This is a genomic window from Clavibacter sp. VKM Ac-2872, assembly GCF_015351105.1.
Classification (GTDB): domain Bacteria; phylum Actinomycetota; class Actinomycetes; order Actinomycetales; family Microbacteriaceae; genus Clavibacter.
In genome coordinates this window covers 1-56,289 of sequence record NZ_JADKRR010000003.1, presented here as the reverse complement: position 1 = coordinate 56,289, position 56,289 = coordinate 1, and the positions used below count along the sequence as shown (strand labels likewise).

General features: G+C 72.6%; 58 protein-coding genes. 49 read left to right on the top strand and 9 right to left on the bottom strand.

All coding sequences use genetic code 11. The features are described 5' to 3' along the window. Positions 1–22: 22 nt before the first annotated feature. Together ITJ40_RS13145 and ITJ40_RS13140 are read right to left on the bottom strand one after the other, a co-directional pair. A complete protein-coding gene (locus tag ITJ40_RS13145; RefSeq protein WP_194667498.1) occupies positions 23–391 on the bottom strand; it encodes a hypothetical protein in 369 nt (122 codons plus the stop codon). A 22-nt stretch (positions 392–413) separates the two neighbouring features. After that, positions 414–944, bottom strand: coding sequence for a YbhB/YbcL family Raf kinase inhibitor-like protein (locus ITJ40_RS13140; RefSeq protein ID WP_194667497.1), 531 nt, complete (start codon positions 942–944; stop codon positions 414–416). A 407-nt stretch (positions 945–1,351) separates the two neighbouring features. Between ITJ40_RS13140 and ITJ40_RS13135 the strand changes: the two genes are divergently transcribed. From ITJ40_RS13135 to ITJ40_RS13105, 7 genes are all read left to right on the top strand, one after another. Beyond that, complete coding sequence (locus tag ITJ40_RS13135; protein WP_194667496.1) at positions 1,352–2,494, top strand: aldo/keto reductase; 1,143 nt, start codon at positions 1,352–1,354, stop codon at positions 2,492–2,494. A 297-nt stretch (positions 2,495–2,791) separates the two neighbouring features. After that, a complete protein-coding gene (locus tag ITJ40_RS13130; RefSeq protein WP_228512455.1) occupies positions 2,792–3,211 on the top strand; it encodes a hypothetical protein in 420 nt (139 codons plus the stop codon). Positions 3,212–3,480: 269 nt separating this feature from the next. Next, positions 3,481–4,113, top strand: coding sequence for a hypothetical protein (locus ITJ40_RS13125; protein ID WP_228512454.1), 633 nt, complete (start codon positions 3,481–3,483; stop codon positions 4,111–4,113). A 63-nt stretch (positions 4,114–4,176) separates the two neighbouring features. Next, positions 4,177–5,532 (top strand): pitrilysin family protein, encoded by a 1,356-nt coding sequence (locus ITJ40_RS13120; RefSeq protein ID WP_194667493.1) that lies wholly within the window; start codon positions 4,177–4,179, stop codon positions 5,530–5,532. Positions 5,533–5,540: 8 nt separating this feature from the next. Next, positions 5,541–6,143: a histidine phosphatase family protein gene (locus tag ITJ40_RS13115; RefSeq protein ID WP_194667492.1), complete on the top strand. Its 603-nt coding sequence runs from the start codon at positions 5,541–5,543 to the stop codon at positions 6,141–6,143. Between the two features lie 58 nt (positions 6,144–6,201). Beyond that, positions 6,202–7,035: a 4-hydroxy-tetrahydrodipicolinate reductase gene (gene dapB / locus ITJ40_RS13110; RefSeq protein ID WP_194667491.1), complete on the top strand. Its 834-nt coding sequence runs from the start codon at positions 6,202–6,204 to the stop codon at positions 7,033–7,035. Further along, positions 7,035–7,484, top strand: a complete 450-nt coding sequence (locus ITJ40_RS13105; RefSeq protein ID WP_194667490.1) for a hypothetical protein — start codon at positions 7,035–7,037, stop codon at positions 7,482–7,484. Before dapB ends, ITJ40_RS13105 begins: the two co-directional genes overlap by 1 nt. Positions 7,485–7,514: 30 nt before the next feature. Here ITJ40_RS13105 and ITJ40_RS13100 read toward each other — a convergent pair whose 3' ends face one another. Continuing rightward, complete coding sequence (locus ITJ40_RS13100; RefSeq protein WP_194667489.1) at positions 7,515–8,435, bottom strand: TIGR01777 family oxidoreductase; 921 nt, start codon at positions 8,433–8,435, stop codon at positions 7,515–7,517. 96 nt (positions 8,436–8,531) lie between these two features. On the opposite strand from ITJ40_RS13100, the gene thyX reads away from it, so the two are divergent. Beyond that, positions 8,532–9,323 (top strand): FAD-dependent thymidylate synthase, encoded by a 792-nt coding sequence (gene thyX / locus ITJ40_RS13095; RefSeq protein ID WP_194667488.1) that lies wholly within the window; start codon positions 8,532–8,534, stop codon positions 9,321–9,323. A gap of 27 nt (positions 9,324–9,350) precedes the next feature. Here thyX and ITJ40_RS13090 read toward each other — a convergent pair whose 3' ends face one another. Then, a complete protein-coding gene (locus ITJ40_RS13090; RefSeq protein ID WP_194667487.1) occupies positions 9,351–10,604 on the bottom strand; it encodes a hypothetical protein in 1,254 nt (417 codons plus the stop codon). A 129-nt stretch (positions 10,605–10,733) separates the two neighbouring features. On the opposite strand from ITJ40_RS13090, the gene dapA reads away from it, so the two are divergent. The 15 genes from dapA to dapF all read left to right on the top strand — a co-directional run bounded on the left by dapA (position 10,734) and on the right by dapF (position 27,430). After that, positions 10,734–11,717, top strand: a complete 984-nt coding sequence (dapA, locus tag ITJ40_RS13085) for a 4-hydroxy-tetrahydrodipicolinate synthase (protein WP_194667486.1) — start codon at positions 10,734–10,736, stop codon at positions 11,715–11,717. A 59-nt stretch (positions 11,718–11,776) separates the two neighbouring features. Then, a complete protein-coding gene (locus tag ITJ40_RS13080; protein ID WP_194667485.1) occupies positions 11,777–13,453 on the top strand; it encodes a ribonuclease J in 1,677 nt (558 codons plus the stop codon). A gap of 210 nt (positions 13,454–13,663) precedes the next feature. Beyond that, positions 13,664–14,689, top strand: a complete 1,026-nt coding sequence (locus tag ITJ40_RS13075) for a hypothetical protein (RefSeq protein ID WP_194667484.1) — start codon at positions 13,664–13,666, stop codon at positions 14,687–14,689. Next, positions 14,686–15,393, top strand: coding sequence for an ABC transporter ATP-binding protein (locus ITJ40_RS13070; protein WP_194667483.1), 708 nt, complete (start codon positions 14,686–14,688; stop codon positions 15,391–15,393). The genes ITJ40_RS13075 and ITJ40_RS13070 overlap by 4 nt, the downstream gene beginning before the upstream one ends. After that, positions 15,390–16,622, top strand: coding sequence for an ABC transporter permease (locus ITJ40_RS13065; protein ID WP_194667482.1), 1,233 nt, complete (start codon positions 15,390–15,392; stop codon positions 16,620–16,622). The genes ITJ40_RS13070 and ITJ40_RS13065 overlap by 4 nt, the downstream gene beginning before the upstream one ends. Positions 16,623–16,699: 77 nt before the next feature. Continuing rightward, positions 16,700–19,549, top strand: coding sequence for a DNA translocase FtsK (locus ITJ40_RS13060; protein WP_194667481.1), 2,850 nt, complete (start codon positions 16,700–16,702; stop codon positions 19,547–19,549). A gap of 3 nt (positions 19,550–19,552) precedes the next feature. Then, the gene (pgsA, locus tag ITJ40_RS13055; RefSeq protein WP_194667480.1) at positions 19,553–20,182 is read left to right on the top strand and encodes a CDP-diacylglycerol--glycerol-3-phosphate 3-phosphatidyltransferase; all 630 of its coding nucleotides are present in this window, start codon (positions 19,553–19,555) and stop codon (positions 20,180–20,182) included. Further along, complete coding sequence (locus ITJ40_RS13050; protein ID WP_194667479.1) at positions 20,179–20,700, top strand: CinA family protein; 522 nt, start codon at positions 20,179–20,181, stop codon at positions 20,698–20,700. Before pgsA ends, ITJ40_RS13050 begins: the two co-directional genes overlap by 4 nt. 139 nt (positions 20,701–20,839) lie before the next feature. Further along, positions 20,840–21,148 carry a helix-turn-helix domain-containing protein gene (locus ITJ40_RS13045; protein WP_012298599.1) on the top strand — a complete coding sequence of 103 codons (309 nt, stop codon included), beginning with the start codon at positions 20,840–20,842 and terminating at the stop codon, positions 21,146–21,148. A 76-nt stretch (positions 21,149–21,224) separates the two neighbouring features. Then, complete coding sequence (locus ITJ40_RS13040) at positions 21,225–21,458, top strand: DUF3046 domain-containing protein (protein ID WP_370532055.1); 234 nt, start codon at positions 21,225–21,227, stop codon at positions 21,456–21,458. 282 nt (positions 21,459–21,740) lie between these two features. Continuing rightward, positions 21,741–22,829 carry a recombinase RecA gene (gene recA / locus ITJ40_RS13035; protein ID WP_194667478.1) on the top strand — a complete coding sequence of 363 codons (1,089 nt, stop codon included), beginning with the start codon at positions 21,741–21,743 and terminating at the stop codon, positions 22,827–22,829. A 119-nt stretch (positions 22,830–22,948) separates the two neighbouring features. Next, positions 22,949–23,998: a regulatory protein RecX gene (locus tag ITJ40_RS17105; RefSeq protein WP_228512453.1), complete on the top strand. Its 1,050-nt coding sequence runs from the start codon at positions 22,949–22,951 to the stop codon at positions 23,996–23,998. A gap of 49 nt (positions 23,999–24,047) precedes the next feature. Continuing rightward, a complete protein-coding gene (gene miaB / locus ITJ40_RS13025) occupies positions 24,048–25,622 on the top strand; it encodes a tRNA (N6-isopentenyl adenosine(37)-C2)-methylthiotransferase MiaB (protein ID WP_194667477.1) in 1,575 nt (524 codons plus the stop codon). Continuing rightward, positions 25,619–26,542 (top strand): tRNA (adenosine(37)-N6)-dimethylallyltransferase MiaA, encoded by a 924-nt coding sequence (gene miaA, locus ITJ40_RS13020; protein ID WP_194667476.1) that lies wholly within the window; start codon positions 25,619–25,621, stop codon positions 26,540–26,542. Before miaB ends, miaA begins: the two co-directional genes overlap by 4 nt. Positions 26,543–26,551: 9 nt before the next feature. After that, positions 26,552–27,430, top strand: coding sequence for a diaminopimelate epimerase (gene dapF / locus ITJ40_RS13015; protein WP_194667475.1), 879 nt, complete (start codon positions 26,552–26,554; stop codon positions 27,428–27,430). Positions 27,431–27,470: 40 nt separating this feature from the next. Here the strand turns inward: dapF and ITJ40_RS13010 are convergent, their stop codons facing one another. Beyond that, positions 27,471–28,088 (bottom strand): class I SAM-dependent methyltransferase, encoded by a 618-nt coding sequence (locus ITJ40_RS13010; protein ID WP_194667474.1) that lies wholly within the window; start codon positions 28,086–28,088, stop codon positions 27,471–27,473. 40 nt (positions 28,089–28,128) lie between these two features. Between ITJ40_RS13010 and hflX the strand changes: the two genes are divergently transcribed. Beyond that, entirely contained in the window at positions 28,129–29,694 is a 1,566-nt protein-coding gene (gene hflX / locus ITJ40_RS13005) for a GTPase HflX (RefSeq protein WP_194667473.1), read from the top strand. A gap of 88 nt (positions 29,695–29,782) precedes the next feature. On the opposite strand, the gene lexA is transcribed toward hflX, so the two are convergent. Next, positions 29,783–30,463, bottom strand: coding sequence for a transcriptional repressor LexA (lexA, locus tag ITJ40_RS13000; RefSeq protein ID WP_012038705.1), 681 nt, complete (start codon positions 30,461–30,463; stop codon positions 29,783–29,785). Positions 30,464–30,824: 361 nt separating this feature from the next. Here lexA and ITJ40_RS12995 point away from each other — a divergent pair, with 361 nt between their 5' ends. The 5 genes from ITJ40_RS12995 to ITJ40_RS12975 all read left to right on the top strand — a co-directional run bounded on the left by ITJ40_RS12995 (position 30,825) and on the right by ITJ40_RS12975 (position 34,164). Then, positions 30,825–31,223 carry a hypothetical protein gene (locus ITJ40_RS12995; protein WP_194667472.1) on the top strand — a complete coding sequence of 133 codons (399 nt, stop codon included), beginning with the start codon at positions 30,825–30,827 and terminating at the stop codon, positions 31,221–31,223. A gap of 114 nt (positions 31,224–31,337) precedes the next feature. After that, positions 31,338–31,946 (top strand): imidazoleglycerol-phosphate dehydratase HisB, encoded by a 609-nt coding sequence (gene hisB, locus ITJ40_RS12990; RefSeq protein ID WP_194667471.1) that lies wholly within the window; start codon positions 31,338–31,340, stop codon positions 31,944–31,946. Continuing rightward, on the top strand, positions 31,943–32,584 hold the full coding sequence (gene hisH, locus ITJ40_RS12985; protein WP_194667470.1) for an imidazole glycerol phosphate synthase subunit HisH: 642 nt from the start codon (positions 31,943–31,945) through the stop codon (positions 32,582–32,584). Before hisB ends, hisH begins: the two co-directional genes overlap by 4 nt. Positions 32,585–32,650: 66 nt before the next feature. Continuing rightward, positions 32,651–33,400 carry a bifunctional 1-(5-phosphoribosyl)-5-((5-phosphoribosylamino)methylideneamino)imidazole-4-carboxamide isomerase/phosphoribosylanthranilate isomerase PriA gene (gene priA / locus ITJ40_RS12980; protein ID WP_194667469.1) on the top strand — a complete coding sequence of 250 codons (750 nt, stop codon included), beginning with the start codon at positions 32,651–32,653 and terminating at the stop codon, positions 33,398–33,400. Beyond that, positions 33,397–34,164, top strand: a complete 768-nt coding sequence (locus ITJ40_RS12975; RefSeq protein WP_194667468.1) for an SseB family protein — start codon at positions 33,397–33,399, stop codon at positions 34,162–34,164. Before priA ends, ITJ40_RS12975 begins: the two co-directional genes overlap by 4 nt. Before the next feature lie 59 nt (positions 34,165–34,223). On the opposite strand, the gene ITJ40_RS12970 is transcribed toward ITJ40_RS12975, so the two are convergent. Next, positions 34,224–34,688 carry a DUF1844 domain-containing protein gene (locus ITJ40_RS12970; protein WP_194667467.1) on the bottom strand — a complete coding sequence of 155 codons (465 nt, stop codon included), beginning with the start codon at positions 34,686–34,688 and terminating at the stop codon, positions 34,224–34,226. Positions 34,689–35,059: 371 nt separating this feature from the next. On the opposite strand from ITJ40_RS12970, the gene infC reads away from it, so the two are divergent. The 19 genes from infC to ITJ40_RS12875 all read left to right on the top strand — a co-directional run bounded on the left by infC (position 35,060) and on the right by ITJ40_RS12875 (position 53,393). Then, positions 35,060–35,653 carry a translation initiation factor IF-3 gene (gene infC / locus ITJ40_RS12965; protein ID WP_015490649.1) on the top strand — a complete coding sequence of 198 codons (594 nt, stop codon included), beginning with the start codon at positions 35,060–35,062 and terminating at the stop codon, positions 35,651–35,653. After that, complete coding sequence (rpmI, locus tag ITJ40_RS12960; RefSeq protein ID WP_194667466.1) at positions 35,646–35,840, top strand: 50S ribosomal protein L35; 195 nt, start codon at positions 35,646–35,648, stop codon at positions 35,838–35,840. Before infC ends, rpmI begins: the two co-directional genes overlap by 8 nt. 46 nt (positions 35,841–35,886) lie before the next feature. Next, positions 35,887–36,279, top strand: coding sequence for a 50S ribosomal protein L20 (rplT, locus tag ITJ40_RS12955; RefSeq protein ID WP_012038696.1), 393 nt, complete (start codon positions 35,887–35,889; stop codon positions 36,277–36,279). A gap of 62 nt (positions 36,280–36,341) precedes the next feature. Further along, the gene (locus tag ITJ40_RS12950) at positions 36,342–37,142 is read left to right on the top strand and encodes an RNA methyltransferase (protein ID WP_194667465.1); all 801 of its coding nucleotides are present in this window, start codon (positions 36,342–36,344) and stop codon (positions 37,140–37,142) included. Between the two features lie 151 nt (positions 37,143–37,293). Further along, complete coding sequence (locus tag ITJ40_RS12945; protein ID WP_370532054.1) at positions 37,294–38,082, top strand: amino acid ABC transporter ATP-binding protein; 789 nt, start codon at positions 37,294–37,296, stop codon at positions 38,080–38,082. 154 nt (positions 38,083–38,236) lie between these two features. Continuing rightward, the gene (locus ITJ40_RS12940) at positions 38,237–39,160 is read left to right on the top strand and encodes a glutamate ABC transporter substrate-binding protein (protein WP_194667464.1); all 924 of its coding nucleotides are present in this window, start codon (positions 38,237–38,239) and stop codon (positions 39,158–39,160) included. 115 nt (positions 39,161–39,275) lie between these two features. Next, complete coding sequence (locus ITJ40_RS12935; protein ID WP_194667463.1) at positions 39,276–39,923, top strand: amino acid ABC transporter permease; 648 nt, start codon at positions 39,276–39,278, stop codon at positions 39,921–39,923. Further along, a complete protein-coding gene (locus ITJ40_RS12930) occupies positions 39,920–40,744 on the top strand; it encodes an amino acid ABC transporter permease (protein WP_194667462.1) in 825 nt (274 codons plus the stop codon). Before ITJ40_RS12935 ends, ITJ40_RS12930 begins: the two co-directional genes overlap by 4 nt. Before the next feature lie 62 nt (positions 40,745–40,806). Then, a complete protein-coding gene (gene pheS, locus ITJ40_RS12925) occupies positions 40,807–41,844 on the top strand; it encodes a phenylalanine--tRNA ligase subunit alpha (RefSeq protein ID WP_194667461.1) in 1,038 nt (345 codons plus the stop codon). Positions 41,845–41,846: 2 nt separating this feature from the next. Then, complete coding sequence (gene pheT, locus ITJ40_RS12920; RefSeq protein ID WP_194667460.1) at positions 41,847–44,390, top strand: phenylalanine--tRNA ligase subunit beta; 2,544 nt, start codon at positions 41,847–41,849, stop codon at positions 44,388–44,390. 54 nt (positions 44,391–44,444) lie between these two features. Then, entirely contained in the window at positions 44,445–45,494 is a 1,050-nt protein-coding gene (argC, locus tag ITJ40_RS12915; protein ID WP_194667459.1) for an N-acetyl-gamma-glutamyl-phosphate reductase, read from the top strand. Continuing rightward, a complete protein-coding gene (argJ, locus tag ITJ40_RS12910) occupies positions 45,491–46,645 on the top strand; it encodes a bifunctional glutamate N-acetyltransferase/amino-acid acetyltransferase ArgJ (RefSeq protein ID WP_194667458.1) in 1,155 nt (384 codons plus the stop codon). The genes argC and argJ overlap by 4 nt, the downstream gene beginning before the upstream one ends. Positions 46,646–46,668: 23 nt before the next feature. Further along, complete coding sequence (gene argB / locus ITJ40_RS12905) at positions 46,669–47,580, top strand: acetylglutamate kinase (RefSeq protein WP_194667457.1); 912 nt, start codon at positions 46,669–46,671, stop codon at positions 47,578–47,580. Continuing rightward, the gene (locus tag ITJ40_RS12900; protein ID WP_194667456.1) at positions 47,577–48,794 is read left to right on the top strand and encodes an acetylornithine transaminase; all 1,218 of its coding nucleotides are present in this window, start codon (positions 47,577–47,579) and stop codon (positions 48,792–48,794) included. The genes argB and ITJ40_RS12900 overlap by 4 nt, the downstream gene beginning before the upstream one ends. Positions 48,795–48,944: 150 nt before the next feature. Then, complete coding sequence (argF, locus tag ITJ40_RS12895; protein ID WP_194667455.1) at positions 48,945–49,868, top strand: ornithine carbamoyltransferase; 924 nt, start codon at positions 48,945–48,947, stop codon at positions 49,866–49,868. Positions 49,869–49,915: 47 nt separating this feature from the next. Next, complete coding sequence (locus ITJ40_RS12890) at positions 49,916–51,154, top strand: argininosuccinate synthase (protein WP_012038683.1); 1,239 nt, start codon at positions 49,916–49,918, stop codon at positions 51,152–51,154. Between the two features lie 4 nt (positions 51,155–51,158). After that, positions 51,159–52,637, top strand: coding sequence for an argininosuccinate lyase (gene argH / locus ITJ40_RS12885; protein ID WP_194667454.1), 1,479 nt, complete (start codon positions 51,159–51,161; stop codon positions 52,635–52,637). Beyond that, complete coding sequence (locus ITJ40_RS12880) at positions 52,634–52,771, top strand: hypothetical protein (protein ID WP_015490633.1); 138 nt, start codon at positions 52,634–52,636, stop codon at positions 52,769–52,771. The genes argH and ITJ40_RS12880 overlap by 4 nt, the downstream gene beginning before the upstream one ends. A 7-nt stretch (positions 52,772–52,778) precedes the next feature. Beyond that, on the top strand, positions 52,779–53,393 hold the full coding sequence (locus ITJ40_RS12875) for a DNA-3-methyladenine glycosylase (protein WP_194667453.1): 615 nt from the start codon (positions 52,779–52,781) through the stop codon (positions 53,391–53,393). Positions 53,394–53,411: 18 nt separating this feature from the next. On the opposite strand, the gene ITJ40_RS12870 is transcribed toward ITJ40_RS12875, so the two are convergent. Together ITJ40_RS12870 and ITJ40_RS12865 are read right to left on the bottom strand one after the other, a co-directional pair. Beyond that, positions 53,412–54,011, bottom strand: a complete 600-nt coding sequence (locus ITJ40_RS12870; RefSeq protein WP_194667452.1) for a hypothetical protein — start codon at positions 54,009–54,011, stop codon at positions 53,412–53,414. Then, positions 54,008–54,685: a DNA-binding protein gene (locus ITJ40_RS12865; protein ID WP_194667451.1), complete on the bottom strand. Its 678-nt coding sequence runs from the start codon at positions 54,683–54,685 to the stop codon at positions 54,008–54,010. Before ITJ40_RS12865 ends, ITJ40_RS12870 begins: the two co-directional genes overlap by 4 nt. 192 nt (positions 54,686–54,877) lie before the next feature. Here ITJ40_RS12865 and tyrS point away from each other — a divergent pair, with 192 nt between their 5' ends. Then, positions 54,878–56,194: a tyrosine--tRNA ligase gene (gene tyrS / locus ITJ40_RS12860; protein WP_194667450.1), complete on the top strand. Its 1,317-nt coding sequence runs from the start codon at positions 54,878–54,880 to the stop codon at positions 56,192–56,194. Positions 56,195–56,289 lie beyond the last annotated feature (95 nt).

Below are 56,289 nucleotides of genomic sequence, written 5' to 3'. Positions count from 1 at the left end.
GCGGGCATCCGTCGTGTGCGGGTTACTTGCCGTGGTTCGGATCCGTCGGGTACGGCACGTCCTGGACGGGCGGGACCTGGAGGGACGGCGACGGCGAGGGATCCCCGGTCGGGCTCGGAGCGGGAGTCGGCGCCGGTCCGTCGGTCGTGCCCGGTGACGACGTCGGCGACGACGTCGGCGACGGTGTGACCTCGGGCGGCGTGCCGGGCTCGCCGGTGGTCGGGACGGGCGCCACCCGTTCGGCGTCGCCCTGCGACAGCGCGATCGCCGCGATGACCCCCGCGATCACGAGGACGGCGGCGACCACCGCGATCACCAGCGCGAGGCGCCGACGCCGGGCGGGGGCGTCGTCGCCCCGGCCCGGCGTCGGTCGGTCTCCCTGATGGGTCACGTCGTCGCCTCGATCCGGGCGCTCAGTCGGCGACGGTGATCGCGGTGCCCACGAGCTGGGCCCGCCCGATCACATGCGGGAGCATCAGGAACCCCAGGATCGCCGGGGTCGCGCCCTCCGGGATGTCCAGCGACTCCACGTCGAGCGCGGTGACGGTGAAGAAGTAGCGGTGCGTGCCGTGTCCCGCGGGCGGCGTCGCTCCGTAGAACCGCGTCTCGCGCGCGTCGTTGTGCAGCGTCACGGCGCCGGCCGGGAGGAGACCGGCCTCCGGATCGCCCGCACCGGTCGGCAGCGAGGTGGTGGACGCCGGGATCCCGCGCACCGCCCAGTGCCAGAAGCCGCTCCCGGTCGGCGCGTCGGGGTCGTACGCGGTGAGCACGTAGCTGCGGGTCGCGGCCGGCGCGCCCGTCCAGGTGAGGGTGGGGGAGCGGTCCTCGCCGCCCTGGCTCGCGCCGCGTGCGAACCGGGGCAGCGGTGCCCCGTCGGCGAAGTCGGGGCTGGTGAGGTGGAAGGGGGCGGCGTCCGGCAAGCGGTGCAGCGGGTCGTTGGGCACGTGGGTTCCTCTCGGTGGTGCTGACCGCACCAGCCTCGCACGATGGGCCGTGATGCGGCCGGAAGCGTCCGCCACCTGCCGCGGGGGAGGTCGCCGGGCGGTCCGTGGGGTCGGGGATGCCGCGCAAGGCCCCCGAAGAGGGGCTGGGTCCCGACGCGGACGTCTCGTTAGCGTGGTGTTCGCGGGCAGGTCCACGTGACCGCCCGCCTCCGGGGGACGCATCGGGGGATGCAGACCGCCAAGGGGTGCCGGGGTCGGGGGATCCACGGCACCCCTCCGGCGGCGCCGCCGTGTCGACGCCGGCCTCGCGAGGGTCGGTGAGAGGCCCCTGTCCCGGGGGCGAACGACGGCGCGCGCATTCCCTTGGTACGCAAACGTTTCGCCTGCTGGACGGTACTCTCAGGGGTGTGACGACGTCCCCTCCCACCGCCCCCGACGTCGCGCCCGGCTCGCCGTCGCGGCCCCGTCGCGGGGGCGCGCACCTCTCGCGTCGCGGACGATCGGCGGACACGACGACCCCGTCCGGCACCCTCGTCGAGACCGCCGTCCAGGCGGCCGGCGCCCTCGTCCTCGAGGCCGCGTCCACGGCCGCTCCCGGCCTGCGCGCCGGCGGCAGCATCCCGCAGCCCGCGCGCCGCCGGTCCGTCGGCGACACCGACCTCCGGGTCTTCCCGCTCGCGCTCGGCGGCAACGTCTTCGGCTGGACGGCCGGCCCGGAGGACACCTCCGCGATCCTCGACCGGTACCAGGAGGCGGGCGGCAACTTCATCGACACCGCCGACTCGTACGCGAGCGGCCGCAGCGAGCACATGATCGGCTCGTGGATGCGGGAGCGCCGCAACCGCGACTCCATGGTCGTCGCCACCAAGATCGGCAAGAGCGAAGACTTCCCCGGCCTCGGCGGGTCCCGCATCGAGCGCGCCGTCGACGCGAGCCTGGCTCGGCTCGGCACCGACTTCATCGATCTCCTCTACTTCCACTGGGACGACCTCGACGTGCCGCTCGAGGAGAGCCTCGCCGCCGCGGGACGCCTCATCGCCTCGGGCAAGGTCCGGCACCTGGCCGCGTCGAACTACGCCGCCGAGCGGCTGCTGCACGCGCGGATCATGGGCGGGCTCTATGGCGCACCGCGTTTCGTCGCGCTGCAGACGCACTACAACCTCGTCAACCGGGCGCCCTACGAGTCCGAGTACCTCGACGTCGTCCGCGGCCAGCAGCTCGCGGTGATGCCCTACTTCGCTCTCGCGAACGGCTTCCTCACGGGGAAGTACCGCACCCGCGACTCCGTCCGCGACGGCGCCCGCGGGGCGCGCGCCGCGAGGTACCTGACCCGTCGGGGCCTGCGCGTGCTCACCGCCCTCGACGAGATCGCCGACGACCACTCGACGAGCGTGGCGACGATCGCGCTGGCGTGGCTCCTCGTGAAGCCGGGGATCGTCGCTCCGGTCGCGAGCGCGAGCCGACCGGAGCAGGTCCACGATCTGGTGCAGGCGGCCCACGTCCAGCTGTCCCGGCACGACGTGGCTCGGCTCGACCGCGCCTCCGAGTAGTCCTCCCCAGGGTTCCTCTGGGCCCGGTCCGCCCCGTCATGTGGAAGGCGGGGGTCGCGCTCGTGATGCGGCGGCTACCTTTCCTGGACCCGCGATGCCCGGCGCTCTGGCGCCCGCTTGTCCGCGCGGGTTCCGTACGGCCCGGGGGAGACGATCTTGCACGAGCGACCGCGCGTTCCGCTGCGACGGCGAGGGGGAGTGGTGGCTCTATCGCTGGCCGTCGTCGTGTCGACCCAGTTCCTCGCCGGATGCGCAGCGTCTTCGTCACCGTCTCCCGCGCCGGCTCCAGCCTCGTCGATGACGCAGGAGCAGCAGGACGACGAGGCCTTCCACGACGTCTTGAAGCGTTACGACGAATTGAACGCAACCACTGTCACTGACGCCGATCTGACGCCCCTGCTCACGGGGAGCGTCCTCGAGAGCGAGAGGCAGTCCGTGAAGGAGTCTCGTGATTCCGGAGAATCGGTAGATGGTCTTGATACGATTTCGGGATTCAGCGTGACCGATCGAGGCGTGGACAAAAGCGGCGCGCAGTACATGACAGGACAGTTCTGCCTCGACGTCAGCGGGACCCGAATCCGCGACGCCCACGGAGTGGATGTGACGCCGCAACGTGACCCTCGTCTGTCGTTGCAGGCCAAGGCGGTCAGAGCGGCCGACGGTGTGTGGCGTCTCAGTGACATTGTGCGAAACGAAGACGTGCACGCATGCGGTTAAGCCGAATTGTGATCGCTGTTGTCATCGCCTCTTCCATCGCCTCGGGGTTGTCATCCCAAAGGGCCGTGGCTGCTGGTGACGATTGTCAGCTGGAAGTCGGTAGACGAGGCGGCGACTGCACGTCTGGGGCAATATCCGACGGCTCTGTAGAACTTCAAGCGAGAACGACTGATGCTCCCCAAATCTCGACTAAGCAGTCTTCCAAGGAAGCGTCCTCGCCGCAGGAGCCGTCGCACCCGCAGGCGCCGCCTCCGGTGCCGCGGGGTCGGATGGCTGCGGACGTGGATGTGCCGTGCACCCCGAGTGCGCGCCTGTCTGGTGGTTCTCTGTGTTCGGATGGGCAGCACGCGTTCTTGCCGCCGGCGAAGGCGCCGACCAAGCCGGCGGATCCGGTCCCGGTCGTGGCGGCGGTGCCGGGGGTGTCGTTGGCGGATGTGGCGCAGTTCGTGCCGCGTGATGCGTCGATCCGGTCGCAGCCGAATGGGTGGGCGGTCGTGGGTGCTCCGGTGAATCTGTTCTCGGACGCGTCGGCGCAGGTGGTGGATGGGGTGTTGTTGGGTCGGCCGACGCAGGTGCGGTTCGTGCCGGTGTCGTTCGTGTGGGATCACGGTGATGGGACGAGTGCGACGGTGGAAGGGCCGGGTGCGTCGTGGCGGGAGTTGGGTCAGCAGGACTTCACGCAGACGGACACGAGTCATGTGTACGGGTCCGTCGGGGATCGGCGGGTGTCGTTGACGATCGTGTATTCGGCGAGTTATCGGTTCGACGGGGGTGGGTGGCAGCAGATCGCGGGGACGTTGCCGGTGCAGGTGGGTCCGGTCACCATCCGTGTGGTGCAGGGGTCGACGGTGCTGGTGGGCGGTGCGTGCGGGGAGCGGGACGCCGGACCGGGCTGCCCATGAGCGCCCCGTCGCCCGCCGTCGGCGCCCGGCTCCACGCGGGGCCCGTGGCGTAGGGTGACGCTGATGTCCCGCGCCGTAGAACTCCCCCTCGACCTCCCCGAGCTCACCGTGCAGTCGACGGGCGGCGCCCGTGTCCGGCGGTCCGTCCTGCCGTCGGGCGTGCGCATCCTCAGCGAGGACGTGCCCGGCAGCCGCAGCGCCACGATCGGCATGTGGGTGGCGGTCGGCTCGCGCGACGAGCAGCCCGGCGATCTCGGATCCACCCACTTCCTGGAGCACCTCCTCTTCAAGGGCACCCCGTCGCGCACGGCGCTCGACATCGCCGTGGCCTTCGATGCGGTCGGCGGTGAGCACAACGCCGTCACCGCCAAGGAGTACACGTGCTACTACGCCAAGGTGCAGGATCGCGACCTCGGCATGGCGGTGGACGTGCTCGCCGACATGGTCACGTCCAGCCTCATCGACGCCGAGGAGTTCGAGACCGAGCGCGGGGTCATCCTCGAGGAGCTCGCCATGGCGGACGACGATCCGGGCGACGTCGTCAGCGAGCGATTCTTCGAGGCCGTGCTGGGGGATCACCCGCTCGGCCGTCCCATCGGGGGCAGCCCCGCGAACATCGAGGCCGCCGAGCGCGACGCCGTGGTCGCGCACTACCGCCGCAACTACCGCCCGCAGGACCTCGTCGTCACGGCGGCGGGCTCCGTGGACCACGACGCCCTCGTCGCGCGCGTCACCGCCGGCCTCGAGCGCGCGGGCTGGGACCTGTCGGTCGCCGCGTCCCCGGTCGCGCGTCGCACCGGCACCGCCCCGATCATCACGCGCGGCAGCGACCTCGTCGTCGTCGACCGCCCCATCGAGCAGACCAACATCCTGCTCGGCGTACCCGGCCTCGCGGCGTCCGACGACCGTCGGCCCGCCCTCGCCATGCTCAACTCCGTGCTCGGCGGCGGGATGTCCTCGCGGCTGTTCCAGGAGGTGCGCGAGAAGCGCGGGCTGGCGTACTCGGTCTACTCGTTCGGCGCCTCCTACTCGGACGCGGGCGTCTTCGGCCTCTACGCCGGATGCACGGCCGCGAAGACGGCCCAGGTCTCGCGCCTCATGGTCGACGAGTTCCAGAAGCTCGCCGAGGAGCACGTGACGGAGGAGGAGCTGTCGCGCGCGTTCGGCCAGCTCTCCGGCCAGTCGGCCCTCGCGCTCGAGGACTCGGACACGCGCATGTCGCGGCTCGGGCGGTCGGAGATCACGACCGGCGAGTACGTCGACCTCGACGAGACGCTCTCCCGCCTCTCCCGCGTCACAGCCGACGACGTCCGCGCCCTCGCGGCCGATCTGATCTCCCGACCGCTCTCGGTCGCCGCCGTGGGGACCGTCGGCGCCGACGCGTTCGCCCCGCTGCTCGAGACCCCCGCGCTCCTGTAGGAGGAACCGTGTCCCACTACATCTACCTCGTGCGCCACGGCGAGCAGCAGGACGCCGAGCACGGCCTTCCGGACGGGCCGCTGTCGGGCCGCGGCAAGCGCCAGGCGCACTGCATCGCCGACCGGTTGAGCGGGGTCCCGTTCACGTCCGTGCGCCACTCGCCGCTCGCGCGGGCGGAGGAGACGGCCGCGATCATGGCGGAGCGCATGCCCGCCATCGAGCCGGAGCCGTCGTCGCTCCTGTTCGACTGCATCCCGTCCGGGCCCACCCCGGACATGCCGCACGCGTTCGAGTCGTTCTTCGGCGGGATCACCGAGGAGGAGATCGACGCCGGCAGCGCCCAGATGGCCGACGCCGTGAGCGAGTTCCTGGCACCGGCGCGCGGCGACCGGCACGACCTGCTCATCACGCACAACTTCGTGATCGCCTGGTTCGTGCGGCACGTGTTCGACGCGCCCGAGTGGCGGTGGATGGGCATCAACCAGGCCAACTGCGGCCTCACCATCATCCGCGTGCGCTCCGCCAAGCCGCCGGTCCTCGTGGTGCACAACGACCTCGGCCACCTGCCGGCCGAGCTGCGCACCGGCCTGCCCGAGCAGCAGCCGTACTAGCCGCCCCGGCAGGTCCGCTCCCCAGCGTCGCGGCCGGGCGCGCCGGTACGCTGGGCGGATGACAACCACGGTCGCCGTCGTCGGCGCAACGGGACGCATGGGCCAGCTGATCTCGCAGATCGTCGAGGCGAGCACCGAGTTCGAGCTCGTCGCCAGCCTCGACTCCAAGGACGAGCTGTCGGACATGCTCGGCGCGGACATCGCGGTCGACGTCACGCTCCCGGCGGTCAGCCAGGGCGTCGTCGAGTACGCGGTGGCGCACGGCATGAACGTCCTCGTGGGCACGAGCGGTTGGACCGGCGAGCGCATCACCGAGCTGGAGCGGCGGATCACCGGGAACCTGGCCGTGGGCGTCGTCATCATCCCGAACTTCTCCGTCGGCAGCGTGCTCGCGACCTCGTTCGCGCAGATGGCGGCCCGGTTCTACGACTCCATCGAGATCATCGAGGCCCACGGGGCATCCAAGATCGACTCGCCGTCGGGCACGGCGGTCCGCACGGCCGAGCTCATGTCGCAGGCGCGCGGCACCCGCGGCCCGGTGCAGGCGCCGCACACGGACCAGCGCGCGCGTGGCCAGCAGGTCGCGAGCATCCCCGTGCACAGCCTCCGCATGCAGGGTGTCGTCGCGAAGCAGGACGTGGTGTTCGGCGGCAACGGTGAGGTGCTCACCATCAGCCACGACACGCTCGCTCCGAGCGCCTACGAGGCCGGGATCCTCCTCGCCCTCGGCGCGACCCGCACCGCGCGCGGCGTCGTCGTCGGGCTCGACCGCCTCATCGACCTGGACGGCTCGCGCGAGCGCGCGACGCAGGACGCGTCCACGGGGGCGACGGCGGGACCCGTGGACGACGGCGGGCCGAGCGGCCAGGCCGCCACCGTCACGAGCGCCTGATGGGGACGCGCATCGGCGTCGCCGTCATGGCGGTGCTCATGGTGCTGTACCTGGCGCTGGCCGGCCAGATCGCCGTCCTGCTCCTGATCTCGGGCGAGCCGGTCGGCGTCGTGTTCGGGCTCGCGCTCCTGATCCTCCCGCTGGTCGGCGTGTGGGCGCTCGTGCGGGAGCTGTCCTTCGGCGTGCGGAGCGCGCGCCTGGTGCGGATCCTCGACGCGGAGGGCGGCCTGCCCGTCGCGGACCTGCCGACCCGCGCGAGCGGTCGTCCGCTCCGGGACGCGGCCGACGCCGCGTTCCCCGCCTACCAGGCCGAGGTCGAGCGGGATCCCGCCAGCTGGCGAGCGTGGTTCCGCCTCGGCCTCGCATACGACGCGAGCGGGGATCGCCGCCGCGCGCGAGGCGCGATCCGTCGGGCGATCTCGCTGCACCGCTCCGAGCCCGCCGCCTGACCTGCCCTCTGTCGGCTCAGCGCGCCGAGATCAGCTCTTCGCGAGCAGCCGGTCGATCGCGAGCTCGACCGTGGGATCCCGGAAGGCGAACCCGTCGGCGAGCAGCTTCTCCGGCCGCGCGGGCTGGCTGGAGAGCAGCAGCTCCTGCCCGGCCTCCTGCAGCGCGAGCCGGATGAGGAACTCGGGGGCCGGCACCAGGTAGGGCCGGTGCATGCGCTTCGCCAGGTGGCGCATCAGCCGGTCGGCCATGACGGGCTCGGGGCCGGTGAGGTTCACGGGGCCGGAGACGGACGACGTCAGCAGGTGCACGATCGCGGCGGCCTCGTCGCGGAGGGAGATCCACGGCCAGATCTGGCCGCCGGTGCCCAGCCTGCCGGCGAGCCCGAGGTTGGTGAGGAGGCGGAGCGGTGCCAGGGCGCCCGCCTGCGCGAGCACCAGCCCGGTGCGCAGCGTCGCGACGCGCACGTCCGCCGGCGCCTGGAACACCTCGGCCTCCCACGCCTCCACGACCTCGGCGAGGAAGCCCTGCCCGCGCGGCGAGTCCTCGGTGAGGCGCTCGGCCGGGCGGTCGCCGTAGAAGCCCACGGCGGATCCGTTCAGCAGCACCCGGGGCGGGTTCGACGCCGACGCGATCGCGCCGACGATCGTGCGCGTGGCGGAGACGCGCGACGCGCGGATCTCCTCCTGGTACGGCTTCGTCCAGGGCAGGCGGCTGATGGAGGCACCCGAGAGGTTGACGACGGCGTCGACGCCGTCCAGCACCGCGGGATCCAGGCGCCCCTCGGCCGGCTGCCACTCGTGCTCGTCGGACGACGACGGCGCGTGGCGCACGAGCGTCTGGACGCGGTGCCCGGCGTCATGCAGCTGGGCCTGCAGCTCGGTGCCGATGGTGCCCCCGGCGCCGGAGATGAGGACGGTGAGCGGGGCGGGGGATGCGGTGCTGTCGGACATGGTCGAGCCCTTCGTCGGTGCCGCTCAGCCTAGGACGCGGCCCCGCACGCCGACCGGGAGGAGCGCGGCGCGGTCGCCCGGCGGGGGTCGCGTACAGTGACCGTCGTGCCCCACGACGACATCGCCTTCCGATCCGACATGACCGTGGAGCTCGTCCGCTCGAGCGCCCACGACTCCGACGTGATCTTCGCCGCCCGCGTCTCCACCGCCGGCGAGAAGACGCTCGAGCGCGCGCTCGACGAGCCCGACGGCCAGGACCGCGCCCTCGAGGGCGACGTCGACACCGACGCGGAGGAGAAGCGCGTGAAGCGCGACCGCGGCCTCATCAACTACCTGATGCGCGACCGCCACGGCTCGCCCTTCGAGCACAACTCGATGACCTTCTACGTGCAGGCGCCGATCTTCGTGTTCCGCGAGTTCATGCGCCACCGCATGGCGTCCTACAACGAGGAGTCGGGCCGCTACAAGGAGCTCGACGCCGTGTTCTACGTGCCCGGCCCCGAGCGCAACCTCGTGCAGGTCGGCAAGCCCGGCGCGTACGAGTTCCACGCGGGCACCCCCGAGCAGACCGCGCTCGTGCAGGATGAGACCCGCCGCACGTCTGCCGAGGCGTACGCCTCCTACCAGCGGATGCTCGAGCAGGGCGTGGCGCGCGAGGTCGCGCGCATCGTGCTGCCGCTCAACATCTACTCGTCGATGTACGTCACGCTCAACGCCCGCGCGCTCATGAACTTCCTGTCGCTGCGCACCAAGCACGAGGACTCGACGTTCCCGAGCTTCCCGCAGCGGGAGATCGAGATGTGCGCCGAGAAGATGGAGACCGAGTTCGCGCGGCTCATGCCCCTCACGCACGCGGCCTTCCAGAAGAACGGCCGGGTCGCGCCGTAGCCTGTCGTCGCCCGCCGGGGCGCCGCGTCAGCCGACGCGGCGCCCCGCGCTCTCGCGTTCCGCGTACGGGTAGGCGTCCTTCGTGCCGATGACCCGCACCGACACGAGGTGGCCGCGGTCCGCCGGCACCGCCGTGTAGCGCGCGGAGGTCGCGCCGGGGATCTCGACCCCGTCGCGCAGCCAGCGGTAGGTGAGCGTCACCGGCGCGGGCCGCCATGAGCCGGGGCGCGCGGTGAGCTCGCGCCCCACGACGGCGATGCCGCCGACGACGGGCGTGCCGGGCACGATGGCCCATGGCCCCACCCGCGGGGTCGCCGCCGACGAGCGCTCGACGGCGATCCTGCCGGGCGCCGACCCGCGGACGGCGACGGTGATGCGGCTCCCCGCGTCCTCGCCGGTGACCCGGTAGGTGGGTCCGCTCTCGTCCGAGATCGGCACGCCGTCCCTCTCCCACCGGTACGCCAGCGCGACCGGCGCCGGCCGCCAGGTGCCCGTGCGGACCGAGAGCGTGGTCCCGATCGCCGCGTGCCCGACGATCGTCGGCAGCGGGGTGGAGGTCAGCGGCAGCGATCCGGGCGCGCTGCCCGTGGAGACGTCGCGGTGCACGTACCGCGCGATGTCCACGTTCCCGCCGAACCAGAACCGCATCGACAGGGTCGTGTCGTATCCGGGCTCCAGGGTGAGCGATCCGACGGCACCGCCGACCGCCTCCGGCCCGGAGTCGAACGCGACGTGCACGGATCCGTCCTCGGGCCAGCCCGCGAGCGCGGCCCGCACGTCCCAGGACACGGTGATCCTCGGGCCGTCGACGGTGATGATCGGCGCGTACGGGGTCGGGTAGCCGCGCGAGACGACCGCGAGCGGGGAGGACGCGGCACCCACCACCCGGGTGCCGTCGACGACGGCGACGGCGCGGAGGGAGATCGTGTGCGGCCCCGCCGGCGCGGGCAGCCGGATGATCGCGGAGTCGAGCGGGCCGATGTACGCCGTCCGCCACGGCGCCCGTCCGTCGAGCAGGTACTCGAACCGGGGCGCCGTGAGCGGGAGCTGTCCGACGTCGATGCCCGCGTAGACCTCGATCTCCGGGACGTCGGTCACCTCGCCGCCCACGAACACGTCGGGGGCGGGCAGCTGGGCGGCGGAGGCGGCCGGGTCGAGGGGGAGCGGCGCACCGGACGGCGCCGCCGGGGCCGGCGCGGCGCCGGCGAGGGAGACCCCGGTGACGAGCACCAGGGTGAGGGCCAGGAGCGGCGAGGGCCGCCTCCGTGCCGAGAGGGTCATGGTGGCACCAGCTTCTCCGGGACATCGTCGTCCCGAGCGCAGGATGCTCCCGAACGACGGCGCGCGCATCCCCCCGAACGGGGAGGCGCTGCAGGCGACGCCCCCGCTCGACGGGCGTCCGACGTTACGATGGTCCGCGTGTCCACAGAGAACCCGTTCGGCCAGGTCCTGGTGGCGCTCGTCACCCCCTTCACCGCCGATGGCGAGGTGGACTGGGCCGGCGTCGAGAAGCACATGGACGACGTCATCGTCGCGGGCGCGGACGGCATCGTCGTCACGGGCACCACGGGCGAGACCAGCACGCTGACGGACCCGGAGAAGATCAAGCTCGTCGAGGTCGGCCGCTCCGTGAGCGCGGGCCGGGCGAAGATCATCACGGGCGGCGGATCCAACGAGACCGCGCACGCCATGCAGCTCGCCCGCCAGAGCGAGAAGGCCGGCGCCGACGGCAACATGATCGTCACGCCGTACTACAACAAGCCCACGCAGGCCGGCGTCCTCACGCACTTCCGCATGATCGCGGACGCGACCGACCTCCCGGTCATCCTCTACGACATCCCCGGCCGGACGGGCATCCCGATCCAGTACGAGACGATCCTCCGCGCCGCGAAGCACCCGAACATCCTCGCCATCAAGGACGCCAAGGGCGACCTCGCGCAGGCCAGCCGCGTGCTCAACCAGACGAGCCTCATGTACTTCGCGGGCGACGACGCGAACGCGCTGCCGACCCTCGCGATCGGCGGCACCGGGCTCATCGGCGTCACCGCGAACGTGACCGCCATGCCGTACCGCACCATGGTCGACGCCGTGAACGCGGGAGACCTCGCCGCCGCCACGCACGCGCACCAGCAGCTGGAGCCGCTCGTCCGCGCGGTGATGACCCACGTGCCCGGCACGGTCGCGGCGAAGTACATCCTCCACGGCCTCGGCCGCATCGGCAGCCCCCGCGTCCGCCTGCCCCTCGTGGGGCCGGAGGAGTGGGAGGCCGCGCAGATCGAGGACGAGATCGACCTCGTCCGTGACGTGCCCGGCGTCGACTTCCGCAACTTCCGCCCCGACCGCAACGCCGCCGCAGGCGGAGCGCTGCCGCAGGTCGCCGGCACCACGCGCTGACGCGCGGCCCGAGCATCCACCGCCGGCCCCTCGGGCCGCACCGTCATCAGAGGAGTCCCATGCCCCACGGCGTCTATGATCCGCCGGAGCTCAAGCCCGGCACCCTGCGCATCACGCCCATCGGCGGCCTCGGCGAGATCGGTCGCAACATGACCACGTTCGAGATCGACGGCAAGATCCTCGTGGTCGACTGCGGGGTGCTCTTCCCCGAGGAGCACCAGCCGGGCGTCGACCTCATCCTCCCCGACTTCTCCTCCATCGAGGACCGCCTCGACGACGTCGTCGGCATCGTCCTCACGCACGGCCACGAGGACCACATCGGCGCGGTGCCGTACCTCCTCAAGCTCAAGCAGGACATCCCCCTGATCGGCTCCGGCCTCACGCTCGCCCTCATCGAGGCGAAGCTCAAGGAGCACCGGATCACGCCGTACACGTTCCAGGTGAAGGAGGGCGACCGCGAGCGCCTCGGGCCGTTCGAGCTCGAGTTCGTCGCCGTCAACCACTCCATCCCGGATGCGCTGGCCGTCGCCATCACGACCGAGGCGGGCCGCGTCCTGCACACCGGCGACTTCAAGATGGACCAGCTCCCGCTCGACGACCGGATCACCGACCTCCGCGCGTTCGCCCGCCTCGGCGAGGCCGGCGTCGACCTCTTCATGTCGGACTCCACCAACGCGGACGTCCCCGGCTTCACGCCCACCGAGCGCTCCATCGGCCCCGTGCTCGAGGCGGTCATCTCGAAGGCGCCCCGCCGCGTGATCGTCGCGAGCTTCTCCAGCCACGTGCACCGCGTGCAGCAGGTGCTCGACGCCGCGCACGCGAACGGCCGCCGCGTCGCGTTCATCGGCCGCTCGATGATCCGCAACATGACCATCGCGGCCGAGCTGGGCTACCTCAAGGTGCCGGACGGGGTCCTCATCGACTCCAAGAAGGCCGTCAACCTGCCGGACCACGAGATCGTCTACATGAGCACCGGGTCGCAGGGCGAGCCGATGGCGGTGCTCAGCCGGATGGCGAACCTCGAGCACCAGATCGAGATCGGCCAGGACGACACCGTCATCCTCGCGTCGAGCCTCATCCCGGGCAACGAGAACGCCGTCTACCGCGTGATCAACGGGCTCACGAAGCTCGGCGCGAACGTGGTGCACAAGGCCAACGCGAAGGTCCACGTCTCGGGCCACGCCGCCGCCGGCGAGCTGCTCTACTGCTACAACATCCTCAAGCCGCGCAACGTCCTGCCGGTGCACGGCGAGTACCGCCACCTGGTCGCGAACCAGCAGCTCGCCATCCAGACCGGCGTGCCCGAGCGCAACACGTTCCTCGCGGAGGACGGCACCGTCCTCGACATGAAGGACGGGCACGTGCGCGTCACGGGCCAGCTCGACGTCGGCTACGTCTACGTGGACGGCTCGACCGTGGGCGAGATCACCGACGCCGACCTCAAGGACCGCCGCATCCTCTCCGAGGAGGGCTTCGTCACGATCTTCGTGGTCGTCGAGCCGCAGACCGGCAAGGCCACGGTCGGTCCGGAGATCGAGGCCCGCGGGTTCGCCGAGGACGCGAAGGTGTTCGACAGCGTCAAGCCGCTCGTCGTGAAGGCGCTCGCGGAGGCGGCGGCCAACGGCACGCGCGACACGCACGCGTACGCGCAGGTCGTCCGCCGCACGGTCGGCCGCTGGGTCAACTCGTCGCACCGCCGGCGCCCGATGATCATCCCGGTGGTCATCGAGGCGTAGGACGTCCGTCGGCGGGAGCCGGCGCTCGGCACGTCCGGAGGGGGCGGGGAGACCCGCCCCCTCGGTCGCGCGTGCCGACGGAGCTCGTCCGCGTGGCCCCCTGACGGGGGGAGCATGTCATCCGCGTGGACGAAGCGCCGCCGCCGGCGCCGCCCCTAGCGTCGGAGGCGACCGGACGGGCCGCTGGGGACCGCCGGGGAAGGAGCGGCCGTGGGCGTCTGGCGGAGATGGATCCTCCCGATCACGAGACTCGTCGTGCTGGCCGCGATCGCCGTGGCGCTCGTGCGCATGGCGTTCTTCGGGACCACGACGGAGGAGACGGCGCAGGTGCCGACCGGCTCCGTCGTCGAGTCGCAGGTGCCGGCGTCCGTCGCGACCGTGGTCAACGACGTGACGGTGAAGGGCAGCATCCAGCCGGATCCGGACGTCGCCGTGAAGGCGACGCTGCAGGGGAAGGTCTCGAAGCTCGTCGCGGGGCAGGGCGCGACGGTCAAGGCCGGCGACCCGATCCTCGTCATCCGCCAGGAGACGCCGGTGGATCCGGTGGTCGCCGCGGACGGCACGATCACGCAGCAGAAGCCCAAGGTCGTCACCGAGACGGTCACCGCGTCCGCCGCGGGATCGCTCGTGGAGCTCGGCGTGCTCGTCGGCCAGGAGGTCGCCGTGGGCGACGCGGCCGGGCGCATCGCGCCGCCCACCTTCCGCGCGACCGCTCCGCTCACCGCCGAGGAGCAGTACCGGCTCGTCACGCAGCCGACGGCCGCCACGGTCGCGATCACATCGGGTCCCGCGCCCTTCGAGTGCTCCGACCTGCGCATCGGGCAGCAGGCCGCGGCGTCCACCGAGGGCACGGGAGCAGCCGGCGCGGCGGGCTCCGGATCCGCCGGCGCCACCGAGTCGGCCTCCACCGGCGCGACCGTCTCCTGCGCCGTCCCGGCCGGGACCCGCGTCTTCCCGGGACTCGCCGCGGACATCACGATCCCCGCGGGCGAGGCACCCGACGTGCTGACCCTCCCGACCACGGCGGTCGAGGGCCTCGCCGACACGGGCAACGTCTGGCTCGCGTCGGACGGCGGCGAGCCGGAGGAGCGCGCGGTCGGACTCGGCATCAGCGACGGGAAGGTCGTGCAGATCACGTCGGGTCTCGCGGAGGGCGACATGGTGCTCGAGTTCGTGCCCGGTGCGCCCGTCCCTGAGGACGAGGCGATGACGATGCAGGGCGGGTACGGCGGATGAGCCTGATCCGCTTGGAGAAGGTGACCCGGACGGTCCAGCGGCCGGATGACGAGCCGCTGACGATCCTGCACGGCGTCGACCTCGACGTGTCCGTGGGCGACCACGTGTCGATCGTGGGCCGGTCGGGGTCCGGCAAGTCGACGCTGCTGAACATCCTGGGGCTGCTCGACACCCCGACGACGGGTGGGGTCTACCTCGACGACGAGCCCATGGCCCGCGTCTCCGATTCTCGGCGCGACCGGGCCCGCGGCGGCGACATCGGGTTCATCTTCCAGCAGTTCAACCTGCTGCAGGGCCGCACGGCGCGGGAGAACGTGATGACGCCGCTGCTGTACTCGACGGGACGCTCGTTCTGGCGGCGGGCGTCGATCGCGGCGGACATGCTCGAGCGGGTCGGCCTCGGCCACCGGGTCGACTCCATGCCGGAGACGATGTCCGGCGGCGAGCAGCAGCGCGTCGCGATCGCCCGTGCCCTGGTGCGTTCGCCGCGGCTGATCCTCGCGGACGAGCCGACCGGCGCCCTCGACATCGAGACGGGCGCGACCGTGATGACCCTGCTCGCGGAGGTCGCGCACGCGTCCGGCGCCGCGCTCGTCACCATCACGCACGACCCGACCGTCGCGGCGCGCGCGGATCGGCACCACCGGCTCGAGGCGGGCGTCCTCGCGCCGTCCGAGGCCCTCACCCGCGGGGTGCTCGCATGACCGGCTGGCTGTCGCGCACGGCGACCGGCCTCGTGGGCGCGGTCGTGGAGGCGTGGGCCGAGCTCCGGATCCACCGCACGCGCGTGATGCTGTCGCTCATCGGCGTCGCGGTCGCGGTGGCGGCGATCACGTCGGTCGTCGGCCTCGGGGCGGTCGTGCAGCAGTCGCAGACCGAGCAGATGGAGCGCCAGTCGGGCCGACCGGCCGCGCTGTCGGTGTCCGCGTACTCCGCGACGGGGGACGGCCTGTCCTACGCCGAGCAGCGCACGCTCCTCGCGGACGTCGCCGACCGGTACGGCATCACCTGGTCGACGATCATCGGCTCCACGACGGTGCCGGTCGACTTCGCGCGCGGTCGGGTGCAGGTCCAGACGGTCGTGGTCGACCGGGACTACGGCGAGATGCGCCGCGTCGACATGACGGACGGCCGCTGGTTCGTCGAGCGCGACGCCGACCGCCTCGCGCCCGCCCTCGTCGTCAACCCCGCGTTCCTCGCGGAGCTCGGGTCGCCCGACATCGCCGCGCACCCCTCCGCCGTGCTCCACGGGGAGCGATCGGACCTCGTGGGCGTCGTCGTCGGCACCGTGCCCGCGCTGTACTCGGAGGAGCCGCCGACCGCCTACCTGCAGGCGTCCGACGCCGAGCGCCTGATGTCGGACGACGCGCTCGACGCGATGGCGCCGCAGTCCGAGTTCTGGGTGCCCGAGGCGGAGGCCGACGCGCTCACCGTGGCCATCACCTCGCAGGTCGCGGCGACCGCGCCCGAGGGGCTGCAGGTGAGCGTCGGCCGCAGCGATTGGGGGACGTACGACTACGACCCGCTGCTGTCGGTCAAGATCCTCGTCGGGGGAGTGGCGGGCCTCGTGCTCCTGCTCGGCGCGCTCGGCCTCGTGAACATCTCCCTCGTGACCGTGAAGCAGCGGATCCGGGAGATCGGCGTGCGGCGCAGCTTCGGCGCGAGCGCGGGCCGCGTGTTCTTCGCCGTGATGATGGAGAGCATCGTCGCGACGGTCGCCGCGGGCGTGGTCGGGGTGATGGCGGCGGTCGCGATCGTCAAGAACCCGTGGATCCTCTCGTTCGTCGCCTCCGGCGTCACCGAGTTCCCGCCGTTCCCGCTCTCGGCGGCGCTCCTCGGGCTCGGCGCGTCGCTCGCCGTGGGCGCGATCGCGGGCCTCCTGCCGGCGCTCGTCGCGGTGCGCGTGTCCGTCATCGACGCGATCCGGTACTGATGCCGCGGTCGGGCGGGGAGCGTCCTGCCCGGCCCGGCGCACCGCCGGCGACGGCGGCGCGGGATAACGTGGGTCGCATGGCTACGAGCACCAGGTCGACCAGCCGCGCCGGGAAGACCTCCTCGGGCGCGCCGCGCGCCACGCCCCCCCGCAAGGGGCGCGCCGCAGACACCAAGCAGCAGACCGTCGCCTACCCCGTCCAGTCGGAGCGGCGCGGCCCGCTCGTCGCCGCGTGGATGGGCCTCGCGCACGCCACCGGCGCCCTCTTCCGGGCGCTCGGTCCCGAGAAGCTCGCGAAGGAGGAGCGCCGCGACGGCATCCCCTTCCTCCTCGTGGTGCTCGCGATCGCGGGTGTGGTCGTCGAGTGGTTCAACCCGCTCAACGACGTGGCCATGTCCTTCGACGCGTACACGTTCGGCGGGCTCTTCGGCCGGGTGGCCTTCGCGCTGCCCATCGTGATGGTCCTCCTCGCCCTCTGGCTCTTCCGCCACCCGTCCTCGGTGAGCGACAACGGGCGGATCGGCGTGGGCGTCTCGCTCTTCCTCGTCTCCATCGCCGCGCTCTGCCACATCTTCAACGGGGCACCGGATCCGCGGGACGGCATGCTCGCCCTGGCCCGCGCCGGCGGCGTCCTCGGCTGGGTGCTCGCGGCGCCCCTGTCCCTGCTCGTCACGTCGATCGGCGCGGGGATCGTGGCGGGGATCCTCCTGGTGCTCTCCCTCTTCATCATCACCCGCACGCCGCCGAACCGCGTCGGCATGCGGCTGCGCGAGCTGTACTCGTACCTCTTCGGCGCGCCGCCCGTGGACGAGGAGCAGCGCGCCGCCGACCGGGCGGCCCGCAAGGCGCAGGCGACCGAGCAGGTCGAGCTCGAGGGGCTGGACGACGAGGGCCCGGTCGACACCGACAGCCTCCCGTGGTGGCGCCGCAACCGCAGCCAGCGCGAGGACGCGCCCGCGTTCGACAGCCCGGTGCTCGCGCCGCACGCCGGATCCGACGACGAGGCCGGCAGCCGCACCGCCGCGGAGGCGCCCACCACCGTCATCGACCGCACGGCGGATCCCGACGCCTCCCGTCCCGAGCCCGGCGCCTTCGCGGGCGACGACGCCGCGACCCGCCGCATCGACCTCGACCCGCCCGTCGACGCCACGGCGACCGCGATCCTGCCCTCCGTCCCCGTGCACCCCACCGGGATCCGCGACGACGACGAGCCCGCGGTCCTGCCCGGCTTCGAGGACGACGGCTCCGACGCCCCGATCGTGTCGGGGGAGTCCGATGCCCCGCAGGCCCCGTACCGCCTCCCCGCCGCGAGCACCCTCGCGCCCGGCACGCCCGCCAAGTCGCGGTCGTCCGTCAACGACGAGGTGGTGCGCGCCCTCACCGAGGTGCTCACCAACTTCCAGGTCGACGCCACGGTCACGGGCTTCTCGCGCGGCCCGACCGTCACGCGCTACGAGCTCGAGCTCGCGCCCGGCGTGAAGGTGGAGCGTGTCACGGCGCTCGCCAAGAACATCAGCTACGCGGTCGCGTCCAACGAGGTCCGCATCCTCTCGCCCATCCCCGGCCGCAGCGCCATCGGCGTGGAGATTCCGAACACCGACCGCGAGATCGTCTCCCTCGGCGACGTGCTCCGCTCGTCGGCCGCGACGAACAGCGCGCACCCGATGACCATCGGCGTCGGCAAGGACGTCGAGGGCGGCTACGTCATCGCCAACCTCGCGAAGATGCCCCACCTCCTGGTCGCGGGATCCACGGGCTCCGGCAAGTCGAGCTTCGTCAACTCGATGATCACCTCGCTCCTCATGCGCGCGAAGCCGAGCGACGTGCGCATGGTCCTCATCGACCCGAAGCGCGTCGAGCTCACCATCTACGCCGGCGTCCCGCACCTCATCACGCCCATCATCACCAACCCGAAGAAGGCGGCCGAGGCGCTGCAGTGGGTGGTGAAGGAGATGGACATGAGGTACGACGACCTCGCCAGCTTCGGCTTCCGCCACATCGACGACTTCAACAAGGCCGTCACGAGCGGGTCCATCGTGCTCCCCGAGGGCAGCGAGCGGACGCTGCGCCCGTACCCCTACCTCCTCGTGGTGGTCGACGAGCTCGCCGACCTCATGATGGTCGCGCCGCGCGACGTCGAGGACTCCATCGTCCGCATCACGCAGCTCGCGCGCGCCGCCGGCATCCACCTGGTGCTCGCGACGCAGCGTCCGTCGGTCGACGTCGTCACCGGCCTCATCAAGGCCAACGTGCCGTCCCGCCTCGCGTTCGCGGTGTCGAGCATGACCGACTCGCGCGTGATCCTCGACCAGCCCGGCGCCGACAAGCTCATCGGCCAGGGCGACGGCCTCTTCCTCCCCATGGGCGCCAACAAGGCCGTCCGCGTGCAGGGCGCGTGGGTGCAGGAGGCGGAGATCGCGAAGGTCGTCGAGCACGTGACGCGCCAGGCGCGACCGGAGTACCGGCAGGACGTCGCGGTCGCGGCCGAGCGCAAGGAGATCGACGCGGACATCGGCGACGACCTGGAGGTGCTCCTCGCGGCCGCCGAGCTCGTCGTCAGCACGCAGTTCGGGTCCACGTCGATGCTGCAGCGGAAGCTCCGCGTCGGCTTCGCGAAGGCCGGTCGCCTCATGGACCTCCTCGAGGCGCGCGAGATCGTCGGCCCGTCCGAGGGATCGAAGGCGCGCGACGTGCTCGTGTCGGCCGAGCAGCTGCCGGGCGTGCTCGCGACGCTGCGCGGGGAGACGCCCGCGGACGCGCCGGCACCCGCCGCGCCCGCCACTGCTGCCCCGGCGATGCCGCCGGCAGCCGACGCGGACGACGGCAACCGCTACCCGTCGGATCCGCTGCACAAGGACCTGGACGCGTACGAGCAGGTGGAGGCCGAGGGCGACGACGACGCCTGGGGCCTGACGGGGAGGGACTGACCCGTGGCCGATCGGAGCGCATCGGGCGCGACCGGCACCGGGGCACCGCGCATCTGGCGCGCGGGTGACTCCCCGGCGAGCCCCTGGAACGTCGCCAACGTCCTCACGATCGTGCGGATCCTGCTGGCCCCGGTCTTCGTCGTCCTCCTCGCGGCGGACGACGGAGCCGACGGCCCGCTCCGCTACGCGGCCGCGGTGCTCTTCATCCTCGCGATCGCGACCGACGGGGTCGACGGGCACATCGCCCGCAGCCGCAACCTGGTGACCGACCTCGGCAAGCTCCTCGACCCCATCGCCGACAAGGTGCTCACGGGCGCCGCGCTCGTGATGCTCTCGGTGCTCGGCGAGCTCCCGTGGTGGGTCACCATCGTGATCCTGGTGCGCGAGCTCGGCATCACCGCGTACCGCTTCGCCGTGCTCCGCGACCGGGTGGTCGCGGCGTCGCGCGGCGGCAAGCTCAAGACCGTCGCGCAGGCCGTGGCGATCAGCGTCGCGCTGCTCCCGCTGTGGGACGTGGTCGGCGACGGCATGCACGTCGTGAACACGGTGCTCATGTCGATCGCGCTCGCCCTGACGGTCCTCTCCGGCCTCGACTACATGCGTCAGGCGCTGCGGGCGGAGAGCGCCTCGTGAGCGCCCCCGGGGACGCGATCGACGAGCAGCTCGCCGACCGGGTGATCACGGCCCTCGTCGCGAGCGGTCGTCGCATCGCGGTCGCGGAGTCGTTGACGGGCGGCCTGCTCACCGCCGCGCTCGTGGGCGTCCCCGGCGCCTCGCGTGCGCTCCTCGGCGGGATCGTCTCCTACGACACGGCCCTCAAGCGCACGATCCTCGGGGTCGACTCCGCCATCCTCGCGGTCCATGGCGCGGTCCACCCCGACGTCGCGCGGCAGATGGCGCTCGGCGTGCGCCAGGCGTGCGCGATCGACGGACGCCCCGCGGACGTCGGCGTCTCCACGACGGGCGCCGCCGGTCCGGATCCCCAGGACGGGCAGCCGCCGGGCACGGCCTTCGTCGGCCTGTCCGTCGACGGCGACTCGCGCGCCATCGCCCTGCACCTCGACGGAGACCGCCAGGCGGTCCGCGCAGGTGTCGTCCGGGCGGCCCTCGAGGTCCTCGTCGACGCGCTCGAACCCGCCGGGAACATCTGATGCGGCTCCCGCGTTGTCGTAATCACGTTCACAAGCAACGCCCAGTGCCCCTGCTTAGCCTGAGTCCTCGGCCAGATGGTCACCCATCAGCCCCGGACCTCCGGTTCGATCAGGCACCAGGCGCAACGAGGAGGCTCCCGTGGTTCTAGTCCGTCAGGAGATCGGCGACGTCCTTCGGGACTTCCGTCTGCAGAAGGGGCGCACGCTCCGCCAGGTCGCCAGCAAGGCCAGCGTCGCGCTGGGCTACCTCAGCGAGGTCGAGCGGGGCCAGAAGGAGGCGTCGAGCGAGATCCTCGCGTCCGTCGCCGACGCGTTGGACACCCCCATCTCCGTCATCATGCGCGAGGTGGGCGACCGCCTCGCCGTCATCGAGGGTCTCAACCCCATCCCCGACACCATCCCCGACGACCTGGTCGCCGGCTTCGACAGCGACCTCGTCGCGCGCTGACTTCTCCTCGAAGGCCTCTCGCCCCGCTCGTCCTCGTGACGGGCGGGGCGTCGTCGTGCAGACGGCAGCAGGTAGCGTGGTCGGCATGCGACTCAGCGAGTTCCAACGGGCCGTCTCCGACGAGTTCGGCGCCGGCTACGGACCGGTGCTCGTCGCGGACCTCGTGCTCGGCGAGCTCGGCGGGCGCACGTGCGCGCAGGCGCTGAAGGACGGCACGCCCGCCCGCGAGGTCTGGCTCGCCCTCTGCCGCGCGCAGGACGTGCCGCGCGCGCGCTGGAACGGCGCCGGGGTCCCCGAGCCGCGCGCCTGACGCTCCCGTCCGCCGCAGCTCCTCGTCCTCGACGCGCTACGGATCCGTCGACGACACGCGGCGCGCCGTTCGAATATCCCTTCGAACGCGCGTAGTCTCCCCACAGGAGCGATTCGAAGCGCGGACTGCACAGGTCCGGCCCCTCCGGCAGCGATGTCGGCGGCGCCGCATAACGTGCACCTCGCGGAGATCACCCGTCGCCTTGTCGGCACCGGACCCCGCGGCCAGCGGGAGCGGAGCGACAGCCTGCAGGCAACCCACCTTCGACACGAGGAGCACCCCATGGCATCATCGGCAGACCGCGAGAAGTCCCTCGAGACAGCGCTCGCACAGATCGACCGGCAGTTCGGCAAGGGCTCGGTCATGCGACTGGGCAGCGACGAGCGCGCGCCCGTCGCCGTCATCCCCACCGGCTCCGTCGCGCTGGACGTGGCGCTCGGCATCGGCGGGCTCCCGCGTGGCCGCATCGTCGAGATCTACGGCCCGGAGTCCTCGGGAAAGACCACGCTGACCTTGCACGCCATCGCCAATGCGCAGCGCGCGGGCGGCATCGCGGCATTCATCGACGCGGAGCACGCGCTCGACCCGGAGTACGCGAAGAAGCTCGGCGTCGACATCGACGCGCTCCTCGTCTCCCAGCCCGACACCGGCGAGCAGGCGCTCGAGATCGCCGACATGCTCGTGCGCTCGGGATCCATCGACCTCGTCGTCATCGACTCCGTGGCAGCGCTCGTGCCGCGCGCGGAGATCGAGGGCGAGATGGGTGACTCGCACGTCGGTCTCCAGGCGCGCCTCATGTCGCAGGCGCTCCGCAAGCTCACCGGTGGGCTCAACCAGACGCAGACCACCATGATCTTCATCAACCAGCTCCGCGAGAAGATCGGCGTGTTCTTCGGCAGCCCGGAGACCACAGCGGGTGGCAAGGCGCTGAAGTTCTACGCGTCGGTCCGCCTCGACATCCGCCGCATCGAGACGCTCAAGGACGGCACCGACGCGGTCGGCAACCGCACCCGCGTCAAGGTCGTCAAGAACAAGATGGCGCCGCCCTTCAAGCAGGCGGAGTTCGACATCCTCTACGGAACGGGCATCTCCCGCGAGGGCAGCCTCATCGACTTCGGCGTCGAGCACGAGATCGTCCGCAAGTCGGGCGCCTGGTACACCTACGACGGCGACCAGCTCGGCCAGGGCAAGGAGAACTCGCGCAAGCACCTCCTCAACAACCCGGAGATCGCCGCCGAGATCGAGCAGAAGATCAAGGTCAAGCTCGGCCTGGTCAAGGACCCGAACGCCGATGCCGCCGCTGCGGCCGACGCGGCTCCGGCTCCGGTCGCGGCCGTGGCGCCCAAGGCGTCCGCACGCAAGAGCGCCTGACCGGGCGCTCCCACGGCGGGGTGCGTCCCGAGACGCACCCCGCCCCGCACGACACCGGCCCCGCCGTGGCGCCACGCTCCGCGTGATGCCCGCCCGGGCCTCTTGAGGACGGAAGCACCATGGTCAGATTCCCCTCCGAGGGCGAGCAGGGCACCGGCCCCGGGGCCGACGAGATCGCGCCCGTCGCGTCCCTCGCCGACCGGCGCTCGCGTCGCGCCGCGGCTCGTCCGCTCGTGGAGCCCACGCCGCCCGCCGAGGAGGTGGCCGAGGCGCGCATCGAGCCACCGCATCCCGCGCGCGGCCGCTCCGTGACCGAGGTCGACGGCATCGTCACCATCGGGGCAGCGGTCGACGAGTCGCAGGCGGGCCGCGCCCTCGCCGCCCAGGAACGCATCGCGGAGGCGCGGCGCGTCCTCGCCGAAGCCGAGGCGCAGGCTGCCCGAGGATCCGGCGACGCGTCCACCGCGTTCCCGGAGGCGCCGCCCGCCGAGGACGACACCGCGAACGAACCGACACCCGCCGCATGGCGCGCCGAGCAGGAGCGTGCCGAGCGTGCACGTGCCAAGGCGGAGCAAGACGAGGCGTACCGGCAGGACATGGTCCGCCTCGAGGAGGATCGCGTCGAGGACGCGCGTCGCGAGGCGGAGGCCGAGGAGGAGCGCGCAGCCGAGCGGACGCCCGCGCGCCAACGGCGGCGGGCGGACAACGTCCTCGCCAACCGGCTGCGCGGGCGCGGGCTCTCGCTCGCGGAGGCCCGGGATGTGCTCGACGGCGCGGAGATCGACCCGGACATCGCGGAGGAGACGCTCGCCAGGTACGTCTCCCTGCAGTACATCGACGAGGCGGCGCTCGCGGAGCAGATCCTGCACACGCATCTCGACCGCAAGGGGCTCGGCCGCCGCTCGGTCGAGATGGAGATGCGCCGCCGCAAGCTCGATCCCCTCGTGATCGAGGAGGCCATGGCCGAGCAGCCCGACGACGAGCTGGCGCGCGCCACCGAGGTCGCGATGAAGCGCGTGGGTCAGCTCTCGTCCTACGACGACGAGACAGCCGAACGTCGGCTCACCTCGTTCCTCATGCGTCGCGGCTACGGAGGCGGCGTCGTGCGGGACGCGGCGAAGGTCGCGCTCGCGACGCGCCGCGGCTCGTCCCGCGTCCGCTTCCGCTGATCCGTCCCCGGGCAGCGCGAGGCCTCCCCGCACGTAGGATCTAGTCATCATGAGCACCGTCGCCGATCACGTCCGCGTCGTCACGCCCCCCGCCGACCGACCGCGGACGTACGAGGTCCGCACCTACGGATGCCAGATGAACGTCCACGACTCGGAGCGCCTCACCGGATCGCTCGAGGCCGCGGGCTACGTGTCGGCCGAGGGTGCCGAGCCCGACATCGTCGTCATCAACACCTGCGCGGTGCGCGAGAACGCGGACAACAAGCTCTACGGCAACCTCGGCCACCTCGCCGGGGTCAAGCGTCGCCACGAGGGCATGCAGATCGCTGTGGGAGGGTGCCTCGCCCAGAAGGACCGGGCGACGGTGCTCGAGAGGGCGCCCTGGGTCGACGTCGTCTTCGGCACCCACAACATGGGTGCGCTGCCGACGCTGCTCGAGCGGGCGCGGCACAACGGCGAGGCGCAGCTCGAGATCCTCGAGAGCCTCGAGACGTTCCCGTCGACGCTCCCCACTAAGCGCGACGAGATCGCGAGCGGATGGGTGTCCATCTCCGTCGGCTGCAACAACACCTGCACGTTCTGCATCGTGCCGGCCCTCCGCGGCAAGGAGAAGGACCGACGGCCGGGAGACATCCTCGCCGAGATACAGGCCCTCGTCGACGACGGGGCGGTCGAGGTCACGCTGCTCGGTCAGAACGTCAACTCCTACGGCGTCGAGTTCGGCGACCGGCAGGCGTTCGGCAAGCTGCTGCGGGCCGCCGGGGCCATCGCGGGGCTGGAGCGCATCCGCTTCACGAGCCCCCACCCGGCCGCCTTCACGGACGACGTCATCGACGCGATGGCCGAGACGCCGGCGGTCATGCCGCAGCTGCACATGCCGCTGCAGTCGGGATCGGACCGGATCCTCAAGGCCATGCGCCGTTCCTACCGGTCGGAGCGCTTCCTCGGGATCCTCGACCGCGTGCGCACGCGCATCCCGGACGCGGCGATCACGACCGACATCATCGTGGGCTTCCCCGGGGAGACCGAGGAGGACTTCCAGGAGACCCTCCGTGTCGTCGAAGCCGCACGCTTCTCCTCGGCCTTCACGTTCCAGTACTCCATCCGCCCGGGCACTCCCGCCGCGACGATGGAGGAGCAGGTGCCCGCCGACGTCGTGAAGGAGCGGTACGGGCGACTCACCGCGCTGCAGGAGCGCATCAGCCACGAGGAGAACCGACGCGTGGTCGGGCGCACGGTCGAGGTGCTCGTGAGCGCGCACGAGGGTCGGAAGGACGGCGACACGCATCGTGTCACGGGGCGTGCGCAGGACGGTCGCCTCGTGCACCTCGACGTGCCCGCGGGAAGCGGCGAGCCGCGACCCGGCGACGCGGTCGAGGTCGAGATCACCCGCGCGGCGCCGTTCCACCTCATCGCGGACTCGATCGACCAGGCACCGCTGCGCATCCGGCGCACCCGCGCGGGGGACGCGTGGGAGCGTGCGCAGGCGGACTCCTGCGGCGTCCCCGCACCGGCCGCGGGCACGAGCGCGGGCGGTGCGCCGCGCGTCTCGCTCGGGCTCCCGTCGCTCCGGGTGCCCACGGTCGCCGGCGACGAGGCCGCGCACCCGCGCCACCGCGCGTGATCCCGATCGTCGCGGTCGTCGGCGCCACGGGCACCGGCAAGTCCGCGCTGTCCCTCGGCATCGCGGACCGGCTGCGGGCGGATGGCCGCGCGGCGGAGATCGTCAACGCCGACGCCATGCAGCTCTACCGGGGCATGGACATCGGCACGGCCAAGCTCCCCGAGGCCGACAGGCGCGGCGTCCCGCACCACATGCTCGACGTCCTCGACGTGACCGAGGAGGCCACCGTCGCCGCCTACCAGGAGGAGGCGCGGCGGGTCATCGGCGGCGTCCTCGAGCGCGGGGCCGTCCCGATCCTCGTGGGCGGATCCGGTCTGTACGTCTCGTCGGTGCTGTTCGACTACGACTTCCCCGGGACCGACCCCGAGATCCGTCAGCGATTGGAGCAGGAGCTCGCGGCGACCGGGCCGGGCATGCTCCACCGACGCCTCCGGGAGCTCGACCCGGCCGCGGCCCAGCGGATCGGCGCGCACAACGGGCGGCGCCTCGTGCGCGCGCTAGAGGTCGTCGAGATCACCGGTCCGCAGCCGGAGCGCGCGTCCGCCGAGCCGCGGCCGTGGCACCCCGCGCGGATCCTGGCGCTCACGCTGCCGCGCGAGGAGCTCGTGCCGCGGCTCGACGCCCGCGTGTCCGGCATGTGGGCCGACGGCCTCGTCGACGAGGTCGCCGGGCTGCTGCCCGCGGGGCTCGCGGACGGCGTCACCGCGTCCCGCGCCATCGGCTACGCGCAGGCGGCGCGGCAGCTCGCGGGGGAGCTCACGGAGGAGCAGGCGGTGGAGGAGACCCGCGCGCTCACCCGGCGCTACGCGCGGCGGCAGGTGTCGTGGTTCGGTCGCTACGCCGACGCGGTGCGGTTGGACGCGCGCGACGAGCGGCTCCTCGAGAACTCGCTCGATGCCCTCCCGGCGGCGCGCCCGTAGGCTGGCGGGATGGCAGACCTGCAGTTCACCAAGGGCCAGGGCACGGGCAACGACTTCGTGCTGTTTGCGGATCCCGCGGGCGAGATCGACCTGACCGACACGCAGGTGCAGGCTCTCTGCGATCGGCACTTCGGCATCGGGGCCGACGGGACGATCCGCGCGGTGCTCTCGAGCCGCATCCCCGAGGGCCGCGCCGCCCTCGACGAGGACCCCGACGCCGAGTGGTTCATGGACTACCGCAACGTCGACGGCAGCCCCGCCGAGATGTGCGGCAACGGGATCCGCGTCTTCACGCTCTTCCTCATCGAGAACGGCCTCATCGAGCTGCCCGCGGGCCGCACCGTGCCCATCGGCACGCGGGCCGGCGTGCGGGAGGTGCAGCGCAGCGGATCGGGCTTCCAGGTCGACCTCGGCCGGTGGTCCCTCGCGGGCGGCGAACCGCTCGTGCGCGCCAAGGACCTCCAGGTCGCGCGTCCGGGCCTCGGCATCGACGTCGGCAACCCGCACGTGGTGGTCGCGCTCTCGAGCGAGGACGAGCTCGCGGAGGCCGATCTCGCGTTCGTGCCGCAGCTGGATCCCGAGCCCGCCGACGGCGCGAACGTCGAGCTGGTGGTGCCCGCGGATCCGCTCGTCGTGGACGGGGTGGGCCACATCACGATGCGCGTCCACGAGCGCGGCAGCGGCGAGACGCTGAGCTGCGGCACGGGCGCCGCGGCGGCCGCGCTCGCGACGCGGCACTGGGCCGGCTCCGCCGCCCCGCACCAGTGGCGCGTCCAGCTGCCGGGCGGCGTGCTCGGCGTGCGGATGTTCCCGACCGAGGACGGCGAGCACGTCGGCCTGTCCGGTCCCGCCGAGCTGGTGTTCGACGGGGTCGTCGCGCTGGCCTGATCCGGTCGTCCCGTCCCACGGCCTCGCCGGCGGTCCCGGGCTAGGAGTCCGCGCCGCGGTGCACGCGCAGCACCCGGAAGCCCTTGTCGGAGGCCGCGCGCGTCGTCTCGAGGCCCGCGGGGAGCGTGTCGACCAGCCAGCGCTGCAGCGAGTCGGATCCGAGGTTGCGCTGCACCACGAGCCAGGCGTCCGCGTCCGGCGCGAGGCGCGGCATCCAGTCGAGCAGGATGCCGTGCAGCGCCTCCTTTCCCACGCGGATGGGCGGGTTCGACCACACGGTGGCGAACGCGAGATCGGCGGGGACGTCCTCGGGGAGCACGGCCTCGACGTTCTCGAGGCCGAGGCTCCGGGCGTTCGCCCGCGTCAGGTCGAGGGCGCGCTCGTTGACGTCGACGGCCCACACGGTGGCCGACGGCGAGCGCATCGCCAGGTCGAGCGCCACCGGACCCCAGCCGCAGCCCACGTCCAGCAGGTGCCCCTCGGTGGGGGGCTCGGGGACGTTGCGCAGCAGGACCAGGGTGCCCTGGTCGACGTGCTCGGGGCTGAAGACGCCGCCCGCGGTCTCGACCTCGACCGTGCGCCCACCCAGCTGGACCGAGATCGTGCGGGTGCGCAGGGGTCCGGCCGGCGACGAGGAGAAGTAGTGCGCGTCGGCCATACCGGGACGATACCGGACGCCCGCGCTACGATGGGAGCACATGACAACGCACGACGAGCACGACCACGAGCCCGCGGACACGACGACGACGTCCACCGAGAACACCGACCGGGACGACGTCGTCGCGCGCGTCCTCGGCCGAGCGGAGAACCGCTCCGCCGGCTACGCCCTCTTCCGCGGATCCGGCGCGCAGGCGCTGTCCGCGAACCCCGACATCGAGCAGGGGTCGGACGGCGACCAGAGCGAACGGGCCGACCGGCAGGCGCTCCGCCGCGTCCCCGGCCTCTCCACCGAGCTCGAGGACGTCACCGAGGTCGAATACCGGCAGCTGCGCCTCGAGAACGTCGTGCTCATCGGCGTGTACTCGCAGGGGTCGGTCGACGACGCCGAGAACAGCATGCGCGAGCTCGCGGCCCTCGCGGAGACCGCAGGGGCTGTCGTGCTCGACGGCCTGCTGCAGCGTCGACCGACGCCGGATCCCAGCACCTACTTCGGACGGGGCAAGGCCGAGGAGCTGCGGGCGCTCGTCGCCGCGGTCGGCGCGGACACCGTCATCGCCGACACCGAGCTCGCCCCGAGCCAGCGGCGCGCGCTGGAGGATGTGGTGAAGGTCAAGGTCATCGACCGCACCGCCGTGATCCTCGACATCTTCAGCCAGCACGCCAAGAGCCGCGAGGGCAAGGCCCAGGTCGAGCTCGCGCAGCTGCAGTACCTGCTCCCGCGCCTCCGCGGTTGGGGCGACTCGATGTCCCGCCAGGCCGGTGGCCAGGTCGGCGGCGCGGGCGCGGGCATGGGATCGCGTGGTCCGGGTGAGACGAAGATCGAGCTCGACCGTCGTCGCATCAACACGCGCATGGCGCGACTGCGCAAGCAGATCGCGGCGATGAAGCCCGCGCGCGACACCAAGCGCGCCAACCGCGACCGGAACCAGGTGCCCTCGGTCGCGATCGTGGGCTACACGAACGCCGGCAAGTCGTCGCTCCTCAACCGGGTGACGAAGGCGGGCGTGCTCGTCGAGAACGCGCTCTTCGCGACGCTCGACGCGACCGTGCGGAAGACCGAGACGGACCAGGGCCAGCTCTACACGCTGGCCGACACGGTCGGCTTCGTGCGGAACCTGCCGCACCAGCTGGTCGAGGCCTTCCGCTCGACGTTGGAGGAGCTCGCCGACTCCGACGTGCTCGTGCACGTCGTCGACGCGTCGCACCCGGATCCCGCGGCGCAGCTCGCGACCGTGCACGAGGTCATCGCCGAGGTGGATGCCTCGTCCATCCCCGAGATCGTCGTGTTCAACAAGAGCGACCTCGCCTCCGACGGCGACCGCGTCGTCCTGCGCGGCCTGGCACCCCAGGGCATCTTCGTCTCGGCCCGCACGGGCGAGGGCGTGGAGGAGCTCCGGCGTCGCATCGCGGAGCTGCTCCCGCAGCCGACCATCGAGGTCGACCTCCTGGTGCCGTTCGAGCACGGCGAGGTCGTCGCCATGCTGCACGACGGCGCGAAGGTGCTCGAGACCTCGTACGTCGAGGAGGGCACGCGCGTGCGCGCGCTCGTGACGGCCGAGCAGCAGGCGCAGGTCCAGGCGTACGCGGTGGTCCCCGCGGTCTGACAGGCGCGGCGCCCGCGCGTCCATCGCACGCAGGAGAGCGGCCGGCCCCCCTCGGGGACCGGCCGCTCTCCTGCGTCGTGCGCGGAGATCAGACGGAGCGCATGACCGCCACGACCTTGCCGACCACCTCGGCGAAGTCGCCGAGGATCGGCTCGAAGGCGCTGTTGCGGGGGAGGAGCCAGGTGTGGCCGTCGCGCTGGCGGAACACCTTGACGGTGGCCTCGTCGTCGAGCATGGCGGCGACGATGTCCCCGTTCTCGGCGGTCTTCTGCTGGCGCACCACGACCCAGTCGCCGTCGCAGATGGCCGCGTCGATCATGGAGTCGCCGACGACGCGCAGCATGAAGAGGTCGCCCTTGCCGACGAGCTGACGGGGGAGGGGGAAGACCTCCTCGACCATCTGCTCGGCGGTGATGGGGATGCCGGCGGCGATGCGGCCGACCATGGGCACCATGGCGGCGTCGCCCACGGGCGTCGACGGCTCTCCGCTCTCCGCTGCGCCGGAACCCGGCAGGTCGATGAGGACCTCGAGGGCGCGCGGGCGGTTCGGGTCGCGCCGGAGGTAGCCGGAGAGCTCGAGCTGGTTGAGCTGGTGGGTGACGCTCGACAGGGAGGCGAGGCCGACGGCGTCGCCGATCTCGCGCATGCTCGGCGGGTAGCCCTGGCCGGCGATCGTGCGCTGGATGAACTCCAGGATCGAGATCTGCTTGTCGCTGAGGCTCTTGCGGCGCCTCGTCGCGCCGCCTCCCGCTGCTCGCTCGTCCGTCATGCCACGGCCCGCCTCTCGTCGCCGACGCCGCCGCGGCGCGTGCGGCCCGGCGGGCCGACGCCCTCGCGGGGGCGATGTCGGTGGTGCCCGATGGAATGGACACCAGGCACTCGAAACTGTATCCAGCCGAGGCACCTCGTACAAACACCTGTTCGAGCGTGTCGTGCGCCGGATGGCCGGATCGAGGCGATCGGGGCTTGCGGATGGCTGGTTTCGAATGTATGTTCGGAACACAGCTTCGCACCCGGCTCTCCCGGCCGAGAGCCGGGTGCGAGCTGCCCGACCCGCATCGCATGCCGTACCGCACTGCACCGCCGAGCGCGTCGCATCGACGCCCCACCGTCTCGCACGAGAGGTCACCATGGACACCACAGCAACCACCCCCGCCGTCACCGCCGCAGCACCCGTCACCGCCGCAGCACCCGTCACGGAGGCAGCCGTCGCGCCCCGCACGCGCCTGCGCATCACGCGCCGAGGGCGCGTCGTCCTCACCGCCCTGGTCGCGGCCCCGCTCGCGTTCGGCGTGGGACTCGTCGCGCTCAACGGCGGCGCCGCCGTGGCGTCGAAGGATGCATCGGGCACGACGTTCGAGTACGTCACCGTCTCCAGCGGCCAGTCCCTCTGGGATCTCGCCGAGGAGATCGCTCCCTCGGCCGACCCGCGTGACGTCATCGCGTCGGTCGTCGACCTCAACCGACTGCCCTCGTCGGATGTCGCGGCGGGCCAGCAGCTCGCCGTCCCCGCCCAGTACGCCCACTGACCCTCGGGCGGCGTCGCGTCGGTCGTCACGCACGGCGGGCGATCCCTCGACGTGCTCCCGGTGGCGGCCGGGAGCGCGGCCGGTGGACGGGATGCGATCGGTAGCATGGAGCCCATGAGCACCCTCGCGCGCACCGCGCACGTCACGCGGCAGACCAGCGAGTCCAGCATCGACCTCCAGCTCGACCTCGACGGCACCGGTGCCTCCGAGATCAGCACATCGGTGCCCTTCTACGACCACATGCTCACCGCCTTCGCGAAGCACTCGCTCACCGATCTGAAGGTCACCGCCACGGGCGACACGCACATCGACGTGCACCACACCGTGGAGGACGTGGGGATCGTGCTCGGCCAGGCCATCCGCGAGGCCCTCGGCGACAAGTCCGGCATCGCGCGCTTCGGCGACGCGCTCGTGCCGCTCGACGAGGCCCTGGTGCAGTCGGTCGTGGACATCTCGGGTCGTCCGTTCCTCGTGCACTCGGGCGAGCCCGCCGGCTTCGAGATGCACCTCATCGGCGGTCACTTCACCGGATCCATGGTCCGTCACGTCTTCGAGGCCATCGCCTTCCACGCGGGCCTCACCGTGCACGTCACCGTCCTCGGAGGGCGTGACCCCCACCACATCGCGGAGGCGGAGTTCAAGTCGTTCGCCCGGGCCTTCCGCCAGGCCAAGGAGCTCGACCCGCGGGTGTCCGGCATCCCGTCCACGAAGGGCGCGCTGTGAGTCGTCCCTCCGTCGTCGTCCTCGACTACGGCAGCGGCAACGTCCATTCCGCCGTCAAGGCGCTGGAGCTCGCGGGCGCGGACGTCGAGCTGACGGGCGACCCGAAGCGGGCGCACGAGGCCGACGGCCTCCTCGTCCCCGGGGTCGGCGCGTTCTCGGCCGTCATGTCGGCCCTGCGGACCGCAGGCGGCGACCGCGTCGTCGACCGCCGTCTCGCGGGTGGCCGGCCCGTCCTCGGCATCTGCGTCGGCATGCAGGTCATGTTCGACCGCGGCGTGGAGCGCGACGTCGACGTGGCCGGGCTGGGGGAGTGGCCCGGCACCGTGGATCGCATCCGGTCCGACGTCCTCCCGCACATGGGCTGGAACGCGGTCGACGTGCCCGCGGGCTCGGCGCTGTTCGCGGGTCTCGAGGAGGAGCGCTTCTACTTCGTGCACTCCTACGCCGCCCGCACGTGGGGCATCGATCCGCTCCCGCCGCTGCCGGCGCCCCGCGTCACCTGGGCCACGCACGGCGAGCGGTTCGTCGCGGCGGTCGAGAACGGCCCGCTCTCCGCGACGCAGTTCCACCCCGAGAAGTCGGGAGCGGCGGGGATCCGGCTGCTCACGAACTGGCTCGGCACCCTCCGCGCCGCCTGACGCTCCGCACCCGCATCCGCCGTCGCCGACGGCGCCGCCCGCCCGCACGATCGATGGAAGGCCCCCATGAGCGAGTTCACCCGCACGCCCCGTCTGACCCTCCTGCCCGCCGTGGACGTGGCGGGCGGCCAGGCCGTCCGCCTCACGCAGGGCGCCGCCGGCACGGAGACCGGTTACGGCGACCCCGTCGACGCCGCCCGCGACTGGGCGGAGCAGGGTGCCGAGTGGCTGCACCTCGTCGACCTCGACGCGGCGTTCGGCCGCGGTGACAACCTGTCGGTCATCTCCCGCGTGATCCGCGCCATCGACGGCGTGCAGATCGAGCTGTCCGGCGGCATCCGCGACGACCGGTCGCTCGACGTGGCGCTCGAGAGCGGCGCGACGCGCATCAACCTCGGCACGGCGGCGCTGGAGAACCCCGAGTGGGCGGCCAGCGTCATCGCCCAGCACGGCGAGTCCGTGGCTGTCGGGCTCGACGTCCGCGGCCGCACGCTCTCGGCGCGCGGCTGGACGAAGGACGGCGGCGACATCTGGGAGGTGCTCGAGCGCCTCGAGGACGCGGGGTGCGCGCGCTACGTGGTCACCGACGTCACCAAGGACGGCACGCTCCAGGGCCCGAACCTCCAGCTGCTCCGCGAGGTGCTGGAGCGCACCGAGCGCCCGGTCGTCGCCTCCGGCGGCGTCTCGAGCCTCGACGACATCGCCGCGCTCCGCGAGCTCGTGCCGCTCGGGCTGGAGGGCGCCATCGTCGGCAAGGCCCTCTACGCGGGCGCGTTCACGCTCGGCGAGGCGCTCGACGTCGCCGGGGATCGATGACCGGATCCACCCCGCACGCCGACTCGGCCGGGACCCCGTGGGCGGGCCGCTCGTTCGAGCCGACCCCCTTCCCGGACGACGACGGCTCCGCGCCACCCGCCGTCGCGGAGGCGCTCGCGCGCCACGGTCGCGGTGAGGTCGGCCAGGCCGCGGTCGTGGACGCGCTCCGCGACGCGCGCCTGCTGATCCCGCTCGTGGCGCGCCTCGGCGAGGAGGGCGAGGGCGCGCACGGCCTGAAGGCCGACAAGAGCGCCGAGCTGTCGATCATCACGGTCGCCGGCCCCGACGGCCGGACCGTGATGCCCGTCTTCACGTCCGTCGCGGCGATGGGGAAGTGGAACGCGAAGGCGCGCCCCGTGCCCGCCGACGCCGTCCGCGTCGCGCTGGCGGCGGCGAGCGAGGAGACCGACCTCGTGGTCGTCGACCCGATGTCCGACACCGAGTTCGTGCTGCGCCGGCCGGCCGTGTGGGCGGTCGCGCGGTCGCTGCCGTGGATCCCCAGCCCGGAGGACCCGGAGGTCGTCCGGGCGCTCCGCGCGAGCGTCGCCGACGAGCCGGCGGTCGTGGGGCTGAGCGTCGCGCCGGGGGATCCGCGCGCGCGCCTCGAGGGGCCCGAGCTGGTGGTCGCGCTCGAGCTCGTCGACGGCCTCGACCGTCCGGCGCTCGACGCGCTGCTCGCGCGGGTGCAGGGGGAGTGGTCCCGGAGCGCGGTGCTCGCGGACCGCGTCGACAGCATGGGGCTCCGCGTCACCTCCGCCGGCTGAGCCCGCCAGTCGCGCTCCGCCGTCGAGGCGCCGGGCAGCCGCACCGCGGAGCCGTGCGCCTAGGAGACCGGCCCGGTGTACTTCTCGCCCGGTCCCTTGCCCACGGCGTCGGGATACGGGGACGCCTCGCGGAACGCGAGCTGCAGCGAGCGCAGGCCGTCGCGGAGGCTGCGCGCGTGCTGGTCGCCGAGCTCCGGGGAGGCGGCGGTGACGAGGCCCGCGAGCGAGATGATCAGCTTCCGCGCCTCGGCGAGGTCGGTCTGCGTGGCGGGGTCGTCGGCGAGGCCGCACTTCACGGCGGCGGCGCTCATGAGGTGGACCGCCGTGGTCGTGATGACCTCGACGGCGGAGACCTCCGCGATGTCGCGCGCGTACTGGTCGGCGACGAAGTCCGCGGTGTCGTCGTCGGCGACGCCCGTCGCGGATCCGCTCGCGCCCGAGCCGGTCGCCGCGGCGGGCTCCTCGAACCGGTGGACGTGCGCGTCGGCCGCGGTCGTCGCGGGGTCGGGGGTCGGGTCGGTCATGTCTGTCCTCCTGCTCGGGGCGGCCGGATGGCGCCGGACGGCTCCGGGATGCGGACGACGCCCGCCCTTCCGGGGCGGTGCCGGCGTCTGCTATGCTGATCGACGGCTCCGGGGCTGTCACAGTCCCGGTTCGAAAGAGGATTGATCTCCCACCCGCGCTTGACCGCCTCCATAGGTTACCGGGTCGATTTCGCTCCCCCGTCCGCACGGCTCCCTCACCGGGGCCGGAGGACGGGAGCCCCGCTGAAGAGCGGGGAAGGGCGTGTTGCCGAGTACGACGTACCGTCGCACCCTGGTGAAGAACTCTCCTCGTCTCGTTTCGAGCGGCACACCGCCGCCGGGCCACCCGAAGACACGAATAGGAGCAGTCCATCAGCGATCCCCGTACCAACGATCGAATCCGAGTTCCCGAGGTTCGCCTCGTTGGCCCAGCAGGCGAGCAGGTCGGCGTCGTATCCATCGACGTCGCACTCCGGCTCGCGCAGGAAGCCGACCTCGACCTCGTGGAGGTCGCGCCCAATTCCAAGCCCCCCGTGGCGAAGATCATGGACTACGGCAAGTTCAAGTACGAGGCCGCGCAGAAGGCCAAGGAAGCTCGTCGCAACCAGGCGAACACCATCCTCAAGGAGGTGCGCTTCCGCCTGAAGATCGACAAGCACGACTACGAGACCAAGCGCAAGCGCGCCGAGGGCTTCCTGCAGGACGGCGACAAGGTCAAGGCCATGATCCTGTTCCGCGGGCGCGAGCAGTCGCGTCCGGACCAGGGCGTGCGACTGCTCAAGATGTTCGCGGAGGACGTCGCCGAGTTCGGCAGCGTCGAGTCCACCCCCACGATCGACGGCCGCAACATGGTCATGGTCATCGGACCGCACAAGAACAAGTCCGAGGCCAAGGCCGAGGCCAACGCGAAGCGCGACGCCACCAAGGCGAGCGCACGAGAAGCGAGAGAAGAGAACAATGCCTAAGCAGAAGACCCACTCGGGTGCCAAGAAGCGTTTCAAGATCACCGGCAGCGGCAAGATCATGAAGCAGCAGGCGGGCATGCGGCACAACCTCGAGGTCAAGTCCTCCGGGCGCAAGGCGCGACTCAACCAGGACCAGCCGCTGGCCAAGGCCGACATGAAGGTCGCCAAGAAGCTCCTCGGCCGCTAGGCCCCTCGTCGTCCGCGACACCTGAACTCGAATAGGAATCACTGAAATGGCAAGAGTCAAGAGGGCCGTCAACGCCCACAAGAAGCGTCGGGTCATCCTCGAGCGCGCCGCCGGCTACCGCGGGCAGCGCTCGCGCCTGTACCGCAAGGCCAAGGAGCAGGTCACCCACTCCCTCGTCTACGCGTACCGCGACCGCCGTGCGAAGAAGGGCGAGTTCCGTCGCCTCTGGATCCAGCGCATCAACGCCGCGGCCCGCGCGAACGGCCTGACGTACAACCGCCTCATCCAGGGTCTGTCGCTCGCCGGCGTCCAGGTCGACCGCCGCATCCTCGCGGAGCTCGCGGTCCACGAGCCCGCGACGTTCGCGTCCCTCGTGCAGACGGCCAAGGCCGCCCTGCCCGCGAACACCTCGGCCCCCAAGGTCGCGGCGAACGCCTAGCGCATCCCGCCCCACCGCCGACGGCGCGTCCCCATCCGGGGGCGCGCCGTTAGTGTTGGGCCATGCTCGACAACCCCCGCTCCCCGCGTGTCCGTGGCGTCGCCAAGCTCGCGAAGCGGGATGCGCGCGCCGACACGGGCCTCTTCCTCCTCGAGGGGCCGCAGGCCGTCTCCGAGGCGCTCGCCTTCCGTCCGGACCTCGTCCAGGAGCTGTTCGCGACCCCCACGGCCCTCGATCGCTACCCGGACCTCGCGCGCGCCGTCCGGGAGGCGGACGTCGAGGTGGAGTTCGTCACCGAGGACGTGATCGCCTCGATGGCCGACACCGTCACGCCGCAGGGCGTGGTGGGCGTGTGCCGGCAGTTCCCGACCTCGCTCAAGCAGATCCTCGGCGACGGGCCGCGCCTCATCGCGATCCTCGAGGAGGTGCGCGACCCCGGCAACGCGGGCACCATCATCCGCGCGGCCGACGCCGCGGGAGCCGACGCGGTGATCCTCACGGGCCGCTCCGTCGACCTCTACAACCCCAAGGTCGTACGCGCGACGACGGGCTCGCTCTTCCACCTGCCGGTCGCGATCATGCCCGAGCTCGACGCCGTGCTCGAGCGCGTGAAGGCGGCGGGGCTGCAGGTCCTCGCCGCGGATGTGAAGGGCGACGACCTCCTCGCGGAGCGGACCTCGGGCGGCCTCGCCGGCCCCACCGCGTGGCTCTTCGGCAACGAGGCGCGCGGCCTCCAGGACGAGCACCTCGCCCTCGCCGACCGCGCCGTGGTGGTGCCGATCTACGGCCAGGCGGAGTCCATGAACCTCGCGACGGCCGCGTCCGTCTGCCTCTACGAGTCGGCGTTCGCGCAGCGCACCTGACCCTCGCGCGCCGGACACCTGTCGCGTGCCTGGTCATCCGACGGGCGCCCACACTGCCCCTGATCGGCGGAAAAGCGGCCCACGCGTCACGATGGGGTGACGATGCCCCGCGGAAACGCGGACGAAACACCGTCACGGATATGGTGTTCGCATGGAGCAGAGCCCGACGGCGGACCCCGCCTCGCCCGCCGCAGCAGCGGTCGGCGAGCCCCTGGTCGTCGTATCCCACGTCAACAAGCACTTCGGGGACCTGCACGTCCTCAAGGACATCTCGACCACGGTCAACCGTGGTGAGGTCGTCGTCGTCATCGGCCCCAGCGGATCCGGCAAGTCCACGCTGTGCCGCGCGATCAACCGGCTCGAGACCATCGACGACGGCACCATCACCATCGACGGCCAGTACCTCCCGGCCGAGGGCGCCGAGCTCGCGCGCCTGCGCGCCGACGTCGGCATGGTGTTCCAGTCCTTCAACCTCTTCGCGCACAAGACCGTGCTCGAGAACGTGACCCTCGGCCCCATCAAGGTGCGGAAGCAGGGCAAGGCCGAGGCGGAGAAGCGGGCGATGGAGCTCCTCGACCGCGTCGGCGTCGCCAACCAGGCGCAGAAGATGCCGGCCCAGCTCTCCGGCGGCCAGCAGCAGCGCGTCGCGATCGCCCGGGCGCTCGCGATGGACCCGAAGCTGATCCTCCTCGACGAGCCGACCTCCGCGCTCGACCCCGAGATGATCACCGAGGTCCTCGACGTGATGGTCGGCCTCGCGAAGGACGGCATGACGATGATGGTCGTCACCCACGAGATGGGCTTCGCCCGCAAGGCCGCGGACCGCGTGATCTTCATGGCCGACGGCGCCATCGAGGAGGACACCACCCCCCAGGCGTTCTTCGACGACCCGCAGAGCCCCCGCGCGCAGGACTTCCTCTCCAAGATCCTCGCCCACTGACGCGCGCGGAGGGCACGCGCCCTCCCGCACCCGCATCCGGGCGCCGCCGAGGCAGGCGCGTCCGGGCGCCGCACCACGGCACGACCCGCACCACGCACCACGAGCGATCCCCATCGCGTCCGTCATCCACCTCACCAGCAGAGAAACGGGAACCATGAAGAACAGGAAACTGACCCTCGCCGCGGCCGCCGCGATCGTCGTCGTCGCCCTCACGGGCTGCGGCGCCGCCGGCAGCGCGTCGAACAGCGGCATCGACGCCGGCACGAACGCCCCCGAGAACGGCGACGGCCCCTACAAGCTCGCGCTCGCGGAGAACCCGACGTTCGACGAGGGCACCACGATGGCGCGCCTCGCGGCGGCGGGCGAGATGAAGGTCGGCACCAAGTTCGACCAGCCGCTCTTCGGTCTCGCGGGCCTCGACGGCAAGCCCGCGGGCTTCGACGTCGCCATCGCGGCGCTCGTCGCCAGCAAGATGGGCATCCCCTTCGACTCGATCAAGTTCACCGAGACGGTGTCCGCGAACCGCGAGCCCTTCATCCAGAACGGCTCGGTCGACGCGGTCGTCGCGACCTACACGATCAACGACAAGCGCAAGGAGGTCGTCGACTTCGCGGGCCCGTACTACGTCGCCGGCCAGGCGCTCATGGTCCTCGCGGACGACACCACGATCAACACGCCCGAGGACGTCCGCGGCAAGCAGGTCTGCTCCGTCGCCGGATCCACCCCCGCCGCGAACATCGAGGCCACGTTCGGCGCGGTCGTCGTGCCGACCGACGTCTACAGCAAGTGCCTCGACCCGCTGCGCAACGGCCAGGTGTCCGCGGTCACGACGGACAACGTGATCCTCTCCGGCTTCATCGACCAGAACGAGGGCGAGTTCAAGCTCGTCGGCGACGGCGAGACCTTCACCCAGGAGCCCTATGGCATCGGCATCGCCAAGGGCGACGAGGCGTTCCGCACCTTCATCAACGACACGCTGCAGGAGGCCTACGACGACGGCACCTGGGCGCGCCTGTTCGAGGCGACGGCCGGCACGGTCATCGAGACGCCGCAGCCGCCGGCGATCGACCGCTACTAGTCCCACCGGGTCCCGCGTGCGCCGAGGCGCGCGCGGGACCCTCCCTCGTCCGGGCACCCGAGCCCGGATCCGCCATCGCCCGGCCGCGCCGGGCGCAGACCATAGGAGGTGCGCCGTGGATGTGATCCTCGACAATCTCGACGTGTTCCTGCGGGGGTTCGGCGGCACGCTGCGCCTCCTCGGCCTCACCGTGCTGTTCGCCCTCCCGCTCGGGGTCGTGATCGCCGCGATGAGGATCTCGCCCGTCGCCAGCCTGCGCGCCACCTCCACCATCTACGTCGAGCTGCTGCGGAACACCCCGCTGCTGCTCGTGTTCACCTTCTTCAGCGTCGTGATCACGTCGATCTCGGGCGCGCTGCCGTTCATGACGGCCGCGGTGCTCGCGCTCACGCTCTACACGGCGCCGTTCTTCGCCGAGGCGATCCGCTCCGGCATCAACAGCGTGCCGGTCGGCCAGGCCGAGGCCGCGCGCAGCATCGGGCTCACGTTCTCGCAGACGCTGGGGTCGGTGATCCTGCCGCAGGCCGTGCGCACGGTCATCCCGCCGCTGATCAACGTCGTCATCGCGCTCACCAAGAACACGTCGATCGCGGGCGCCTACTTCATCTACGAGCTGTTCAACGTGGGCCGCGACGTCGCGAACGCCAACGGGAACGCGGTCGTCTGGGTGTTCGTGGGCGTCGCGTTCTTCTACCTCATCATCACGGTCCCGCTCGGCCAGCTGGCGGACCACCTCGAGAAGCGAGTGGCGGTCTCCCGATGAGCCAGGTCCTCTACGACGTGCCAGGCCCCCGTGCCCGCCGTCGCTCCCGCATCCTCTCCGTCGTGACGGGCGTGATCGTGGCCGCCGTGCTCGCGTTCGCCGCCGTGAAGCTGCAGCAGGCGGGCCAGTTCAGCCCCGACATCTGGCTCGTGCTCAACGACCCGCTCGTCTGGGGCCTGCTGCTCAAGGGCCTGTGGGTCGTCCTGCAGTCGGCCGCGGTCGCCGCCGTGCTCGCGATCCTGCTCGGCATGGTGCTCGCGCTCCTCCGGATGAGCGAGCACCGGGTGATCCGCTACGCCGTCACCGTCGTGCTCGAGTTCTTCCGCGGCATGCCCGTGCTGCTGATGATGCTGTTCATCTACTTGATCTTCCCGATCGGCCCCTACTGGTCGGTGGTCACCGCGCTGACGCTCTACAACGGCGCGATCATCGGCGAGGCGCTGCGCTCGGGCATCCTCGGCCTGCCGCGCGGACAGCGCGAGGCCGGGCTGGCGATCGGGCTCCGGCCGCTGCAGAACCGGCTGCTGGTGGAGTTCCCGCAGGCGTTCCGGACGATGCTGCCGATCATCGTCGCCCAGCTCGTGGTGCTCATCAAGGACACGGCGCTCGGCACGATCGTCAGCCTCGTCGGCCTCACCAAGCAGGGCGAGCTGATCCTCGAGGCCACGAGCCGCGCCAACTCGCTGCCGATCTTCGTGGTCATGGTGGGCATGTACCTCGTGCTGAACCTCACGGTGTCGACCGTCGCGCGGCGCCTGGCCCGGAAGCGCGGACCGCGCGTGGCCAAGACCGTCGCCGCCGGGACCTCGCAGGGCGCGTAGCCGTCTCGCGGGGGCCCGGCGCGGGCCGGGAGCGACGCACCCGCTCGGTAGACTCGGGCCTCATGTCCGAACCCCAGATCTCCGAGGAGACCGTCGGCGCCGCCGTGGAGCAGGCGATGGCCGCGCTCGCCGCGACCACCGGCTCCGCGTCGCTCGCCGAGGCCCGCTCCGCCCACATCGGCGAGGCGTCGCCGCTCGCCCGGCTGAACGGATCGCTCCGCTCGCTGCCGCCCGAACAGCGCAAGGAGGCCGGCAAGCTCGTCGGCCAGTCGCGCGCCCGCGTCACGCAGGCGTTCCAGGCGCGCGAGTCGGAGATCCAGGAGCAGGAGGCCGCCGAGCGGCTCGTCGCCGAGGCCGTCGACGTCACCGCGCTGCCGAGCCGCTGGCGCGCCGGTGCCCGCCATCCGCTCACCATGCTCGAGGAGCGCATCGCGGACATCTTCGTCGGGATGGGGTGGCAGGTGAACGAGGGCCCCGAGCTCGAGAGCGAGTGGTTCAACTTCGACGCGCTCAACTTCCCGCCTGACCACCCGGCGCGAGCGATGCAGGACTCCTTCTACGTGGATCCGACCGACGCGCACCTGGTGCTGCGCACGCACACGTCGCCCGTGCAGATCCGCACGCTGCTCGCCGACGAGCTGCCCGTGTACACGATCGCGCAGGGCCGCACCTTCCGCAGCGACGAGCTCGACGCGACGCACACGCCCGCGTTCCGCCAGATCGAGGGCATCGCGATCGACCGCGGCCTCACCATGGCGCACCTGCGCGGCACGCTCGAGCACTTCGCGCGGTCGATGTTCGGCGAGGACGCGCGCATCCGCCTGCGCCCCAACTACTTCCCCTTCACCGAGCCGAGCGCCGAGATGGACGTCTGGCACCCGGCCGCCGCGGGCGGACCCCGCTGGATCGAGTGGGGCGGCTGCGGCATGGTGAACCCGAACGTGCTGCGCTCGGCGGGCATCGACCCCGACGAGTACCAGGGCTTCGCGTTCGGCATGGGCACCGAGCGCACCCTCATGTTCCGCAACGACCTCTCCGACATGCGCGACATCGTCGAGGGCGATATCCGATTCGGCGCGCAGTTCGGGATGGTGGTGTAGTCGTGAGGATCCCGATCAGCTGGCTCGGCGAGCACGTCGAGCTCCCCGCGGGGGTCACCCCCGAGGACGTCCACGCCGCCCTCGTGAAGGTGGGCCTCGAGGAGGAGGACGTGCACGCGTTCTCGATCTCCGGCCCCGTCGTCGTCGGGCAGGTGCTCGAGGCGAGCCCCGAGCCGCAGACCAACGGCAAGACCATCAACTGGTGCTCCGTCCGCGTCGCGCCCGAGGGCGCCACGGCGGCCGACGGCGGCGCGGACGTGCGCGGCATCGTCTGCGGCGCGCACAACTTCGCCGTCGGGGACAAGGTCGTGGTGAGCCTGCCCGGCGCGGTGCTCCCCGGGCCGTTCCCCATCAGCGCGCGGAAGACGTACGGGCATGTGTCGGACGGCATGATCGCGTCGTCGCGGGAGCTCGGCCTGGGGGAGGAGCACGACGGGATCCTCGTCCTCTCCTCGCTCGGCCTCGACCCCGAGGTCGGCACGGACGCGCTCGCGCTCCTGCACCTCGACGACCGCGCGGTCGAGGTCAACGTCACGCCCGACCGCGGCTACGCGTTCTCGATCCGCGGCATCGCCCGGGAGTACGCGCACGCCACGGGCGCCGCGTTCACCGACCCCGCCGACGCGCTCGCGCTGCTCGCGGCCGACGCACCCGTCCCGGGCGTGGAGGTGCGCGTCGACGACGCCGCCCCGATCCGCGGACGCGCGGGCGCGGACGTGTTCGTCACGCGCGTGGTCTCCGGCATCGACCTCTCCCGGCCCACGCCGCCGTGGATGGTGTCCCGGCTCACCCTCGCGGGCGTGCGGTCGATCTCGCTCGCCGTGGACATCACCAACTACGTCATGCTCGAGCTCGGCCAGCCGCTGCACGCGTACGACCTCGACCGGCTGCAGGGCGGCATCGTCGTCCGCCGCGCGACCGAGGGCGAGACGCTCGTCACGCTCGACGGGCGCGAGCGCGCGCTCCACGTCGAGGACCTCGTCATCGCGGACGACTCGGGCCCGGTCGGGCTCGCGGGCGTCATGGGCGGCGCGGCCACCGAGATCGGCGCCGGCACGAGCCGCGTGCTGATCGAGGCGGCGGGCTTCGACCCCGTGTCGATCGCGCGCACGGCCCGCCGGCACAAGCTGCCGAGCGAGGCGTCCAAGCGCTTCGAGCGGGGCGTGGACCCGCGGATCGCGCCCGCCGCCGCGGCGCGCGCCGTGCAGCTCCTCGAGGAGCTCGCCGGGGGCCACGCCGAGGGCCTCGGCTCGATCCTCGACACGACCGCGCCGCGCGCGGCGATCGAGCTGCCCATGGGCTACCCGGCGTCGCTCGTGGGCGTCGACTACACGGCGGAGGAGGTGCGCCACGCGCTCGTCGACGTGGGCTGCGCGCTGGAGGAGCGCGACGGCGTGCTCGTCGTCACGCCGCCGACCTGGCGCCCGGACCTGCGCGACCGCGCGGACCTCGTGGAGGAGGTCGCGCGCATCGTCGGCTACGACCGGATCCCCGCCGTTCTGCCCGTCGCCCCCCCCGGCCGCGGCCTCACCGCCGCGCAGCGCCTCCGACGCCAGGCCTCGATCGCGCTCGCCGCGGGCGGGCTCACCGAGGTGATGGGATCGCCGTTCTCCTCCGAGGCGCAGAACGCGCGCTTCGGCGCGGCCGACCGCGACGACGCGCCCGCCGTGCGCCTCGCGAACCCTCTCGACGTCGCGTTCCCGTTCCTCCGCCGCTCGCTGCTGCCGGGGCTCATCGACATCGCCCGGCGCAACCTGTCGCGCGGGTCCACCGACCTCGCGGTCTTCGAGACCGGCACCGTGTTCCTGCCCCGCGCCGGCGTCGCCTACGGCTCTCCCGAGATGCCGCCGGGCGCCGCGCGCCCCGACCCGGACGCGCTCCGCGCCCTCGACGCGGGCATCCCGCCGCAGCCGCGCCACGTCGGCGTGCTGATCCTCGGCGATGCCGTGCCGAAGCAGCCGGGCACCCCGGCGCAGCGCGCGGGACTCGTCGACGCGCTCGACGCCGTCCGGCAGCTCGCGCACGCGGTGGGCGTGGAGATCCGCTTCGAGCAGGGGGCGCACATCGCGATGCACCCGGGACGCACGGCCGCGGTCGAGGTCGTGACCGCGGACGGTCCCGTCATCGTGGGCTTCGCCGGCGAGCTGCTGCCCGCGCTCGCCGCCGAGCTCGACCTGCCCGAGCGCGTGGCGCTCGCCGAGGTCGACCTCGACCGGCTCGTGGAGCTGGCGGGCGGCGCGGTCGAGGTGCGCACGCTCACCTCGATGCCCGTCGCCACGCAGGACCTCAGCCTCGTCGTGCCGCTCGAGGTCCCGGCGGGGCAGCTCCTCCGCACGGTGATCGAGGGCGCGGGCGAGCTGCTCGAGTCCGCCCGGCTGGTGGACGACTACCGCGGTGCAGGCGTCGCGGACGGCACCCGCTCGCTGACGTTCGCGCTCCGCTTCCGCGCTCCCGACCGCACCCTCACGGCGGCCGAGGCGAGCGAGGCGCGCGACGGATCCGTGCGGCTGGCCGCCGAGCGCTTCGGCGCGGCGCTCCGCGAGTAGGCGTCGCCCGGGCGGTCGCCGGGACCCCTCCGGCACCGGCACTAGATTTGAGGCATGTCATTCTCAGTCGCCGTCGCGGGCGCGAGCGGCTATGCCGGCGGGGAGCTCCTCCGCCTGCTCGCCGACCACCCGCGCCTCGAGGTCCAGACGCTCACCGCCTTCCAGAACGCGGGCGAGCGGCTGCGTCAGGTGCACCCGCACCTCACCTCGTACGCCGACCGCACCTTCGTCGAGACGACCGCCGAGCAGCTGGCCGGCCATGACGTGGTCTTCCTCGCGCTGCCGCACGGCAAGTCCGGGGCGATCACGGCCGAGCTCGACGACCAGACGCTCGTGGTCGACTGCGGCGCCGATCACCGCCTGGTCGACGAGGCCGCGTGGGACGCGTTCTACGGCGGCGACTTCGCGGGCGCCTGGCCGTACGGCCTGCCCGAGCTGCTGCACGCGGAGGAGGGCGGCACCCAGCGCACGCGCCTGTCGGGCGTGAAGCGCATCGCGGTGCCCGGCTGCAACGTCACCGCCATCACGCTGGGCCTGCAGCCCGGCATCCGCGCGGGCGTCATCGAGCCGGAGGACATCGTCGCCGTGCTGGCGGTCGGCCCGTCCGGCGCGGGACGCTCGCTCCGCACGAACCTGCTGGCCAGCGAGATCCTCGGATCCGCGAGCGCGTACGCGGTCGGGGGCACCCACCGCCACACGCCGGAGATCCGGCAGAACCTGGAGACGGCGGGCGGCGGGCACGTGAGCGTGTCGTTCACGCCCGTGCTCGTGCCGATGGCCCGGGGGATCCTCGCCACGGCCACCGCGCGCCTCGCGCCCGGGTTCTCCGCGCACGACGTGCGCGCCGCGTGGGAGCTCGCGTACGCCGACGAGCCGTTCGTGCACCTGCTCCCGGAGGGGTCGTTCCCGAACGTGTCCGACGTCACGGGATCCAACACGGCCCTCGTTGGCCTCGCCATCGACGAGGTCGCGGGCCGCGTCGTCACGGTCACGGCCATCGACAACCTGGTGAAGGGCACGGCGGGCGCGGCGATCCAGTCGGCCAACATCGCGCTCGGCCTCCCCGAGCATCTCGGCCTCCCGGTGAACGGGGTGGCCCCGTGAGCGTCACCGCCGCGCGCGGCTTCGTCGCCGCGGGGGTCGCCGCCGGACTCAAGTCCACGGGCGCGCTCGACGTCGCCCTCGTCCGCAACACCGGCCCGTCGCAGGCCGCCGCCGCGGTGTTCACCAGCAACCGCTGCCAGGCCAACCCCATCCTGTGGTCGCGTCAGGTCATCGGCGACGGCCGGGTCAGCGCCGTCGTCCTCAACTCGGGCGGGGCCAACTGCTACACCGGATCCCGCGGGTTCCAGGTCACGCACGCCACCGCCGAGGCGGTCGGCCGCGCGCTCGACGTCTCCAGCGGCGACGTGCTCGTCTGCAGCACGGGCCTCATCGGCGAGCAGCTCCCGCTCGACAAGCTCGAGGACGGGGTCGCCCGCGTCTCCGTCGCGCTCTCCGAGGGCGGCGGGGACGACGCGGCGCGCGCCATCATGACCACCGACACGAAGCCCAAGCAGTCCGTCCGCGCGTCCGACGCCGGCTGGACCGTGGGCGGCATGGCCAAGGGCGCGGGCATGCTGGCGCCGGGCCTCGCGACGATGCTGGTCGTCATCACGACCGACGCGGACCTCGACGCCGCCGCGCTCGACGCCGCGCTCCGCGAGGCCACGCGCGTCACGTTCGACCGCCTCGACTCCGACGGCTGCATGTCGACCAACGACCAGGTCACGCTCCTGGCGAGCGGCGCGTCCGGCGTGGTCCCCGACGCGGTCGCCTTCCAGTCCGCGCTCACCTCCGTGTGCGCCGACCTGGCCGAGCAGCTGCAGGCCGACGCCGAGGGCGCGTCGCACGACATCGCCATCGAGGTCGTGCACGCGGCGTCCGACGCGGACGCCGTCGAGGTGGGCCGCGCGGTCGCCCGCAGCAACCTCTTCAAGGCCGCCGTCTTCGGCAACGACCCCAACTGGGGCCGCGTGCTCGCGGCGGTCGGCACGACGGGCGCCGCGTTCGACCCCTACGGCATCGACGTCGCCATCAACGGCGTCCAGGTGTGCCGGGCGGGCGAGCCGCACGAGAGCCGCGACCTGGTCGACCTGCACCCGCGCGCGGTGCACGTGCTCATCGACCTGCACGCGGGCCACGCCACCGCGACCATCCTCACCAACGACCTCACGCACGACTACGTGCACGAGAACAGCGCGTACGCCAGCTGATGGGCGACGCAGACGGGACGGACGTGACCGCCATCACGCAGGACGCGGCCGACCGCGACCAGGCGCAGGCCGAGTCGAAGGCCGCGACCCTCATCGAGTCGCTCTCGTGGCTGCAGCGGTTCCACGACCGCATCGTGGTCGTGAAGTTCGGCGGCAACGCCATGGTCGACGAGGAGCTCACGCGCACCTTCGCGGAGGACGTGGTGTACCTCCGCTACGCCGGGCTGCGTCCGGTCGTCGTGCACGGCGGGGGGCCGCAGATCAGCGCCATGCTCACGCGCCTCGGCATCGAGAGCGAGTTCCGCGGGGGATACCGCGTCACCACGCCCGAGGTGCTCGAGGTCGTCCGCATGGTGCTCACCGGGCAGGTCAGCCGCGACGTCGTGCGCGGCATCAACGCGCACGGCCCGTTGGCTGCGGCCGTGTCGGGCGAGGACGCCGGGCTGTTCACCGGCCGCCGGCGCGGCGCGGTCGTCGACGGCGTCGAGGTCGACCTCGGCCTGGTGGGCGACGTCGTCTCCGTCGACACCACGGCCGTGCTCGCGCAGCTCGACGCCGGCCGCATCCCCGTCGTCTCCTCCATCGCGCCGGACGAGTCCGACCCTGCTGTCTCCCTCAACGTCAACGCCGACGCCGCGGCGGCCGCGCTCGCCGTGGCCCTCGGCGCCGAGAAGCTCGTGATCCTGACCGACGTCGCCGGCCTCTACCGCGACTGGCCCGACCGCGGATCGCTCGTCTCCGACATCCGCGCGGACGAGCTCCGCGCGCTGCTGCCCTCGCTGGAATCCGGAATGATCCCCAAGATGGCGGCGTGCCTCGAGGCCGTCGACGGGGGAGTGGCCAAGGCCGCCATCATCGACGGCCGCATCCCGCACTCCATGCTCCTCGAGATCTTCACCACGAACGGAATCGGAACGGAGGTCGTGCCCGCATGACCACGACCCAGCCAGAACGGCGCACCACGCAGACCGAGAGCGAGTGGTCCGACCGGTTCCAGGCCGCCATGATGCGCTCGTCGCCCCCGCCGCTCGCCATGCTGGTGCGCGGCGAGGGCTGCCGCGTGTGGGACTCGACGGGGCGCGAGTACCTCGACTTCCTCGCCGGCATCGCCGTCAACTCGCTCGGGCACGCGCACCCGGCGCTGATCCGCGCGGTCACCGAGCAGGTCTCGACGCTCGCCCACGTGTCCAACTACTTCGCGACGCCGCCGCAGATCGCGCTCGCCGAGCGCCTCCGCCGCATCACGGGCGCGGGCGACACGGGTCGCGTCTACTTCGGCAACTCGGGCGCCGAGGCGAACGAGGCGGCCTTCAAGCTCGCGCGCCGCAACGGATCCGCGCAGCGCACGCGCGTCATCACGCTCCAGGGCTCGTTCCACGGCCGCACGATGGGCGCGCTCGCGCTCACCGGGCAGCCCGCGCTCCAGGCCCCGTTCCTCCCGCTCCCCGGCGGCGTCGAGCACATCGAGCCCACGATGGAGGCGCTCGAGGCGGCCATCGACGACACCGTCCAGGCGCTCATCCTCGAGCCGATCCAGGGCGAGGCCGGCGTGGTCGACCTGCCGGCGGGCTTCCTCCGCCGCGCCCGCGAGCTCACGCGCGAGCACGGGGCGCTGCTGATCCTCGACGAGATCCAGACCGGCGTCGGCCGCACGGGCCGCTGGTTCGCCTACGAGCACGAGGGCGTCCGGCCCGACGCGGTCACGATCGCCAAGGGCATCGCGGGCGGCGTCCCGATCGGCGCGCTCGTCGCCTTCGACGCCGCGGCCGACCTCCTGCAGAAGGGCCAGCACGGATCCACGTTCGGCGGCAACCCGCTCGCGACCGCCGCGGGGAACGCGGTGCTCGCCGAGATCGAGGACGCCGGGCTCGTGGAGAACGCCGCGCGCCGCGGCGAGGAGATCCGCGCCGCCATCACCGGCCTCGACTCCCCGCTCATCGCCGAGGTGCGGGGCCGCGGCCTCCTCATCGGCGTGGGCCTGCACCACGACGACGGCGGGCGCATCGCGGCCGCCGCGCTCGGCGAGGGGCTCATCATCAACGCGCCGAACGCCCGCAGCCTCCGCATCGCGCCGCCGCTCATCGTCGGCGACGCCGAGGTGCGCGACTTCCGCGAGCGCTTCGGCCGAGCGCTGGCGCACCTGCGCTGACCCGGGCGGGAGCCGGCCGGCACGAGCGTCCGCGCCTCCCGCCGCACCCGTCGGCGGGCACCCCCGCGCGGGGGTGCCCGCGGACGGATCCGCCCCCGCACGTCCCCTAGGCTTGTCGGACCCCCGAGTCCCCCGAGAGCGAGCGATGCGATGACCCGCCACTTCCTGCGCGACGACGACCTGAGCCCGGCCGAGCAGGCCGAGGTGCTCGACCTGGCGGTGCAGCTGAAGCGCGAGCGCTGGTCCGAGCGCCCCCTCGCGGGTCCGCAGACGGTCGCCGTGATCTTCGACAAGTCCTCGACCCGCACGCGCGTCTCCTTCGCCGTCGGCATCGCGGACCTCGGGGGCGTCCCGCTCGTGATCAGCACCGCCAACAGCCAGCTGGGCGGCAAGGAGACCGCGAGCGACACCGCGCGCGTGCTCGAGCGCCAGGTCGCGGCCATCGTCTGGCGCACCTACGCGCAGTCCGGCCTCGAGGAGATGGCCGCGGGCACCACGGTCCCCGTCGTCAACGCCCTGTCCGACGACTTCCACCCGTGCCAGCTCCTCGCCGACCTCCTCACCATCCGGGAGCACCGCGGCGACCCCGCCGGCCAGACCCTCACGTTCCTGGGCGACGGCGCCTGCAACATGGCGCAGTCCTACCTCCTCGCCGGCGCGACCGCGGGCATGCACGTCCGCATCGCGGCACCCGCCGGCTACGTGCCGTCGGAGGCCGTCGTCGCGGACGCCGGACGCATCGCCGCGTCCACGGGCGGGTCCGTCCGCGTCCTCACGGATCCGGTCGAGGCCGTCACGGGCGCCGACGTCGTGGTCACCGACACCTGGGTGTCGATGGGCCGCGAGGAGGAGAAGGCCGTGCGGCTCGCCGAGCTCGGCGCCTACCAGGTCACGACCGAGCTCATGGAGCACGCGGTCGACGACGCGATCTTCCTGCACTGCCTTCCCGCCGACCGCGAGTACGAGGTGGCCTCCGAGGTCATCGACGGCCCGCGATCGGTGGTCTGGGACGAGGCGGAGAACCGCCTCCACGCCCAGAAGGCGCTGCTCGTCTGGCTCCTGCGCCAGTCCTGACGCAGCCCCACACCCCGAGACACCTCAGCAACGAAACGGAGAACGGCATGGCCGAACGCGTGGTACTGGCATATTCCGGCGGACTCGACACCTCGGTCGGCATCGGCTGGCTCAAGGACGCGACCGGCAAGGAGGTCGTGGCCCTCGCGGTCGACGTCGGCCAGGGCGGCGAGGACATGGAGGTCATCCGGCAGCGCGCGCTCGACTGCGGCGCGGTCGAGGCCGTCGTGGTGGACGCCAAGGACGAGTTCGCGGACGACTACATCGTCCCCGCGCTCAAGGCCAACGCGCTCTACCAGAAGCGCTACCCGCTGGTCTCGGGCCTGAGCCGTCCGCTGATCGCCAAGCACCTCGCGCGCGTCGCCCACGAGCTCGGCGCGAACAGCGTCGCGCACGGCTGCACCGGCAAGGGCAACGACCAGGTGCGATTCGAGGCCGCCGTCGCCGCGCTCGCCCCCGACCTCACCTCCATCGCGCCCGTCCGCGACCTCGCCCTCACGCGCGACAAGGCCATCGTCTACGCGAACGAGCACGACCTGCCCATCGAGCAGAGCAAGAAGAGCCCCTACTCGATCGACAAGAACGTCTGGGGCCGCGCGGTCGAGACCGGCTTCCTCGAGGACCCGTGGAACGGCCCCATCGAGGACCTCTACGAGTACACGCAGGACCCGGACGTGCTGCGCGACGCCACCGAGGTGACCATCACGTTCGAGGCGGGCGTCCCCGTCGCGATCGACGGCGTCCGCTACTCGCCGCTGCGCATCGTCCAGGAGCTCAACGCCGCCGCCGGCGCGCACGGCATCGGCCGCATCGACGTGGTGGAGGACCGCCTCGTCGGCATCAAGAGCCGCGAGGTCTACGAGGCCCCCGCAGCCATGACGCTCATCGAGGCGCACGAGGAGCTCGAGAGCCTCACCATCGAGCGCGACCTCGGCCGCTACAAGCGCGGCGTCGAGAAGGACTGGGCGAACCTCGTCTACGACGGACTCTGGTTCTCCGGCCTCAAGCGCTCGCTCGACGCCTTCATCGAGGACTCGCAGCGCCACGTCTCCGGCGACATCCGCATGACGCTCCGCGGTGGACGCGCGGTCGTCACCGGCCGCCGCAGCGAGTCGAGCCTGTACGACTTCGACCTCGCCACCTACGACACGGGCGACACGTTCGACCAGTCGCTGTCCAAGGGCTTCATCGAGCTGTGGTCGCTGCCGAGCAAGATCTCGGCGCGTCGCGACCTCGCGGTCGAGCAGGCCGCGCTGGCGGCCGACCCCGCGCCCGCCGCGGAGTAGCCGCATGACCGAGAGCACGGATCCGTCCTCCCGCGCGGGCGAGGCGGGCGCCCTCTGGGGCGGCCGCTTCGCCGGCGGCCCGTCGCCGGAGCTCGTGGCGCTCAGCCGCTCGACGCACTTCGACTGGCAGCTGGCGCCGTACGACATCGCCGGATCCCGGGCGCACGCCCGTGCTCTCGCGTCCGCGGGCTACCTGTCGGACGCCGAGCGGCAGGCCATGCTGCAGGCGCTCGACACCCTCGAGGACCGCGTCCGGTCGGGCGCGCTCGTCGCGTCCGAGGCCGACGAGGACGTGCACGGCGCCCTCGAGCGCGGCCTCATGGACATCGCGGGCACCGAGCTCGGCGGCAAGCTCCGGGCGGGTCGCAGCCGCAACGACCAGATCGCGACGCTCGTCCGCATGTACCTGCGCGACCACGCGGCGGTGATCCACGCGATGCTCGTGCAGCTCGTCGACGCGCTGGCCGCGCAGGCCGAGGCGGCGGGCGGCGCGATCATGCCCGGCCGCACGCACCTGCAGCACGCGCAGCCGGTGCTCCTCGCGCACCACCTGCTCGCGCACTGCTGGCCGCTGGTCCGCGACCTCGAGCGCCTCGCCGACTGGGATGCGCGCGCCGACGTCTCGCCCTACGGATCCGGCGCGCTCGCGGGCTCGACCCTCGGCCTCGACGCCGGCGCGGTCGCCCGCGACCTCGGCTTCGCGCGCAGCTCCGAGAACTCCATCGACGGCACGGCGGCCCGCGACATCGTGGCCGAGTTCGCGTTCGTGCTCGCCCAGGTCGGCATCGACCTGTCGCGCCTGAGCGAGGAGATCATCCTCTGGAACACGCGCGAGTTCGGGTTCGTCACGCTGAGCGACTCGTACTCGACGGGGTCGTCGATCATGCCGCAGAAGAAGAACCCCGACATCGCGGAGCTCGCACGCGGCAAGTCGGGTCGCCTCATCGGCAACCTGTCTGGCCTGCTCGCGACCCTCAAGGGGCTCCCGCTCGCGTACAACCGCGACCTCCAGGAGGACAAGGAGCCGGTCTTCGACTCGGTGCAGACCCTCGAGGTGCTGCTGCCCGCGTTCACCGGCATGATCGCGACGCTCCGCTTCGATGTCGACCGCATGGCCGAGCTCGCCCCGCAGGGCTTCTCGCTCGCGACCGACGTGGCCGAGTGGCTGGTGAAGCACCGCGTGGCCTTCCGGGATGCGCACGAGATCACGGGCGAGCTCGTGAAGCTCGCGGAGTCCCGGGGCGTCGGCCTCGAGGATCTGACCGACGAGGACCTGCGGGCGGTCTCGCCGCACCTGGTGCCGGAGGTCCGCGAGGTCCTGAGCATCGAGGGGTCGGTGGCGAGCCGCGACGGCGTCGGCGGCACCGCCCGCGTCCGGGTCGACGAGCAGCGCGCCGAGCTGGTGCGTCGCGTGGCCGAACTGCGCGCGCGAGCCGATGCCGCGGCCGAGCGCCGGGCGTCGTCGTCGCAGGCGTCGGCGTGACGCTCTCGAACGGCCGCCGTCCCGAGCGACCGGAGCCGCGGCACCGGTGGCTCCTGCCGCTGGTCGTCGGGGTGGCCGTCGCCGTGCTGGTCTTCGTCGTGGTCGTCGCGAGCCTCAACGGCGAGCTGATCTGATCCCGGCGTGATCGACGCGGCCTTCTTCGCGCGCGACGCGGTCGAGGTGGCGCCCGCGCTCCTCGGCGCCACCCTGTCGCGCGACTCCGAGGAGGGGCGCGTCTCCGTCCGCCTCACCGAGGTGGAGGCGTACCGCGGGGTGGGCGAGGATCCCGGATCGCACGCCTTCCGCGGGAAGCGGGCGCGCAACGCGACCATGTTCGGCCCGCCGGCCCGTCTCTACGCGTACTTCACGTACGGCATGCACACGTGCGCGAACATCGTCTGCGGGCCCGAGGGGACGAGCGCGGGGGTCCTGCTGCGCGCGGGGGAGATCGTCGAGGGCGCCGAGCTCGCCCAGCGCCGCCGGGGTGCCGCCGTCCGCGATCGCGACCTGGCGCGCGGCCCCGCGCGCCTCGCCGTCGCGCTCGGCATCCCGCTGTCCGACGACGGCGCTCCGCTCGACGCGGCGCCCTACCGGCTCGTCATGCCGGACGCCCCGCTCGCGCTGCCGGCATCGGGCCCGCGCGTCGGCGTGTCCGGCCCGGGCGGATCCGGCGAGCTCTTCCCGTGGCGGTTCTGGGTGCCCGGCGACCCCACGGTCTCGCCGTATCGCGCGCACGTCGCCCGCGTCCGCCGCTGAGGGGTGCTGGCCCGCCGGCTAGCGGACGACGAGCACGACCGCCGCGCACGTCGCGGCCCACAGCCAGCTGACGAGCGTGCCGATGATGAAGCGCTCGCGGGCCTCCGCCGCTTCGCCGAGCTCCGAGAAGCGGCCGACGCCCTTGATGGCGATGACGACCGCCAGCGCCTCCGGGTACCCGGCGAGGATGACGGCCACGACGGCCAGCCGCTCGAGCATGCCGATCGTCGCGCCGCCGCGCAGCACCTCACGGGTCGGCCGACGCAGCGCGGACGGCCCGTCCTCCTGCCCGCGCGGCGCGACCAGGATCCCGCCGTACGCACCGGGCGGAACCGACCCGCGCGTCGCGAGGGCCAGCACGACGGTGGACGCGGACCCGCCGCCCAGCACCGCGAGCACGACGGCGACGAGCCCGAGGTACCCGACGACCAGCGGGGACGCGAGGCCGTCGAGCGCGAGTCCCAGCACCACCGCGGCGGCGAGGGCCGCGGCGGCCCCGGCGACCGTCCCCGTGCGCGGGGAGCGCACGGCCAGCAGGGCGAGCACGAGGGCCGCGGTGGTGAGCACGCAGAGGGCGATCCAGACGGCGACCTCCGCCGGGGTGCCCGCGGCGATCATGAGCGGCCTCCGTCCCGCGTCGCCGCCGCGGACCCGGCCGTCGAGGCGCCGGCGTCCAGGAGCGCCAGCAGCGCCACGAGCCCGGGGATCGCGGCGCGCTCGGCTCGCCACCCGGTCGTGCGCAGCCGCGTGCTCACCGCCTGCGGGGTGATCCCCAGCTCGGCGGCGACCTCGCGCTGCGTCCCGCCGTCGGACATGCGGTCCACGACGTCCCAGCCCTGCGGGGTGCGCCGATCCCGCGCGAGCAGCAGCAGGGTGATGAGCGCCTCCACCTCCGCGGAGCCGGGAGGCCCGGGTGCGGGGCCGTCGCCGGCGCGCGTGGTCGGCGGATCCGTGGCGAGGGCGAACCGCGTCGCGCTGCGCTTGGCGGCGGTGACGGCGTCGCGGGCGGCGATGAACGCCGGCCCCGTCGCCTCGCGCGTCGCCCGGGGGAGGGGGGTCCGCACCGTCCCGATGCCCAGGCCGACGCTCCAGTGCCCGGCGCGCGTGAGCAGCAGCACCATGTCGAGCGCGGTGGCGGCGTCGTCGACGAGCGCCTGAACCTCATCGCCGGACGTGCGGTCGACCGGGAGCGCCAGGCGGCCCGCGTAGCGTGCCGCGAGGTCGTCGCGTCCGGTCCCGGCACGGTCGATGTCGTGCCGGCTGGCCTTCTGGTCGGCCGTGATGACGAACATGCGCTCTCCTCAAGTCCCTGAGGTTGATCATGGCACATCAATGCCCTGCACTTGACTCATGCTGATCAATGACAGCGGATTGATGTGCTCATCCCCCGGTGGACACGAGCATGCCGCGGACCACCGACGACGCCGTCCCTCGGCTCGCGCCGCGTCCCGCGCCCGGCGATGCCGCGCTGATACCGTGATCGCGTGACGAACGCCGACCCCGACCTCCTCTCCTCCCAGCGCAACGACCCGTCCTTCGAGGACGTGTGGGAGGAGATCGTCTGGCGCGGGTACGTGCACGTCTCCACGGACCAGGATGCGCTGAAGGAGCTGCTGTCCGGTCCGCCGATCACGTACTACTGCGGCTTCGACCCGACCGCGCCGAGCCTGCACCTCGGCAACCTCGTGCAGCTGCTCCTCATGCGCCGCCTCCAGCTGGCCGGGCACCGGCCGCTCGGACTCGTGGGCGGCTCGACGGGCCTCATCGGCGATCCCCGGCCGACGGCGGAGCGCACCCTCAACAGCCCGGAGGTGGTCGCGGACTGGGTGGGCCGCGTGCAGGCGCAGGTGTCGGCATTCCTCAGCCCCGAGGGCGACAACGCCGTGCGCATCGTGAACAACCTCGACTGGACGGCGCCGCTGAGCGCCATCGACTTCCTCCGGGAGGTGGGCAAGCACTTCCGGGTGGGCACCATGCTCAAGAAGGACGCGGTGAGCGCGCGACTGAACTCCGACGAGGGCATCAGCTACACCGAGTTCAGCTACCAGATCCTGCAGGGCCTCGACTTCCGGGAGCTGCACCGGACGTACGGCTGCGTGCTGCAGACCGGCGGCAGCGACCAGTGGGGCAACCTCACCAGCGGCACCGACCTGATCCGCCGCAGCGAGCGGAGCACGGCGCACGCCATCGGCACGCCCCTGATCACCAACTCCGACGGCACCAAGTTCGGCAAGAGCGAGGGCAACGCGGTGTGGCTCGACCCCGATCTCACGAGCCCGTACGCGTTCTACCAGTTCTGGCTCAACACGGAGGACGGGGACGTGATCCACCGCCTGCGCCTCTTCACGTTCCTCGACCGGGCGCGGATCGAGGAGCTGGCGCGCGCCGTGGAGGCCGAGCCCTTCCGCCGCGAGGCGCAGCGCGCGCTGGCATGGGAGGTGACGACGTTGGTGCACGGCATCGCGGCGACCGAGGCCGCGATCGCCGCGGCGCAGGCGCTGTTCGGCCAGGGCGAGCTGAGCGCGCTCGACGAGCCGACGCTCCACGCGGCGCTGGGGGAGCTGCCGTCCGCGGAGATCGCGGCCGGCACCTCGGTCATCCAGGCCCTCGTCGACACCGGTCTCGTCTCGAGCGCGGGGGAGGCTCGGCGCGCGATCACGCAGGGGGGCGTCTACGTGAACAACGTCGCCGTGGGCGATGCGGCCGCCGTCGTGGACGATCTCCTGCACGGCCGTTTCGCCGTGATCCGCCGGGGAAAGAAGACGCTCGCGGGCCTCACCGTCCGCGGAATCGACGCCTGATCCGCCCTTCCTCTGATCCACCTTCGCGACACGCCCGGGATGCGGGTTGTTTTGCGGGGGTGGGGTGGTCCGCGTAATGTCTCCTCTTGTCGCCG

Excerpts from the sequence above, each read along its gene's own strand:
- ITJ40_RS13130 (WP_228512455.1), top strand. The coding sequence starts at position 2,792 with ATGACGCAGGAGCAGCAGGACGACGAGGCCTTCCACGACGTCTTGAAG.
- ITJ40_RS13125 (WP_228512454.1), top strand. The coding sequence starts at position 3,481 with ATGGCTGCGGACGTGGATGTGCCGTGCACCCCGAGTGCGCGCCTGTCT.
- ITJ40_RS13120 (WP_194667493.1), top strand. The coding sequence starts at position 4,177 with ATGTCCCGCGCCGTAGAACTCCCCCTCGACCTCCCCGAGCTCACCGTG.
- dapB (WP_194667491.1), top strand. The coding sequence starts at position 6,202 with ATGACAACCACGGTCGCCGTCGTCGGCGCAACGGGACGCATGGGCCAG.
- ITJ40_RS13105 (WP_194667490.1), top strand. The coding sequence starts at position 7,035 with ATGGGGACGCGCATCGGCGTCGCCGTCATGGCGGTGCTCATGGTGCTG.
- ITJ40_RS13100 (WP_194667489.1), bottom strand. The coding sequence starts at position 8,435 with ATGTCCGACAGCACCGCATCCCCCGCCCCGCTCACCGTCCTCATCTCC.
- ITJ40_RS13090 (WP_194667487.1), bottom strand. The coding sequence starts at position 10,604 with ATGACCCTCTCGGCACGGAGGCGGCCCTCGCCGCTCCTGGCCCTCACC.
- dapA (WP_194667486.1), top strand. The coding sequence starts at position 10,734 with ATGGTCCGCGTGTCCACAGAGAACCCGTTCGGCCAGGTCCTGGTGGCG.
- ITJ40_RS13080 (WP_194667485.1), top strand. The coding sequence starts at position 11,777 with ATGCCCCACGGCGTCTATGATCCGCCGGAGCTCAAGCCCGGCACCCTG.
- ITJ40_RS13070 (WP_194667483.1), top strand. The coding sequence starts at position 14,686 with ATGAGCCTGATCCGCTTGGAGAAGGTGACCCGGACGGTCCAGCGGCCG.
- ITJ40_RS13065 (WP_194667482.1), top strand. The coding sequence starts at position 15,390 with ATGACCGGCTGGCTGTCGCGCACGGCGACCGGCCTCGTGGGCGCGGTC.
- ITJ40_RS13060 (WP_194667481.1), top strand. The coding sequence starts at position 16,700 with ATGGCTACGAGCACCAGGTCGACCAGCCGCGCCGGGAAGACCTCCTCG.
- recA (WP_194667478.1), top strand. The coding sequence starts at position 21,741 with ATGGCATCATCGGCAGACCGCGAGAAGTCCCTCGAGACAGCGCTCGCA.
- ITJ40_RS17105 (WP_228512453.1), top strand. The coding sequence starts at position 22,949 with ATGGTCAGATTCCCCTCCGAGGGCGAGCAGGGCACCGGCCCCGGGGCC.
- miaB (WP_194667477.1), top strand. The coding sequence starts at position 24,048 with ATGAGCACCGTCGCCGATCACGTCCGCGTCGTCACGCCCCCCGCCGAC.
- dapF (WP_194667475.1), top strand. The coding sequence starts at position 26,552 with ATGGCAGACCTGCAGTTCACCAAGGGCCAGGGCACGGGCAACGACTTC.
- ITJ40_RS13010 (WP_194667474.1), bottom strand. The coding sequence starts at position 28,088 with ATGGCCGACGCGCACTACTTCTCCTCGTCGCCGGCCGGACCCCTGCGC.
- hflX (WP_194667473.1), top strand. The coding sequence starts at position 28,129 with ATGACAACGCACGACGAGCACGACCACGAGCCCGCGGACACGACGACG.
- lexA (WP_012038705.1), bottom strand. The coding sequence starts at position 30,463 with ATGACGGACGAGCGAGCAGCGGGAGGCGGCGCGACGAGGCGCCGCAAG.
- ITJ40_RS12995 (WP_194667472.1), top strand. The coding sequence starts at position 30,825 with ATGGACACCACAGCAACCACCCCCGCCGTCACCGCCGCAGCACCCGTC.
- hisB (WP_194667471.1), top strand. The coding sequence starts at position 31,338 with ATGAGCACCCTCGCGCGCACCGCGCACGTCACGCGGCAGACCAGCGAG.
- priA (WP_194667469.1), top strand. The coding sequence starts at position 32,651 with ATGAGCGAGTTCACCCGCACGCCCCGTCTGACCCTCCTGCCCGCCGTG.
- ITJ40_RS12975 (WP_194667468.1), top strand. The coding sequence starts at position 33,397 with ATGACCGGATCCACCCCGCACGCCGACTCGGCCGGGACCCCGTGGGCG.
- ITJ40_RS12970 (WP_194667467.1), bottom strand. The coding sequence starts at position 34,688 with ATGACCGACCCGACCCCCGACCCCGCGACGACCGCGGCCGACGCGCAC.
- rpmI (WP_194667466.1), top strand. The coding sequence starts at position 35,646 with ATGCCTAAGCAGAAGACCCACTCGGGTGCCAAGAAGCGTTTCAAGATC.
- rplT (WP_012038696.1), top strand. The coding sequence starts at position 35,887 with ATGGCAAGAGTCAAGAGGGCCGTCAACGCCCACAAGAAGCGTCGGGTC.
- ITJ40_RS12950 (WP_194667465.1), top strand. The coding sequence starts at position 36,342 with ATGCTCGACAACCCCCGCTCCCCGCGTGTCCGTGGCGTCGCCAAGCTC.
- ITJ40_RS12945 (WP_370532054.1), top strand. The coding sequence starts at position 37,294 with ATGGAGCAGAGCCCGACGGCGGACCCCGCCTCGCCCGCCGCAGCAGCG.
- ITJ40_RS12940 (WP_194667464.1), top strand. The coding sequence starts at position 38,237 with ATGAAGAACAGGAAACTGACCCTCGCCGCGGCCGCCGCGATCGTCGTC.
- ITJ40_RS12930 (WP_194667462.1), top strand. The coding sequence starts at position 39,920 with ATGAGCCAGGTCCTCTACGACGTGCCAGGCCCCCGTGCCCGCCGTCGC.
- pheS (WP_194667461.1), top strand. The coding sequence starts at position 40,807 with ATGTCCGAACCCCAGATCTCCGAGGAGACCGTCGGCGCCGCCGTGGAG.
- argC (WP_194667459.1), top strand. The coding sequence starts at position 44,445 with ATGTCATTCTCAGTCGCCGTCGCGGGCGCGAGCGGCTATGCCGGCGGG.
- ITJ40_RS12900 (WP_194667456.1), top strand. The coding sequence starts at position 47,577 with ATGACCACGACCCAGCCAGAACGGCGCACCACGCAGACCGAGAGCGAG.
- argF (WP_194667455.1), top strand. The coding sequence starts at position 48,945 with ATGACCCGCCACTTCCTGCGCGACGACGACCTGAGCCCGGCCGAGCAG.
- ITJ40_RS12890 (WP_012038683.1), top strand. The coding sequence starts at position 49,916 with ATGGCCGAACGCGTGGTACTGGCATATTCCGGCGGACTCGACACCTCG.
- argH (WP_194667454.1), top strand. The coding sequence starts at position 51,159 with ATGACCGAGAGCACGGATCCGTCCTCCCGCGCGGGCGAGGCGGGCGCC.
- ITJ40_RS12870 (WP_194667452.1), bottom strand. The coding sequence starts at position 54,011 with ATGATCGCCGCGGGCACCCCGGCGGAGGTCGCCGTCTGGATCGCCCTC.
- ITJ40_RS12865 (WP_194667451.1), bottom strand. The coding sequence starts at position 54,685 with ATGTTCGTCATCACGGCCGACCAGAAGGCCAGCCGGCACGACATCGAC.